This window comes from Paraburkholderia sp. A3BS-1L (assembly GCF_051125215.1).
Taxonomy (GTDB): Bacteria; Pseudomonadota; Gammaproteobacteria; order Burkholderiales; family Burkholderiaceae; genus Paraburkholderia.
This window is the reverse complement of record NZ_CP120442.1, coordinates 2,800,552-2,857,260: the sequence shown is the minus strand read 5'-3', so window position 1 is coordinate 2,857,260 and position 56,709 is coordinate 2,800,552. Positions and strand designations below refer to the sequence as shown.

Below are 56,709 nucleotides of genomic sequence, written 5' to 3'. Positions count from 1 at the left end.
GCGGCAAGTAGTGCAGGCATTCTCAGCCGGTAGCACAATGACGAGGTTTTTGGCGCGAGGTGTTCAACCGGGCGCCAACCGGGTCGCGAGCGTGCCGGAGCCGCATCGATGTGAAGGACGAGTCATGATCAAAGTGGGTGATACGCTGCCCGACGCAACGCTCTTCGAATTCATCGAAGACGAGCGTTCGGGCTGCACGCTAGGGCCGAACAGCATCGGCGTGCGCGAGCAGACGGCGGGCAAGCGCGTGGTGATCTTCGGATTGCCGGGTGCCTTTACGCCGACTTGTTCGGCAAAGCATGTGCCAGGTTATGTCGAGCAGTACGACGCGCTTCGCGCGGCGGGCGTCGACGAAATCTGGTGCGTGTCCGTCAACGACGCGTTCGTGATGGGCGCGTGGGGGCGCGATCAGCGGACCTCGGGCAAGGTACGCATGATGGCGGACGGCAGCGCGGCGTTCACCCGGGCGCTCGGTCTGGAGCAGGATTTGTCGGCGCGTGGCATGGGGGTCCGTTCCCAGCGCTACGCCATGGTGGTCGACGGCGGCGTAGTCAAGACGCTGAATGTCGAGGCACCCGGCAAGTTCGAAGTCAGCGATGCCGCGAGCATATTGGCCGCATTGAGCCTAACGTGAGCGCATTTGCCGCGTCTTCGTTGCCTTGGTGCAACGGGCCGGCGGCGCAAATGTGACGGGCAATTACCGCAAGCCGTGCGGGCCGCTGGCCGGGAACGCCTCCGTTCCGGTCATCGGCCCGTCTTGCAATCCGTGAGCGTAACAACGGGAAACAGATTGTCACGCCTGGGGTAACGACGGATTCCACAGACTTGGAGTATAATTCGTGCTATGAATTAAAAAGTCCCGATTGGGATTTTCAATGAGCAGAAAATTATGTTGAAGCAGCGAACCATCAAATCGATCGTGAAGACGGTCGGCATCGGCCTGCACTCGGGCCGCAAGGTCGATCTGACGCTACGTCCGGCGGCGCCGGATACGGGCATCGTGTTTTCGCGCGTGGATTTGCCGACACCGGTGGATATTCCCGCATCGGCGATGTCGATCGGCGACACGCGCCTCGCTTCCGTGCTGCAGAAAGACGGCGCACGCGTTTCGACCGTTGAGCACCTGATGTCCGCGTGTGCGGGCCTTGGTATCGACAACCTCTATATCGACGTCACGGCGGAAGAAATTCCGATCATGGACGGCAGCGCATCGTCGTTTGTGTTCCTGATCCAGTCGGCTGGCATCGAAGAACAGAACGCGCCCAAGAAGTTCATCAAGGTGAAGAAGCCCGTGGAAGTGCGCGACGGCGACAAGTTTGCCCGCCTGGACCCGTATTTCGGCTTCAAGCTGAAGTTCACCATCGACTTCCGCCATCCGGCCGTCGACAAGACGGGCCAGGCGCTCGAAGTCGATTTCGCGAATACCTCGTACGTGCGCGAGATCGCGCGTGCGCGTACCTTCGGCTTCGCGCATGAGGTCGAGACGATGCGCGAGCTGGGCCTTGCGCGCGGCGGCAGCATGGACAACGCGATCGTGCTGGACGAATACCGCATCCTCAACAACGACGGCCTGCGCTACGACGACGAGTTCGTGAAGCACAAGATGCTCGACGCCATCGGCGACCTGTATGTGGTAGGTCATCCGCTGCTGGCTTCGTACGATGCGTACAAGTCGGGCCATGGCCTGAACAACCTGTTGCTGCGCGAGCTGCTCGCGCATGAGGACGCTTACGAGATCGTTACGTTCGGCGACGCGCAGAAAGCGCCGCGCGGCTTTGGTTACGAGGCGCAAACGGCGTTTGCCTGATGTTTTTGTAACGTTTGCCCGATTCGCGCGGGGGTGTTGGCACCGGCCGCGCAAAAAAAGGTGGCTTGATGCCACCTTTTTTGTTTTCTCTTCGGCTTGCTCAACGTCGTTTCAAATGACGTGCGGCCATCTTCGCGAGCGCTTCTTGCAGCGGGGACGGCGGCAGGTTCTCACTGAGCGCGGCGAGCGCGGCTGCGCCCGCCGGCGTCATGCGCGCCTGCTTCGGCAAAGGCGCGTCTTTTACCGCCTGCGGGCGCACGCGGATGCGCACGCCGTCCAACGCCCAGCCGCGCGTCTGCAAATCGGCCACGAGGCGCGGCTCGAGGTGCCGCAGTCGGGCAGCCAGCGCGTTGTGCGCCGCGAACAGGGCGAGCTTGCCGTCCTTGATGAAACCGGGTTCCACGCTCGCGGCCAGATAGTCGGGCAGCAGCGCGTCGAGATCGCGCTGGATGGCCGCGATCTGCTCGACGCCGGCGCGCAGCGGGGCGAATGCATCGGTGCGGCTCAGAACTTCGGCGAGCGGCTGCGGCGTGCGTGGCGAGGCAAATTTGCGCGACTTACCCGGCCTGGCAGCAGGGCCTGACGCAGCCGTAGTACCTGAAGTACGCACAGGAGCGGCGGCTGCGGCATCCGGCCTTGAAAACGGCGAGAAACGGCTCATGTGAGGAGAAGATAGGGCGCGCGGGCTGCGCGGTGTGATTGCCATTGTAGCCTGCGCACTTTGCCCTAACGCGCCTTGCCGCCATTTGGCCAGGTCCCGCCTGGCCACAAGCTGACGAGCCATGCGGGACGAATGCGCCTGCCGGCTGCGCCGGGGGCTCGCGGGGCGCGCCAGCGCGGGCGTTGCGCGCGGCATCCTTCAAGCGGCCGACACCGGCGGTGACCAGGGTGCGTGCTAAAATGCCCGATTCGAATCCACCAATTTGGGCTTAAGCCGCCGAGGTCCTTCCGATCCGGGTGCGTGGCGCGAGAATCGTTTGCAAACCCGGCGTATTCCGGGGGCTGAACCAGCCGCAAGCGCCGCAAGCGAACTGCGCAGGAATCCCGACCGAAGCCGCGACGCAGACACCGATCCGATGACCACCGGTTTCTTACAGAAAATCTTTGGCAGCCGCAATCAGCGCCTGATCAAGCAATACCAGAAGAAGGTCGCGGCGATCAACGCGCTCGAACCGACGATCGAGCAATACACCGACGAGCAACTGCGCGCAAAAACGGCCGAGTTCCGCGAGCGTGTGGCCAATGGCACGTCGCTCGACGAGCTGCTGCCCGAAGCGTTCGCGGTTTGCCGCGAGGCCAGCAAGCGCGTGCTGAAAATGCGCCACTTCGACGTGCAGCTGATCGGCGGCATGGTGCTGCATTACGGCAAGATCGCTGAAATGCGCACCGGCGAAGGCAAGACGCTCGTCGCCACGCTGCCCGTGTATCTGAATGCGTTGTCAGGGCGCGGCGTGCACGTGGTCACGGTGAACGACTACCTCGCCCAGCGCGACGCCGAGTGGATGGCGCGTCTGTACAACTTCCTCGGGCTGTCCGTCGGCATCAATCTGTCGCAGATGGACCACGCCATGAAGCAGGAGGCGTACGCTTCAGACATCACCTACGGCACGAACAACGAGTTCGGCTTCGACTATCTGCGCGACAACATGGTCTACGAGACCGAGGCGCGCGTGCAGCGCGCGCTGAACTTCGCCGTAGTCGACGAAGTGGACTCGATCCTGATCGACGAAGCGCGCACGCCGCTCATCATCTCGGGCCAGGCCGAAGATCACACCGAGCTCTACGTGCGCATGAACGCGCTGCCGCCGCTGCTCGAGCGCCAGATCGGCGAAGAGAAGGCCGACGGCACGGGCGTCGAAAAGCCGGGCGACTACACGCTCGACGAAAAGGCGCGCCAGGTGTTCCTCACGGAATCGGGCCACGAGAAGGCCGAGCGCCTGCTCGCCGAATGGGGGCTGATCGGCCAGGGCGAGAGCCTCTATGCCGCGCAGAACATCACGCTGATGCACCACGTGTACGCCGCGCTGCGCGCGCACACGCTGTTCTTCAAGGATCAGCACTACGTGGTGCAGAACGGCGAAGTGGTCATCGTCGACGAATTCACGGGTCGCCTGATGTCGGGCCGCCGCTGGTCGGACGGTCTGCACCAGGCCGTGGAAGCGAAGGAGCACGTGAAGATCCAGAGCGAGAACCAGACGCTCGCCTCAATCACGTTCCAGAACTACTTCCGCATGTACGCGAAGCTTTCGGGCATGACCGGCACGGCCGACACCGAGGCGTACGAATTCAACGAGATCTACGGGCTCGAAACGGTCGTGATCCCGACCAATCGCCCGCCCAAGCGGATCGACAAGCAGGACCAGATCTACAAGACCGCGAAGGAGCGCTATGACGCGGTGATCCGCGACATTCGCGAATGCCACGAGCGCGGTCAGCCGGTGCTGGTCGGCACGACCTCGATCGAGAACTCCGAGTTGCTCGCCGACTTGCTCGTGAAGGCCGGTCTGCCGCACGAGGTGCTCAACGCGAAGCAGCACGCACGCGAAGCAGCCATCGTGGCCGAAGCGGGGCGCCCGAAACGCATCACGATCGCCACCAACATGGCGGGCCGCGGCACCGACATCGTGCTGGGCGGCAACGCGGAAAAGCAGGCCGCGTTCATCGAAGCCGACGAAACCATTCCCGCCGACGAAAAAGCGCGCCGCATCCAGCAGCTCCACGACGAGTGGCAGGCGCTGCACGATCAGGTGAAGGCCGCAGGCGGCCTGCACATCATCGGCACCGAGCGCCACGAGTCGCGCCGTATCGACAACCAGTTGCGCGGCCGCGCGGGCCGCCAGGGTGACCCGGGTTCGTCGCGCTTCTATCTGTCGCTCGAAGACCCGCTGCTGCGCATTTTCGCCGGCGACCGCGTGCGCGCGATCATGGACCGTCTCAAGATGCCCGAAGGCGAGGCGATCGAGGCGGGCATCGTGACGCGCTCGATCGAGTCGGCACAGCGCAAGGTCGAAGCGCGCAACTTCGATATCCGCAAGCAGCTGCTCGAATACGACGACGTGTCGAACGACCAGCGCAAGGTGATCTACCAGCAGCGCAACGAGTTGCTCGAAGCGAACGACATCACCGAAACCATCGGCGCGATGCGTCATGGCGTGATCACCGACATCGTGCGCCAGTTCGTGCCGCAGGGCAGCATCGAAGAGCAGTGGGACGTGCCCGAGCTCGAAGAAGTGCTGCGCAACGAGTGGCAGCTCGACCTCGCGATTCAGGAGATGATCAACGAGTCGTCGTCGATCGACGCCGATGAGATTCTCGAAGCCGTGCTCGCCGCCGCCGACGAAGCCTACGAGCAGAAGGTCGCGCTCGTGGGCCGCGAATCGTTCAGCGCGTTCGAGCGCTCGGTCATGCTGCAGACGCTCGACCGCAGCTGGCGCGAGCACCTCGCGGCGCTCGACCACCTGCGCCAGGGCATTCATCTGCGCGGCTATGCGCAGAAGAACCCGAAGCAGGAGTACAAGCGCGAGGCGTTCGAGCTGTTCGCCGCGATGCTCGACGCCGTGAAGACGGAAGTCACGCGCATCGTCATGAACGTGCAGATCCAGTCGCCGCAGCAACTCGAAGAAGCTGCCGAGCAAATCGAAGAGCGTGCCGGTCATCTGGAGAACGTCGAATTCCGCCATGCCGAATTCGCCGAAGCCGACGCGGCGCCCGCGGTCGCCGGGCCCGTGGCGGCGGACGCCGCAGCGGCCATGGTCGGCGCGGCCATGACTCATGCGCACGCCGCCATGCCGGACGGCCAGGACGTGCCGAAGGTCGGCCGCAACGATCCGTGCCCGTGCGGCAGCGGCAAGAAGTACAAGCAGTGCCACGGCAAGATCTCGTGATGGGCGCGGCGGCGCGTGTGCATTTTTTGCACGGCGTGCGCCGCTCGCCGCATGACGCGGTTTGACCGTTGACTCCGGTGGCCCGCGCTTTTTGGCGGGCCTTGTGTTTTGAATCCCGAATGCCGGCCCGGCTGACAGACGCCATGGCCGGCATTGCCATTTCGACAGGTCGCCACCATGGCTGTCAATTTCCCCTCGATCGATCCCGCACAACTTCATCCGGTCGCCGGCGTGACGCTCGGCTGGGCGGAAGCCAATATCCGCAAGCCCAACCGCAAGGACGTATTGGTGATTTCCGTCGATGAAGGCGCGAGCGTCGCGGGCGTGTTCACGCTCAACCGCTTCTGCGCCGCGCCGGTGACGGTCTGCCGCGAACATCTCGCGAAGGTGCGCGCGGGTGACAAGGGGATCAGGGCGCTGGTCATCAACACCGGCAACGCGAACGCCGGCACCGGCGAGCCGGGCCTCGTGAACGCGCGCGAAACTTGCGACGAGCTCGCGCGCCTCGCGGGTATCGAGCCTTCCCAGGTGCTGCCGTTCTCGACCGGCGTGATTCTGGAGCCGCTGCCGATCGAGCGCCTGAAGGCCGGCTTGCCCGCCGCGCTCGCGAACCGCAAGGCCGCGAACTGGTACGACGCCGCTCAGGCAATCATGACGACCGACACGCTGCCGAAGGCCGCGTCGCGCCAGGTCACGATCGACGGCCATACGGTCACGCTCACCGGCATCAGCAAGGGCGCGGGCATGATCAAGCCCAATATGGCGACCATGCTCGGCTTCCTCGCGTTCGACGCGAACGTCGCGCAGCCCGTGCTCGACGAACTCGTGAAGTACGTGGCCGATCGCTCGTTCAACTGCATCACGATCGACGGCGATACATCGACCAACGACTCGTTCATCCTGATCGCCTCGGGCAAGTCGAGCCTGCCCGCGATCACCTCGACGGACTCGCCCGCCTACGGCGCGCTGCGCGAGGCCGTGACCGAAACCGCGCAGACGCTTTCGCAGCTGATCGTGCGCGATGGCGAAGGCGCGACCAAGTTCATGACCGTGCAGGTGGAAGGCGGCAAGGACGTGGCCGAATGCCGCCAGATCGCCTATGCGATCGGCCACTCGCCGCTCGTGAAGACCGCGTTCTACGCATCGGATCCCAATCTGGGCCGCATTCTGGCCGCGATCGGCTATGCGGGGGTGACGGATCTGGATGTCGAAAAGATCGACCTCTACCTCGATGATGTGCTCGTCGCCAGGGCCGGCGGGCGCAACCCCGACTACCGCGAGGAAGATGGCCAGCGCGTGATGAAGAAGAGCGAAATTCTGATTCGCGTGCTGCTTGGCCGGGGCGATGCGCAGGCCACCGTGTGGACCTGTGATCTGTCGCACGACTATGTGAGCATCAACGCCGACTATCGTTCCTGATTCGATTTCCATGGACAAGCTCGAACAGTTTCTGACCCGTGCCGAAGCGCTGCTCGGCCGCCTCGAAGCCGTGCTGCCGCCGACTGCACCCGAAGTCGACTGGAACGCGGCAGTCGCATTTCGCTGGCGCAAGCGCCAGGGGCGTGGATACTTGCAGCCGGTGCCGGCCATCTCGACGATCTCGCTCGACGATCTGCAGAACATTGATCGGCAGAAGGGTCTCATCGACCGCAACACGCGCCAGTTCGTGCAGAAGAAGCCCGCGAACAACGTGCTGCTGACGGGCGCGCGCGGCACCGGCAAGTCGTCCCTCATCAAGGCTTGCCTGAACGCATATGCGCAAGACGGCCTGCGCCTGATCGAAGTCGACAAGGATGATCTGCACGATCTCGGCGATATCGTCGATTTGATCTCGATGCGCCCCGAGCGCTTCATCGTGTTCTGCGACGACCTCTCGTTCGAAGAGGGCGAGTCGGGCTACAAGGCGCTGAAGGTGGCGCTGGATGGCTCCGTGGCCGCCCAGGGCGACAACGTGCTGATCTACGCGACCTCGAACCGCCGCCACTTGCTGCCCGAGTACATGAGCGACAACGAGTCGTACAAGCACATGCCCGACGGCGAGATTCATCCGGGCGAAGTGGTGGAAGAGAAGATCTCGCTTTCCGAGCGCTTCGGCCTGTGGGTGAGCTTCTATCCGTTCAAGCAGGACGACTACCTGACGATCGTTGGCCACTGGCTGCGCCACTTCGGTTGCGGCGACGCCGAAGTCGAATCGGCGCGCGGCGATGCGCTCGTCTGGGCGCTGGAGCGCGGTTCGCGCTCGGGCCGCGTGGCGTGGCAGTTCGCGCGCGACTGGTCGGGCAAGAAGGCGCAAGAGGCATGAGCGATCAGACGAAGGATCCGGCGCGCCCGGTAACGGAGGTTGCCGTGGGCGTGCTGGTGCAACCCGACGGCCGTTATCTGCTGGCCCAGCGTCCCGAAGGAAAGCCTTACGCGGGCTATTGGGAGTTCCCGGGCGGCAAGCTCGAAAAGGGCGAATCCGTCGAGGCCGCGCTTGCGCGCGAACTGCACGAGGAACTGGGTATCGACGTGAAAGCGTGCCATTTGTGGCACACGCTCGAGCACGACTACCCGCACGCTTACGTGCGGCTCTACTTCTGCAAGGTAACGGAGTGGAGCGGCGAGCCGCATGGCCGCGAGGGCCAGGCGTTCGTCTGGCAATCGCTGCCCGCGAGCGTCGAGCCACTCTTGCCGGCGACTATTCCTGTGCTGGAATGGCTGGCGGCCGAGTAAGCCCGCTTCTCCAGTCGACGGCCAGAACGACAAAAGCCGCTGCGCAAACAACGTGCAGCGGCTTTTTTTGCGCCCTGCGCGGGCGCGGCGCTTTCATGAACCTGGCGACGGGGCCCGCCCGGGCTTACTGGCGCGTGTCCGTGGGCGGGGCTTCGTCGTCCGGCGGCGTATCGTCCTCGTTGCCGCCGATCCGGTACTTTTCGGCAGCCCACGCGCCAAGATCGATCTGTTTGCAGCGTTCGGAACAGAACGGGCGGAAGCGGTTTTCCGGCACCCAGCGGACATCTTTGCCGCAGGTCGGGCATTTGACGACAGTGATCATTCGTTAGATGGGCAAGAACAGCAAAAACAGCGCGCTTCACCAAGCGCGCAATTCATTCACAGGCTGCACAGCGTGAGCTGAAACGGCACATCCTGATCAACGGCGCGCGGACGCAAATTGCCGTCCTGCACGGTAAAGCGCACCCAGAGCATGTACTTGTTGGCGCTCGCTTCGGGAATGAAGTGCAATTCCGGTGCCACGCGAACCTGCATCAATTGATACGTGCGGCCGGACAGCATTTGCTGATAGCTGCCTTGCATCGCCATGACCTTCGATGCCTGGCCGGACTCGCGCGCAAGGCGCAGCACGATGCTCGCGGCGTCGCGCAGCGGCAAAAGGGGCGTGACCCACTTGGCGATGTCCTGGCGGCGCTGGTCGGCATGCAATTGCTGCCAGGCGTAATACGAAGGCAGGTCGAACTTGCAGGTGCCGCCCGGAATGATCGCGCGGCTGCGGATGCTGGTGAGCCATTCGTTGTCCGCGAGATGCTGGCCGGTTTTGCCCTGCATCTGTGTGAGGCCCGCGAGTGTTTGCTCGATTTCGCCAAGGACGGCTTCGAGCGCGTTCTGTTCGATGCCGGGATTGCCGCGGAACGGTGCGAGCGTCTGACGTTGCCTTTCGAGTTCCTTCATGAGGTCCGACTTGAGGTCGGCGCGGCCCGCGACTTCCGCGATTTCGAAGAGCGTCGTGAGCGCAACGTGATGTTCCCTCGGATCCTCCTGGGTCAGGAAAAACGTGAAACGCTCGAAGAGATCTTCGAGGCGCAGCAGCGTCCGGATTCGCTCGTTGAAGGGATACTCGTAAAGAATCAAGCGGGCTCGCCTCGGACGTGGTCGGTGAAGGATTGCAGCACATTCTAATGCCGGGAGTCTGTGGTCGCAATCGCGCGCCGTCCGTGCAAGCGCCCGATCCAGCGCATTTTTCCGACGAATGGGCATGGCTTGAGCCGCGAAACGCCGAGCCCCGCTGCATTGCGCGACGCGTGCGCTTTGGCGAGTGCTTTTACCCTTCTTTACCCTTCGTTACGCACGCGAAAGTACGAGGTAGCGCTGATGCAGTATTTCGACGTCCTGCGCGAGCGTTTCCAGCGTGGCGCCGTCGTTGACGATTACGTCGTCGGCGGCCGCGAGGCGCGCTTCGCGCGTGGCCTGGCGTGCGATGATCGCGAGCACTTGTTCGCGCGTGAAGCCGTTGCGGTTCATCACGCGCGCGATTTGCGTTTCCACGCTGCAATCCACGGCCAGAACGCGATCGACACGCGTTTTCCAGCTGCCGGACTCGACGAGCAGCGGCACCACCACGATTACATAAGGCCCTTTGGCCTCGCGCGTCTCGCGTTCAGTTTCCGCGCGGATCAGCGGATGCGTAATCGCCTCGAGCCGCTTGCGCGCCGATTCATCGCCGAACACGAGCGCGCGCATGCGTGCTCGGTCCATGGAGCCGTCTGCTGCGACGAATTCGGGGCCGAATTGCGAGGCGATCGAGGGCATCGCGATGCCGTGCGGCGCGGTGATGCGGTGCGCGATTACGTCCGTATCGACCAGCGGCACGCCGCGCGCAGCGAACAGGTCAGCGACGGTGGATTTGCCGCTGCCGATGCCTCCAGTCAAGCCAACCGCAATCATCGATTCATTCCTCTACACAAATACAGCATAAAGCGGCGTGCCCGCAAACAACGTGACGAGTGCGCCGGCGGCGAGATACGGCCCGAAGGGCAGCGGCTCCTCGAAGCGCATGCGTCCGCTCAAGGTGGCGGCGAGGCCCACCACGGCGCCGGTCACCGCGGCGATCACGACGATCTGAGGCAACGCGGCCCAGCCAAGCCAGGCGCCGAGTGCGGCGAGCAGCTTGAAGTCGCCGTGGCCCATGCCGTCGATGCCGCGCAGCAGGCGGAACAGCCAATAGACGCACCAGAGCGCGAGGTAGCCCGCTATCGCGCCAATCACGGCGGCGTGCAGATCGGAGAAGGTCCCGGCAAGATTCACGAGCAGCCCGGCCCAGATGAGCGGCAGGGTGATCGCGTCGGGCAGCAGATGATGTTCGAGGTCGATGGCGCTCGTCGCAACGAGCGACGCGCACAACGCGAATGCAGCAAGTGCCTTGCCCGTGGGGCCAAACGCAAGCAACGCAGAGGCGGCACACGCCGCGCCGGCGAGTTCGATCAGCGGGTAGCGCAGGCTCACGCGTGTGCCGCACTGCGAACAGCGGCCGCGCAGCGCGAGCCAGCTCAGGACGGGGATGTTCTCCCACGCGCGCAACACGTGACCGCAATGCGGGCAAGCGCTGCGTGGCAGCCACAGGTTGTAGCGCGCAGGCAGTCCGTCGTTTGGGTTGCAGTCCATGCAGGGCTCGTCGCTCGCGGATGCCTGGCCGAATGCTTCGGCGGCGTCCGCGCGCCACGCGCGCTCGAGCATGATCGGCAGTCGATGCACGACCACATTCAGGAAGCTGCCGACAACAAGGCCGATCACGATCGCGAAGCCCATCAGTACGCCCGGCGGCAGTGTGCCAAGCGTTGCAGCGAAGGATGCGGTTGAATCGACGGACGCGATCGATGCAAACGGCGCGACAGGCACAGTCGAATCCATCATGGAAGATGAAGGCGCGGCGACGACGGCAGACGAAAGGAGGGCTGGCATGGGCGGAGGACCGTAATCTGGCAGCGATGCTACACCACGTTGCCGAGTTGGATGATGGGAAGATACATCGCGACGACGAGGCCCCCGACCAGCGCGCCAAGCACCACGATCACGAGCGGCTCGCACAGGCTCGCGACGAGCGCGATCTTTTCGTCCACCTGACGGTCTGCGAGCGCGGCCACGTCGAGCAGCATGGCGTCGAGCGCACCCGATTCCTCTGCGACGGCAACGGGCTGGATCACGTCGGCCGGAAAGCAGCCTGCTGAACGCATGGCCGAGGCGAGGCGCTCGCCATGCCGCAGCCGCGCGCTGATACCCCCGCTTGCGTGGTCGAAGAAGGCGTTGCCGCTTGCATGCGCGAGCGAGTCGAAGGCATCGGCTAGCGGCGTGCCTGCGGCAAGCAGCGTGCCAAGCGCACGGCTCCAGGGTGCGGCGCACAGCGTGGTGAGCAGCGCGCCCACGAGCGGCAGGGCGAGCACGATGCGCCCGAACGTGAGGCGCGACGCTTCGGAGCGCCGCAACAGCGCGTGCAGCGCGAAGATGGCGCTGGCGGCACCGATGGCGGCGGGCCCGCTCCCGCGCGCGGCGGCGGCCGAGAGCATCAGCACGAATTGCGTTGGGGCGGGCAGCGCCGCGCCGAAACCGTCGAAGATCTGCTTGAAGGTAGGGACGACCCAGACCAGCAGCGCCGTCGTAATGGCAAGCGCGAGCAGCAGCACCGCGACCGGGTAGGTAAGCGCCGCGCGCACCTTGGCGCGCTGCGTTGCAGCGCGCTCGCGATCGTCGGCAATGCGGGCGAGCACCGCAGCGAGTGCGCCGGAAGCCTCGCCGACGGCAACGAGCTGGCAGTAGAGCGCACCGAACCGGGAAGGGTGTTGCGCGAGCGAGTCGGAAAAGCGCATGCCTGCAGTGATCTCGCGCGCGAGCGCGGCGGCGATGCGGGGCAGGCCGCGCGGCCCCGGCGCCTGGGCGAGCAGTTCGAGTGCGTTTGCGAGCGGCAAGCCGGCGCGCAGCAGGCTGGCGAGCTGACGCGTGAAGCGCGTGATGTCCGCCCGGCTCGCGCGCGGCTGCGGGGCTGGGCCGCGCCGCTCGAGCGCGGTCGCGGTGATGCGCTCGCGCCGGAGCGCGCCGCGTGCCGCCGCCGCGTCGAAAGCGATCAACGTGCCGCTTCGCACCGTGCCTGCGGCGTCGAGGCCGCGCCATGCGAAGCGCCAGTCGGACGGCGGCGGTGTGGGCTTCATGATGGAGTGTCCGTTGCGCAGAGCGCTTCGGCGAGGCTTGTCGTGCCGTCGCGCACACGTGCGAGCGCCGCGTCGCGCAGCGTAGCGACGCCTTCCGCGCGAGCCTGGCGCGCGATCTCGTGCGCACTGCGTTGCGCGACGATCAATTCGCGCATGGCAGTGCTGACCGGCATCACCTCATGAATGCCAATGCGTCCCCGGTAGCCGATGCCATGACACGCCTCGCAGCCGCGCGCGACAAAGGGTTGGGCTTCGTTCTGCGTGTCGTCGCCCTGGCTGCAAGCGAGGCCGGCTGCATCAAGCGCCGCCGCCGATTCATCGGCTCTCGCGCGGCATTGCGGACACAGGCGCCGCACGAGCCGCTGTGCCGTGACGAGCCGCAACGCAGCGGCGAGGTTATATGGCTCCACGCCGATGTCGATGAGCCGCGCTACCGCAGCGGGCGCATCGTTGGTATGGAGGGTCGAGAGCACGAGATGCCCGGTCTGTGCTGCCTTGACAGCGACGCTGGCGGTTTCTTCATCGCGAATCTCGCCGATCATGATGACGTCCGGATCCTGGCGCAGCAGCGCGCGCAGCGCCAGTGCGAAGGTGAGCCCGGCCTTCTCGCGCACATTGACCTGATTGATGCCCGCGAGCTGAATTTCCGCAGGATCCTCGACGGAGCAAAGATTGCGCGAGGCATTGTTGAGCATCTGGAGAAAGCAATAGAGCGATAGCGTCTTGCCGCTGCCGGTCGGACCTGTGACCAGCACGAGGCCGTGCGGCGCACTGATTGCCGCATCGAGCGTTTGCTGCTGCGTTTTGTCGAGGCCGAGCGCTGCGAGCGAGAGATCGACAGGCAAGGCTTCGAGCCGGCGCAGCACGAGCTTTTCCCCATGCAGCGTAGGCAATGAGTTCACCCGGTAGTCTTCGTGCGCCTGTGTTGCGCCGCGCGGCGCGAGCCGCAGGCGCCCGTCCTGGGGAATGCGGCGCTCGGCGATGTCCATGCGCGCGAGCACCTTGATGCGCGTGACGAACGCGTCACGCAGGTGCGCAGGAGGTCGCGCGGTTTCGTGCAATACGCCATCGATGCGCAGGCGGATGCGCCAGCCGTGTTCTAGCGGCTCCACATGCAGATCGGAGGCGTTGCGCCGTGCGGCTTCGCGCAGCGTTTCGGAGAGCAGGCGCACGGCCGGCGCGTCGTCGGGTGCCGCGGAGGTTTGCATGGTGAAGCCGGCTCGTGCGGTGCCGACAGAGGCCGCGCCATCGGAGGCGAGCGCTGAGCAGACCCGCGCAGTGCCTTGTGCGATGAAACGATCAGGAATGGAAAACATCGGTTGCCGGCCAGAAGCCGCCGTGAGCGAGAGACGGCTTCATCATCGGCTGGCGCAGGAGTGCGCGCCATTCAGCCGAACGGCTAGCGTCCCGGCAGCAGCTTCCTGGCTTTTTTCAGCGCGCCCGCGCCTTTATTCGGCTTCGTGCCCGGTTTGAAGAGCTTGACCGTGCGCACTGCCTGATCGTCGCTGCGCAGCACTTCGAGCTTCACGTCACCGATCTGCACGCACACGTCGCCCTCGGGAATCTCTTCGAGTACTTCGAGGATGAGGCCGTTGAGCGTTTTGGGTCCATCCGTCGGCAGCTTGATATGCAGCCAGCGATTGAGTTCGCGCAGGGGCATGCTGCCCGGCACGATGCACTCGCCCTGATCGTTCCAGCCGCCGCGCCCCGTGCCGCTGCGCGGCATGGTGGTCGTGAACTCGCCGATCAGCTCTTCGATGATGTCCTCGGGCGTGACGAGCCCTTCCATCTCGCCATATTCGTTCACAACGAGCGCGATGCGATGACGGCTTTCCTGGAAGTACTGAAGTTGCTGGAACACGGGCGTGCCGGTCGGCACGAAGTACGGCTCGGCGAGCAGCTCGCGCAGGGTCTCCCGCTCGAAGTCCTGGTTGTGCAGCGCGGCCAGCGTCTTGCGCACGTGCAGCACGCCGAGCACGCGGTCGATGTCGCCTTGATAGACGACGAGCTTGTTGTGATAGCAGGTTTCGAGTTGATGCAGGATGTCTTCGAGCGGCGCGTCGTAGTCGAGTGCCTCGATGCGCCGGCGCGGGATCATCACGTCGTTGACGGTGATGTTCTCCAGATCGAACAGGTTCAGGAGGATGCTGCGGTGCTTGGTGGGCATGAAGCTGCCCGACTCCAGCACGATGGTGCGCAACTCTTCGGTCGACAGCCGCTGCTCGTGCGCTTTGCTCGTGTTGATGTGCAGCACGCGCAGGATGGCGTTCGCGAACATGTTCACGAACCAGATGACCGGCTTGGTCACGCGCATGAGCGGCGCGATCAGCAGGCTCGCCGGCAGCGCGATTTTCTCTGGGAAGGTGGCGCCGACGATCTTCGGCGTGATCTCCGCGAAGACGATGATGAGGAACGCCACGATGCCGGTGGCGACCGAGAGCACGAGATTGTCGTGGCCGAACGTGTGCAGGGCGATCGAGGTGGTCAGGACCGGGATGATGGTGTTAAAGAGGTTATTGCCGATCAGGATGACCGAGAGCAGCAGGTCCGTGCGTGCGAGCAGGTTTTGCGTGGTCTTGGCGCCTAGCGCGCCGTGGTTCGCCAGATATTTCAGCCGATGGCGGTTGAGTGCCATCATCGCCGTTTCGGAGATGGAGAAGAAGCTGGAGCAGATGAGCAGGACGAAAATGGCGCAAATCTGCGCCCATAAAGGGAGGTGGTCCACGCTTCGAGACTGTGAGGGGAGAGGATGGGGAAACTATAGCAGAGGGGTGCCGCTGCACTGGCGCGCCGGGCCCCGCGTTGGCCGTGGGGATAAGGCTTCCGAACGCGGGCCCGAAGTGTGCCTGATCGCGAGCAGGCGTCTTTGTGGCAGACGAAAAAAAAGACCGTGCAACAAGTGCACGGTCTTTTTCTGAAAACTGGTCGGGGTGAGAGGATTCGAACCTCCGGCCTCTACGTCCCGAACGTAGCGCTCTACCAGGCTAAGCTACACCCCGTTTCAATCACCCTTCAAACTTGCTTCGTCTTAGTCTTATTAAGACTGGCGCGTCGTCGAGTAAGAACATAATTCTAGCAGGCTATCTTTGTAAATGGAAGGGGGGAATGACGAAATTGCTGCTGCGGCAGCCTGGGCTTCGGCCTTCGCGCATTGCAGCGTATGGTCGAGCGCGCCCGAACGCGTGATGGCCGCGAAAATTTCGTCGAAGCGCGTCGTGCCGCCTTGCTCGATTGCCTCGCGCGCGAGCGCCGCTTCAGCGGCCGTGCCGTGCTCGATCAACCAGATGAGCGGCAGCGTGGGCTTGCCTTCGCGCAGGTCGTCGCCAGCGTTCTTGCCCATCGATTCCGGAGTGCCGGTGTAGTCGAGCCAGTCGTCCATGATCTGGAACGCCGTGCCGATGCGCCGGCCATATTCGGCAGCGGCTTCTTCCGTGCGCGCATCCGTCCCCGAAAGCACCGCGCCCAGTTGCGCCGCGGCTTCGAAGAGCTTGGCGGTCTTGTAGCGGATCACTTGCATGTAGCGGCCGGTGTCGACGTCGGCGTCATGCATGTTCAGGAGCTGCAGCACCTCGCCTTCGGAGATAATCGTCGTGGCCGCCGAGAGGATCTCCATCACGCGCATTTTGCCCACGCCCACCATCATCTCGAACGAGCGCGAATACAGGTAGTCGCCCACCAGCACGCTGGCGGCGTTGCCGAACAGGGCGTTGGCCGTCTGGCGGCCGCGCCGCAGGTCGGATTCGTCGACGACGTCGTCGTGCAGCAACGTGGCCGTGTGGATGAACTCGACGACAGCCGCGAGCGTATGGCGATGGGCACCACGGTCACCGAGCGCGCCGGCCACGAGCAGCAGCAGGGCCGGACGCAGCCGCTTGCCTCCGGCACCGATGATGTACTCGGAGATCTGGTTGATCAGCATCACCTCGGACGCCAGACTCTGCCGGATGACACGGTTGACCTGCTCCATGTCACTGGCAACGGGCGCGAGCAGGGTGGCTGCGCTGGGGGAATGGGTGGCGGTGGACGACATGATGGCAAATAGAGGTAGTGCCGCGGATTATAAGGCGAATCGGCGCTGCGCCGGACGCTGCCCTGGCGTTTGGCCAGGGTTTCCTCGATGCTTCCCTCTATTCGATCCAGGTTCGGCCGCAGAGACGAGGTGTCAATACCTTTTGACCGTGCGGCTAACTCTATGTATAATCGAGAGTTTCTGGGCGCGCAGTGCGTCCGGGATTATTGAAGAGTGAGGTTCTCAATGTACGCGGTCATAAAAACCGGCGGCAAGCAGTACAAGGTTGCCGTTGGCGAAAAACTCAAAGTAGAACAGATACCGGCTGACATTGACGCAGAAATCACGCTCGACCAGGTTCTCGCAGTGGGCGAAGGCGAATCGATTCAGTTCGGTACGCCGCTGGTCAGTGGGGCTTCCGTCAAGGCCACCGTTGTGTCGCACGGTCGTCACGCCAAAGTGACCATCTTCAAGATGCGTCGCCGGAAGCACTACCAGAAGCATGGCGGCCACCGCCAGAACTACACCGAACTGCGCATCGACGCGATCAACGCGTAAGCGCACGCAGGTAAAGGAGCAAACAAATGGCACACAAAAAGGCAGGCGGGTCGTCACGTAACGGCCGCGACTCAGAGTCGAAACGACTTGGCGTCAAGGTGTACGGCGGCCAGGCAATCCTCGCCGGCGGCATCATCGTTCGCCAGCGCGGCACGCGCATGCACCCGGGCCTGAACGTCGGCATCGGCAAGGATCACACGCTCTTCGCGTTGGTCGACGGCCACGTCTCGTTCACGACCAAGGGCGCAATGAACAAGCACACGGTCAACGTCGTCCCGGCAGCGGCCTAAGTACTAGCCGCTCGCAATCGACGCAAGGAAGGCCCCGCGAAGTTTGCGGGGCTTTTTGTTTATGTGCTTGCCCGGGGGCGCGCTCGACCCGGTTCGGCCGGGTTGACCGGTCGCGCTGGCCGTTCGGCCAGGTTGGCCGGTGAGGCCGCCGCGGGCAAAATAACGACATTCACGGGACGGAGTAACTCATGAAGTTCATTGACGAAGCGAAGATCGAAGTCATCGCCGGCGATGGGGGCGATGGCAGCGCGTCGATGCGGCGCGAGAAGTTCGTCCCGTTTGGCGGGCCGGACGGCGGTGACGGCGGGCGAGGCGGCAGCGTCTATGCAATCGCTGACCGCAACATCAATACGCTGATCGACTACCGCTATACGAAAAAGCATCTGGCACGCAACGGCGAAAACGGCCGCGGCTCGGACTGTTATGGCAAGGGCGGCGACGACATCACGCTGCGCATGCCCATCGGCACGACTATCACCGACCTCGACACAGGCGAGCTGATCGCCGACTTGACCGAGCACGACCAGCGCGTGATCGTCGCAAAGGGCGGCGCGGGCGGCCTCGGCAACCTGCATTTCAAGTCGTCCACGAATCGCGCGCCGCGCCAGAAGACCGACGGCAAGCCCGGCGAGCGCCGCATGCTCAAGCTCGAGCTCAAAGTGCTGGCCGACGTAGGCCTGCTCGGCATGCCGAATGCGGGCAAGTCCACGTTCATTTCCTCGGTGTCCAACGCGAAGCCGAAGATCGCCGACTACCCGTTCACCACGCTCGCGCCGAATCTGGGTGTAGTGCGCGTGGGCCCAAGCAAGAGCTTCGTGATCGCCGACATTCCGGGCCTGATCGAAGGCGCCGCCGAGGGCGCGGGCCTTGGCCATCAGTTCCTGCGCCATCTGCAGCGCACCAATCTGCTGCTGCATCTTGTCGATCTCGCACCGTTCGACGAAACCGTCGACCCGGTTGCCGAGGCAAAGGCGATCGTCGAAGAGTTGCGCAAGTACGACGAACTGCTCTATGAGAAGCCGCGCTGGCTCGTGCTGAACAAGCTCGACATGGTGCCCGAGGAAGAGCGCGCGGCGCGCATCGCCGACTTCGTGAAGCGTTTCGAATGGGACGGCCCGGTTTTCGAAATTTCGGCGCTGACTGGGCAGGGTTGTGAGAATCTTTGCTATGCGGTGTATGACTACACCGCAGCGCATTCGGACGCGCGCCGCGCTGCCGAGGCCGAAGACCTCGCTTCCGACGTGCGCTTTCGCGAGGGTCGCCAGGGCGATCAGGGCGCAGCGCAGCCGCAGGAATAAACCGCCGTACCCGCCGGCGCGCAGGCCGCGCCGGCGGCTTCAAGATAACTTCGCGCATCATCAGTCATTTGGGGAGACAGCGCAGCATGCGTTCCGTCATCGCCGATTCCCGGCGTCTGGTAGTGAAAGTCGGTTCGAGCCTGGTCACGAACGATGGTCGTGGGCTCGATCACGCGGCCATCGGCCGCTGGGCCGAGCAAATCGCGGCGTTGCGCGAACAAGGCAAGGAAGTCGTGCTCGTGAGTTCCGGCTCGATCGCCGAAGGCATGCAGCGTCTTGGCTGGACGAAGCGTCCACGCGAAATTGACGAGTTGCAGGCCGCTGCCGCGGTCGGCCAAATGGGGCTCGTGCAAGTCTATGAGAGCCGTTTTGCCGAGCATGGTATCCGCACGGCGCAGATTCTGCTCACGCATGCCGACCTCGCGGACCGCGAACGCTATCTGAACGCGCGTTCCACACTGCTCACGTTGCTGCGCCTCGGCGTGGTGCCGATCATCAATGAGAACGACACCGTGGTCACCGACGAAATCAAGTTCGGCGACAACGACACGCTCGGCGCGCTGGTGGCGAACCTGATCGAAGGCGACGCGCTCATCATTCTCACCGACCAGAGCGGCCTCTATACCGCCGATCCGCGCAAGGATCCGTCCGCCACACTCGTGCAGGAAGCCGATGCGGGCAAGCCGGAGCTCGAGGCGATGGCTGGCGGCGCGGGTTCGAGCATCGGCCGCGGCGGCATGCTCACGAAGATTCTCGCGGCCAAGCGCGCGGCGAACAGCGGGGCGAACACCGTGATCGCGAGCGGGCGCGAGGCCGAAGTGCTGGTGCGGCTGGCCTCGGGCGAGGCGATCGGCACGCAACTCATCGCGCGCACCGCGCGCATGGCCGCGCGCAAGCAATGGATGGCCGATCATCTGCAGGTTCGCGGCCACGTGGTGATCGACGACGGCGCCGTGCAGAAGCTCAAGGCGGACGGCAAGAGTCTTTTGCCCATCGGCGTGGTTGGTGTGCAGGGCGCTTTCGCGCGCGGCGAAGTGATTGCCTGTCTGAATGGCGAGGGCCGGGAAGTCGCGCGCGGCCTCACCAATTACAGCAGCGCCGAAACAAAGCTCATCCAGCGGCATCCGAGCGGCGAGATCGAGAGCGTTCTCGGCTACATGCTCGAGCCGGAGCTCATTCATCGAGACAATCTCGTACTGATCTGAAGGCGCTTGCTCCAGTCCGATGGCTGGGGCGTGCTCGAGATGACAAAAAGCCGCAGCGGTCGTCAACCGTTGCGGCTTTTTTCATGTTCATGGCGAACGGAGGCCTGAGCGGCCCCGGTGTCAGCGCACGAGCGTCGACTGGGTGCGTCCGTAGCGAATGTTCTCGACGATCGTCGACGCCTTCCCGACCGGCATCTTGTTCGCGCAGAAGTAGTCCTGATAAAGCGCCGAGTGATAGGCGTTGAGCGTGCCATTCTCGATGCGCGACCAGTCGTTCGCCACGGTCTGGTCCCAGCCGTTGTGATCGGCGTCCAGGCTCGCGTAGAGGCGCCACTCGTAGGTATCGCAGCGGATCCCTTCGTAGTTGACGTTGCGTGCGCCAGTCGGGCTCGTGATGACGATGGTGTAGCGCACGACGCCGTCGGTGCCCACGGTGAGCGATGCCGGATCGATCGAGAACTTGAGCGGCGTATTGTTCGAGACGACGAAGCCGAGAAGCGGCGTGTTGGCCTGCGGCAGCGCCGGCAGTCCTTCGAGCTTGTTTTCCTGCCAATTGCCTTTGCGATCGAGCAGGTAGACGAAAGCGCTGTCGTCCTTGTTGGAGGGGGTAGAGCTGCCGCAGCCGGCCAGCAGGACGCTGCTTGCGGCCGCGGCGCACACCGCGGCAAGAGCCAATCGTTTCAAATTGATTTCCTTCGATGCACCGGCGCCGCGCGCAGGAATGCGCGGTGCCGGTGTTGCCAGTTCGGGCGTTGAGTACGACGTTGCGAGCGGGTCGTTTTACCTTTGCTCGCCCGGCGCAGGCTCGATCATACTCTCCGCCGTGCCGCAATCGCCTTCGAGCGCCGTGTGGCTGGCGGCGTCGGCCAGCGACGGCTCGAGTTGCACCGCTTCGGCGTGCGCGGACGTGACGATGCGCGGGTAGCGCACCTCGTGGCCGTGCACACCGCCGCCCCGCGCGGGGCGCGGCATGACCGGGCGCCGCAGGAAGCGCGATAGCTCGGTCAGGGCGAGCTGATAGACATCGCGCTTGAACTCGATGACCGCTTCGAGCGGCACCCAGTATTCGTTCCAGCGCCATGCGTCGAACTCGGGATGCTCCGTCGCCCGCAGGCAGATATCGCAATCGCGCCCGACCATGCGAAGCAAAAACCAGATCTGCTTTTGCCCTCGATAATGGCCGCGCACCTCGCGCTTGATGAACTTGTCCGGCACCTCATAACGCAGCCAGTCGCGTGTGCGACCGATAATTTTGACGTGCTCCGGATGCAGCCCGGTTTCTTCGTGCAACTCCCGATACATCGCCTGCATGGGGGTTTCACCATACTTGATGCCCCCTTGCGGAAACTGCCAGGAATGTTCGCGTAACCGTTTGCCCCAAAACACTTCGTTTCGTGCGTTCAAGAGGATGATGCCGACGTTCGGGCGAAACCCCTCACGATCCAGCATACAACCACCTTCGAATCCTTTAAAATTGCTTTGATTATAAACAGATAACGGCCCTTCCGCACCCGATGGCCATTCGCGCCCCAGAACATTGGATCGTTTCGCGAGGCGCGCGCAAACCGTGTTGGCCGCGAGCGCGTCCGGTGTCATCCGCGCGGCGCCCGCGGCCTTGTCATAATGTCGGGTCTGTGAACTCCACCGTTGGACTCTTTCGGGCGGCCTATCGTCGGGCCGCCGCCTTTGGAAAACTCTGAATGAAAGCCTCCCGTTTCTTTATCGGCACCCTGAAGGAAGCGCCGGCTGACGCCGAAGTTGTCAGCCACAAGTTGATGGTCCGCGCGGGCATGATTCGCCGCGTTGCGGGCGGCATCTACAACTACCTGCCGATCGGCCTGCGCTCGATTCGCAAGGTCGAGCAGATCGTGCGCGAGGAAATGAACCGCGCCGGCGCAATCGAGCTGCTCATGCCGGCCGTGCAGCCGGCCGAGCTCTGGCAGGAGTCGGGGCGCTGGGAGCAATACGGGCCGGAACTGCTGCGCTTCAAGGACCGCAAGCAAAGCGATTTCGTCATGGGGCCGACGCACGAGGAGGTCGTCACCGACATCGCGCGTGGCCAGATCAAGAGCTATCGCCAGTTGCCGGTGAACTTCTACCAGGTCCAGACCAAGTTCCGCGACGAAATCCGTCCCCGTTTCGGCGTGATGCGCGGCCGCGAGTTCATCATGAAGGACGCGTATTCGTTCGATAAGGACGTCGACGGCCTGAAGCTTTCGTATCAGAAGATGTATGACGCTTACGTGCGCATCTTCACGCGCCTGGGCCTGCATTTCCGCGCGGTCGCGGCCGACAACGGCTCGATCGGCGGCAGCGGCTCGCACGAATTCCACGTGATCGCGGAAACCGGCGAAGACGACATCGCATACTGCCCGACCTCCGAGTTCGCGGCCAACGTGGAAGCGGCAGAAGCGCTGCCGCTCGTCGCCACGCGCGGCGCGGCTACCGAGCCGCTCACGAAGACCCCGACGCCGGGCGCGGCGAAATGCGAGGCGGTTGCCGAGATGCTCGACATTCCGCTCGAACGCACCATCAAGTCGATCGTGCTCGCGACGGACAACGAAGGCGCCGAACCCACGATCTGGCTGCTGATGCTGCGCGGCGACCACTCGCTCAACGAGATCAAGGCGGGCAAGCTCGAAGGCCTCGCGGGCTTCCGCTTTGCGACCGAAGCCGAGATCGTCGAGTGGTTCGGCACGCCGCCGGGCTACCTCGGGCCGCTCAACACGAAGAAGCCCGTGAAGGTGGTCGCCGACCGGACGGTCGCGAACATGAGCGACTTCGTGGTGGGCACGAACGAAGTCGACTTCCACACCACGGGCGTGAACTGGGGCCGCGATTTGCCGGAGCCGGTCGTCGCCGATATCCGCAACGTGCAGAAGGGCGATCCCTCGCCGGACGGCAAGGGCGTGCTCGACATCTGCCGCGGCATCGAAGTGGGACACGTGTTCCAGCTCGGCACCAAGTACTCCGACGCAATGGGTGCGACCTGCCTCGCCGAAAACGGCAAGCCCGCACCGATGCAGATGGGCTGCTACGGCATCGGCATCACGCGTATTCTGGGCGCGGCGATCGAGCAGAACTTCGACGAGAAGGGCATCATCTGGCCGGAATCGATCGCGCCGTTCCAGGTCGTCGTATGCCCGATGGGCATGGACCGCAGCGAGCTCGTGCGCGAGCACGCCGAGCGCGTCTACGACGAACTGCTCAAGGCCGGCGTGGACGTGATCCTCGACGACCGTGGCGAGCGTCCGGGCGTGATGTTCGCCGACTGGGAGCTGATCGGCGTGCCGCATCGTCTCGTGATCGGCGAGCGTGGCCTGAAGGAAGGCAAGATCGAGTACCAGGGCCGCCGCGACACCGAAGCCACGTTGCTGCCGGCCGAAGAGGCCGCGCAGTCAGTGGTGCAGAAGATCCAGGCCGCACTCGCGGTTTGATGCGCCCCGGTCTGGCGCGACCCGATGTCGATGTCTATTGCTAACTGAGCCAAAGGAGCGTCGCGAGCGTGGAATACAGCTTCATGTCCGCGACGGTCCTGCTGCTGCTCATTACCGATCCGCTCGGCAACATCCCGCTTTTCATCGGGTGCCTGCATCACGTGGCGCGGGAGCGCCGGGCGATCGTGATCCTGCGCGAGGTGGCGATCGCGTTCGTAATCCTGCTCGTCTTCATGGTGGCCGGCAATGCCTTCCTGAGGATGATGGGGCTCACGGACACGTCGCTGCGCATCGGCGGCGGCATCGTCCTGTTTCTGATCGCGCTGCGCATGATTTTCCCGCATCCGGGCGGCCCGTTCGGCGGCAGCGACAAGGGCGGCGAGCCGCTCATCGTGCCGCTTGCGATTCCCGCGCTTGCGGGGCCTTCGGCGCTCGCCACGGTCATGCTGCTCACGTCGCAGGCGCCGGGCAAGCTGTTCGAGTGGATCGGCGCGCTGGTCGTGACGATGGCGATCTGCGCGATCGTGCTGCTGCTCGCGGAGCGTATTCAGCAATGGCTCGGCGAACGCGTGGTGACGGCTTTCGAGCGGCTGATGGGCCTCGTGCTCGTGGCGATTTCGGTGGAGATGATTCTCGCGGGGATCAGCACGTTCGTGCATCACCTTTGACGCGGTTACCTGGTCGTTGATCGCGCCGAAGAGCAAAAAAGCAGCCCGTGGGCTGCTTTTTTCATGGTGCTGGCCTCATGCGCACCAGCAAGCCGATGTCGCGTTTCAAGCGCCTTCGGTCAGCGCGCGGATGGTCGGCAGATTGCGCCAGTAGCCCTTCGCGTCCATGCCGCAGCCGAACACATAGCGGTCCGGCACCGAAAAGCCGCAGTAATCCGGATGCAGCGGCTTGGCCTTCGAGAGAATTTTTTCGCACAGCACAGCCGAGAGAAAACGCTTCGCGCCCATGTCCATGATGCGGTCGCGGATCGCGGCCATCGTCTCGCCTTCGTCGAGGATGTCGTCCAGCACGAGCACGACGCGGTCCTTCACCGACTCGCGCGGCGCCACGCGCCACTGCATTTCCGCGCTGCCCTTGATGGCGTTGCGGTAGCGCGTGAGGTGGATGTAGTCGAATTCGAGCGGGAAGTCGAGGCGCGGCAACAGCATGCCGGTGAACACGGCAGCGCCGCCCATCACCGACAGCACGAGCGGAAAGTCCTCGCTGACCTCGGCGCGGATGGCGTCGGCCATCCGGCCGATCGACGCATTGACTTCGCCTTCCGTAACGATTTCTTCGGAGTGGCGGAAAATGTGGAGGGCTTCTTCGCGATTCATGACTGTGGTGAGGCTCTAGTTGTAGCTATTGTCCATCAACGCATGCCGGGCATCATGCCCTTCATGCCGCGCATCATTTTCTGCAGATTGCCGCCCTTGAGCTTCTTCATCATGGTGCGCATCTGGTCGTATTGGTTCAGCAGGCGGTTGACCTCCTGGACCTGCACGCCCGCGCCGGCCGCGATGCGGCGCTTGCGCGTGGCCTTGATGAGTTCGGGCTTGGCGCGCTCGGCGGCGGTCATCGAGTTGATGATGCCTTCCATGCGGCGCATCTGCTTCTCGGCCTGGCCCATGTCGGCGCCCGAGGCGGCCTGCTGGAACTGCGCGGGCAGCTTGTCCATGAGCGACGAGAGGCCGCCCATCTTCTTCATCTGCGAGAGCTGCGCGCGGAAGTCGTTGAGGTCGAAGTCGCCGCCTTTCTTGACCTTGTCGGCGAGCTTCTGTGCGGCTTGAACATCGACGCCGCGCTGCGCTTCCTCGACGAGCGCGAGAATGTCGCCCATGCCGAGGATCCGGTTCGCCATGCGCTCCGGGTAGAACACTTCGAGGCCGTCGAGCTTTTCCGCGACGCCGACGAACTTGATCGGCTTGCCCGTGATGTGGCGCACGGAAAGCGCCGCGCCGCCGCGCGAGTCGCCGTCGAGCTTGGTGAGCACGACGCCGGTGAGCGGCAGGGCGTCGTTGAACGCCTTCGCGGTGTTGACCGCATCCTGGCCGAGCATCGCGTCGACCACGAAGAGCGTTTCAGCCGGCTTGAGCGAGGCGTGCAGCGCGGCGATCTCGTTCATCATCGCCTCGTCGATGCCGAGGCGGCCGGCCGTGTCGACGAGCAGCACGTCGTGATAGTGGCGCTTGGCCCAGTCGACGGCCGCATTGGCGATGTCGACCGGCTTTTGATCGGGCTGCGAAGGGAAGAAGTCGGCGCCGACCTGTTCCGTCACCGTCTTCAACTGCGCGATGGCGGCAGGACGGTAGACGTCGCAAGAAACGGTGAGGACCTTCTTCTTGTACTTCTCGCGCAGGAGCTTGGCAAGCTTGCCGACCGTGGTGGTCTTGCCGGCGCCTTGCAGACCCGCCATCAGGATGACCGCGGGCGGCGTGACGGCGAGATCGAGCTCGGCGGCCTTGCCTTCGTAATCGCCGCCGATCACGGCGGTCAGCTCGCGCTGCACCACGCCGACGAGCGCCTGGCCCGGCGAGAGGCTGGCGAGCACTTCCTCGCCGAGCGCCTTCTCCTTCACCTTGGCGATGAATGCGCGCACGACGGGCAGCGCCACGTCCGCTTCCAGCAGCGCGAGGCGTACTTCGCGCAGCATTTCCTGCGTGTTGGCCTCGGTCAGCCGGGCCTCGCCGCGCAGCGTCTTGACGACGTGCGCCATCCGTTGAGTGAGATTGTCGAGCATGGGGAGCGGTGAGCAGTGCGGCCCGGCGCACGCGCGCGAAAGCGGGAATCGATGGCGATTCGTCGCGATCCGTCGCGGAGAGGGGGCCTATAGTAAACTTCGAACATGGATATTGTACTGTATGCCCTCACCGTGCTCCTGTACGGCGGTTTGTGTGCCGCCGACTGGCGGGCATTGCGCCGCGCGAGCACCGCGCCGCTCTTCGGCAGCGTGCCGCCGGTGGCGGTTGCCGCCGGCGCGCCGGGTGTTGCCGGTGCTTCGAGCGTCTCCTCGGGGAGTTCGGGCGCTTCGCACGATGGTGCGCCGCGCGCGCGCAGTTTCGGCCCGCTTTCTCGCGCGCTGCTTTTCGTGGCGCTCGCGGCACATGGCGTACTGCTGCACATGACGATCTTCCCTGCCCATGAAATGGTGTTCGGCTTCGCGTTCGCGTTGTCGGCCATGTTCTGGCTCGGCGCGGGGATCTACTGGATCGAGAGCTTTTTCTTCGCACTCGACGGGCTGCGCTTGCTGCTGCTGCCGCTGGCCGCCGTGGCGGCGATTCTGCCGCTCGTGTTCGGCGGCGTGCGCGTGCTGCCTTACGCGGCTGCGCCCATGTTCAAGCTGCACTTCGTCATCGCCAATGTCGCCTACGGACTCTTCGCGATTGCCGCGCTGCACGCAGTGCTGATGCTCGCGGTCGAGCGCCGTCTGCACGCGCTCAAGGGTGCGGGTTTCCAGCGCAACGGCGGCAATCGCGCTGGTCATCGCGCAGGTAACCGCAGCGCCGGATGGCTCTCGAACTGGATCGAGACGCTGCCGCCGCTCCTCACGATGGAGAAACTGCTGTTCCGTCTGATCGGCGCGGGTTTCGTGCTGCTCACGGCCACGCTGGTCTCGGGCATCGTGTTCAGCGAGCAACTGTTCGATCGTCCGCTTTCACTCGACCATAAGACGGTGTTCGCGATTCTCTCGTGGCTGATGTTCGGCTCGCTGCTCACCGCGCGCAAGATTTCCGGCTGGCGCGGCCGCGCCGCGCTGCGCTGGGTGATCGCGTCGTTCGTCGCGCTCCTGCTCGCCTATGTGGGTAGCCGCTTCGTGTTCGAGGTGCTGCTGCATCGTCCCATCGTCTGACGCGAGGCTCAGTGCTTCGCTACTGGCGTACATCACACGCTGATTCCATGAGACAGATTCTTCTTCTTATCCTGCTGTTCATCGTTGGGCAGTGGTTCTTCAAGTCGCTGCGCAATTCGCAGCATTCGCGTCCAGGCGCCGATCCGCGACAGGGCGGGGCAGGCGGTGCTTGGCGCGCGGGCAATGGCAACGGCGCTGCTGGCGGTCCTTTCGGTGCGAATGGCGCGGGCGCTGGCAACGCGTCCGGCAATCGCACTGGCAACGGCGCGTTGCCCGAGCCGATGGTCCGCTGCGCGGAGTGCGGCGTTCATGCGCCGCGCAGCGAGTCGGTGAGCGTGGGCGCGCAAACCTTCTGCTGCGCCGAGCATGCGCGTGCGTACGACGCGCGCAAGACCCGTCAGAATCGTCCCGCGCGATGAGCGCGACCCCGTCGTCCGCGGAGCCCGGGTTCGCCGTCGATGCGCAGGGCTGGGTTGCCGGCGCGCGCCGTCTGCCGACGTTCAACTTCGAGGCGCGTCCTGCGGGTGCGGTCCCCACGTTGATCGTGGTGCACAACATCAGCTTGCCGCCCGACACCTTTGGCGGCCCGGAGATCGCGGACCTGTTCCTCAATCGTCTCGATTGCGATGCGCATCCGTATTTCGATGCACATCTGCGCGGCGTGCGTGTTTCCGCGCACTTCGTGATTCATCGCGACGGCATGCTCGAGCAATTCGTCTCGTGCGCCGAACGCGCATGGCACGCGGGGCTGTCCAGCTTCCTCGGACGCGAGCGTTGCAATGACTTCTCGATCGGCATCGAACTCGAGGGCAGCGATACGCGTGCGTTCGAGCCCGCGCAATATGCGACGCTCGCGCCGCTCGTCAGGGCACTGGCGGCTCACTATCCAATCGATGCGCTAGCGGGACATTCTGATATTGCGCCGGGCCGGAAAACGGATCCCGGCCCGCATTTCGACTGGGCGCGCTTGCAGCGCGAGACGCAACTCGACGACACCTTCTTCCCCTATATCCACCCGCGCGCAGAGAGCGACCAACACGACGCGTCGTCGTGACCCACCCGGGGCACAACGTTAGACCCGCGACCTGCACACAAAACAGGCATTCGGCAGGCGCGCAGCGAGGGTGTACGCGCGCTGCTCGAAGACCACTTGCCGGTGCGCCCGGCGGTAACGCCCGCGCTGTCTGGGCTGGCGTCTTGTCAAGATGGGACCATTAAAAAAAGGCGTTTGACCCGTCTGGAACTTCTACTATACTTCGTACCCGAAGCACGGCTTTACACCATATGTTGTGTTTTTCTGCGGCGCCCCGCTCTGACGAGCATGGCGCCGCACGCATTAGCGGCGTACGAAAAATTGTGCGGTGCAACTGGTGCAAGAAGCCGGCAGCACCGCCTGCAATCGAGAGTAAAGGTACAGCCAATGATCGCGACATACACGATGAAGACCGAAGCAATCCGTGACTCATCTGCCTTGCCGCATCCGGCAGCCTCGCCAGGCTGGCTTTTCTTCTCCGCCCAATCGACTGCGCACACGGGGGCGCGGCGTCCGATTTAACTCGCGAAAACCCTTCGCTCAATTCCAGGACCAGGAGCTTTGCACATGCAAACGACCGATAACGTCTCGACCCAGTACGAAGGCGCGCCTGCTGCGCGCACGCTGGGTGGCCAGCCGCAGGACGGCCAGGCCGGCGCGACGCAGTTCGCCGACCATAAGGTGATCCGCCGTAACGGCAGCGTGGTGGGCTTCGAGCCGTCGAAGATCGCCCTCGCGATGACCAAGGCATTCCTGGCCGTCAATGGCGGGCAGGGCGCTGCTTCGGCGCGCGTTCGCGAACTCGTCGAGCAGCTCACGCAGAACGTCGTGCGCGCACTTGTGCGCAGCCGTCCGAATGGCGGCACGTTCCACATCGAAGACATCCAGGACCAGGTCGAGCTCGCGCTCATGCGCGGCGGCGAGCACAACGTCGCGCGCGCCTACGTGCTGTATCGCGAGAAGCGCAACCAGGAGCGCGCGCATGCGCCGGAAGCGGCAGCCGCAGCGCCTGGCATCAACGTCACCGACAACGGCGTGACGCGTCCGCTTGACATGCACGCGCTGCGCGCGCTGATCGTCTCGGCTTGCGACGGTCTCGGTGATGCAGTGAACGCCGACCCGATCGTCGCGGAAACGGTGAAGAACCTGTACGACGGGGTGCCGATGTCGCAGGTCTACGACTCGGCGATTCTCGCTGCGCGCACGATGATCGAAAAGGATCCGGCGTATAGCCAGGTCACCTCGCGCATTCTGCTGCACACGATCCGTCGCGAAATTCTCGAAGAGGAAGTCACGCAAGCCGACATGGGCTGGCGTTACGCGGAGTATTTCCCGCAGTTCATCAAGCGCGGCGTCGAAGCTGGCCTGCTCGACGACAAGCTCCAGCAGTTCGACCTGAAGCGTCTGGGCAATGCGCTCGACGCGAGCCGCGACCTGCAGTTCGGCTACCTCGGCCTGCAGACGCTGTACGACCGCTACTTCCTGCACGTGCACGGCACGCGCATCGAAATGCCGCAGGCATTCTTCATGCGTGTCGCGATGGGCCTCTCGCTCAACGAGATCGACCGCGAAGCGCGCGCGATCGAGTTCTACAACGTGCTCTCGTCGTTCGACTTCATGTCGTCCACGCCCACGCTGTTCAACTCGGGCACGCACCGCTCGCAACTCTCGTCGTGCTACCTCACGACGGTCGCCGACGACCTCGACGGCATCTATGAAGCGCTCAAGGACAACGCGCTGCTCTCGAAGTTTGCCGGCGGCCTCGGCAACGACTGGACGCGCGTGCGCGCGCTCGGCTCGCACATCAAGGGCACCAACGGCAAGTCGCAAGGCGTCGTGCCGTTCCTGAAGGTCGTGAACGACACCGCCGTGGCCGTGAACCAGGGCGGCAAGCGCAAGGGCGCGGTGTGCGCGTACCTGGAATCGTGGCACCTCGACATCGAAGAGTTCCTCGAGCTGCGCAAGAACACCGGCGACGACCGCCGCCGCACCCACGACATGAACACGGCGAACTGGATTCCCGACCTGTTCATGAAGCGCGTGATGGAAGGCGGCGAGTGGACGCTGTTCTCGCCCTCGACCTGCCCGGACCTGCACGACAAGTTCGGCATCGAGTTCGAGCAGGCTTACACGGCTTACGAAGAGAAGGTCGCGCGCGGCGAGATCAAGCTGTTCAAGAAGATCCCGGCAGCGCAAATGTGGCGCAAGATGCTCGGCATGCTGTTCGAAACGGGCCATCCGTGGATCACGTTCAAGGATCCGTGCAACATCCGTTCGCCGCAGCAGCACGTGGGCGTCGTCCACTCGTCGAACCTGTGCACGGAAATCACGCTGAACACCAGCGACAGCGAAATCGCCGTGTGCAACCTGGGCTCGGTGAACCTCGTCGCGCACATGGTCGAACAGGCCGACGGCACGTTCGCGCTCGACCACGACAAGCTCAAGCGCACCATCAGCGTGGCGATGCGCATGCTCGACAACGTCATCGACATCAACTACTACGCGGTGTCGAAGGCGCGTAACTCGAACCTGAAGCACCGTCCGGTGGGTATGGGCATCATGGGCTTCCAGGACTGCCTGCACGTGCTGCGCACGCCGTTTGCTTCGCAAGAGGCCGTGGAGTTCGCCGACCGCTCGATGGAAGCCGTCTGCTACTACGCGTACTGGGCGTCGACGGAGCTGGCAGCCGAGCGCGGCCGCTACTCGACGTATCGCGGCTCGCTGTGGGATCGTGGCATCCTCCCGCAGGACACGCTCAAGCTGCTCGCCGAGCAGCGCGGCGGCTACGTCGAAGTCGACTCGAGCGAGTCGATGGACTGGGCCTCGCTGCGCGAGCGCATCGCGACGCACGGCATGCGCAACTCGAACTGCATCGCGATCGCACCTACGGCCACCATCTCGAACATCATCGGCGTGTCGCCGTGCATCGAGCCGACGTTCCAGAACCTCTACGTGAAGTCGAACCTCTCGGGCGAATTCACCGTGGTGAACGACTACCTCGTGCGCGACCTGAAGGCACGCGGCCTGTGGGACGAAGTCATGGTCGCCGACCTGAAGTACTTCGACGGCATGCTCTCGCGCATCGACCGCATCCCGGCCGACCTGCGCGCGGTGTACGCGACGGCGTTCGAAGTCGACCCGACGTGGCTCGTCGAAGCGGCTTCGCGTCGCCAGAAGTGGATTGACCAGGCGCAGTCGCTGAACATCTTCATGGCGGGTGCATCGGGCAAGAAGCTCGACGAGATCTACAAGCTCGCCTGGATCCGCGGCCTGAAGACCACGTACTACCTGCGCACGATGGCGGCCACGCACGTCGAGAAGTCGACGGTCGCGCACGGCGCGCTCAACGCAGTGCCGACCGGCGGCAACGGCGGCGGTGCGGGTAGCTCAGGCGGCGCTGGCTTCGGCGCGGCAGGCGGTGCTGGCAACGGCACGGGCTCGAGCGTGATGCAGGCGGCTGCGGCAGCAGAGGCGGCACCCGAAGCGGAAGGTCCGGTGTGCATGATGCGCCCGGGCGATCCCGGCTTTGAAGAGTGCGAGGCTTGCCAATAAAGCGGCAGCGCGCGATGCAACGTCGCGCACATGCAGCAGGGCCGCAAGCACGGCAGCATCAGTAGTCGGTAGTAAACAGTAGGTAGTCGATGTAACGGTCAGCGCGCGCAATGTGCGCTGACCGACTCTCCTGGCGACGCGCGGCACGCGCGTTGCGAAGCGCGAAGCTGACGCAAACGCGGGATGCAACGAGATGCACATGCGAGAAGCAAGAAGCGCTAACAGGAAGGAATCCCTGGAGTTTCGCGCGCGAGCGAACGGCGCGCTGCGAACCGACTTTCACACACGCTCGCGATGTCGCGAAGACCCACGATCAGCCTCGCATGGACATGATCGTCGCGACGAACACGCGATGCTTGAGCGCCGTTCATGCGATGCGAACGACACGATGCAATAACAAAGTGTTGTATCGAGGTCGCAACGCGAATCGAAAACAGGATTTTTCGTGTGCGAACCCTTTTATCGCGCATGAAAAGATGGTACAAACCGATCTAAATTGATGGTGACATTTATGCTCAACTGGGATGACGAGATCACGGCCGTAACTCCGTCGAGCGGTGCGCAGCAAAACGCAATGCGCAACCTCGCGGGAGTGGCTGTCTCTGTTCCGGATGCACAGATTGCGCAGCTCAATCTGCATTCCACTCCTCAGTCCTCTTCGGCGCACAACATCTTCGCCGCCGACTTCGCAGTCGCACCGCCGCCGCAAGCACCGGTCTCGGCAGAAGCCCGCGTGAATGTCGCCGACAAGCGCATCATCAACGGCCAGACCGACGTGAACCAGTTGGTCCCGTTCAAGTACAAGTGGGCCTGGGAGAAGTACCTGTCCGGCTGCGCGAACCACTGGATGCCGCAGGAAATCAACATGTCGCGCGACATCGCCCTGTGGAAAGACCCGAATGGTCTGACCGAGGACGAGCGCCGCATCGTCAAGCGTAACCTCGGCTTCTTTGTGACCGCCGACTCCCTCGCCGCCAATAACATCGTGCTCGGCACCTACCGGCACATCACGGCGCCCGAATGCCGCCAGTTCCTGCTGCGGCAGGCGTTCGAAGAGGCGATCCATACGCACGCGTACCAGTACATCGTCGAGTCGCTGGGCCTGGACGAAGGCGAGATCTTCAACGCGTACCACGAGGTCAAGTCGATCCGCGACAAGGACGAGTTCCTGATCCCGTTCATTCATACGCTCACGGATCCGTCGTTCAAGACCGGCACGCTCGAAGCGGACCAGAAGCTGCTCAAGTCGCTGATTGTGTTCGCCTGCATCATGGAAGGCCTGTTTTTCTATGTAGGCTTCACGCAGATTCTCGCGCTCGGTCGCCAGAACAAGATGACCGGTGCTGCAGAGCAGTATCAGTACATCCTGCGCGACGAGTCGATGCACTGCAACTTCGGTATCGATCTGATCAACCAGATCAAGCTCGAGAATCCGCAGCTGTGGACTCCGGCGTTCCGCGCGGAGATTACCGAGTTGTTCAAGCATGCGGTCGACCTCGAGTACCGTTACGCGGAAGACACCATGCCGCGCGGCGTGCTGGGCCTGAACGCATCGATGTTCAAGAGCTATCTGCGCTTCATCTGCAATCGCCGTTGCCAGCAGATCGGTCTCGATACGCTGTTCCCGAACGAAGAGAACCCGTTCCCGTGGATGAGCGAGATGATCGACTTGAAGAAGGAACGCAACTTCTTCGAGACGCGTGTGATCGAATATCAGACCGGCGGTGCGCTGTCCTGGGAATAACCCGGGCGCACCCGGAGCCAAGTCTTTTGGGGTTGCCGCCAGGCGCCATATGAGCGCCTCGGCCGGCGGATGATTAGGAGCAGGAACGCCTGATGCAAAGCGTGCCCGGAGCCTTGGCGGCTCACCGATATGACCGGCACTTTGCGAACCCTTCAGTGGGATGGGCAAACTTCCCCCCGGAAAAGGGCGTGGGTCGTATGACCTGCGCTTTCAACGAACGTTGGCCGGCGTCGGTATCCGACGCCGGATCGATCTGGCGCGCGGTGCCTCATGGCACGGTGCGCCTTACCGCATTCATTAGCGTAAGCGCGCGGGATCAGCGTACGCCGATGAATAGCCCGCTTCGTAGTGTGCGCCGTGAGAAGCGTTCGCGGGAAGCGGGTTTTGACGAAGGGTGTAGTTTGAACTGACTCTCATCTGAACCTGAAGGAGAAAAAAATGGCAACTGCCAAGAAAAAGCCGGCGGCCAAGAAAGCCGCAGTGAAGAAGGTTGCAGCGAAGAAGGCAGCGCCGGCCAAGAAGGCCGCAGCGAAGAAAGTCGCGGTGAAGAAGGTTGCAGCTAAGAAAGTCGCAGTGAAGAAGGTCGCAGCGAAGAAGGCCGCACCGGCGAAGAAGGCTGCAGCGAAGAAAGTCGCGGTGAAGAAGGTTGCGGCGAAGAAGGCAGCACCGGCGAAAAAGGCCGCTGCAAAGAAGGTTGCAGCGAAGAAAGTCGCCGTGAAGAAGGTTGCAGCGAAGAAGGCAGCACCCGCGAAGAAGGCCGCAGCGAAGAAAGTCGCGGTGAAGAAGGTTGCTGCCAAGAAGGCGCCTGCGAAGAAGGCTGCTGCCAAGAAGGCCGCGCCTGCGAAGAAGGCTGCTGCCAAGAAGGCTGCGCCTGCGAAGAAGGCCGCTGCCAAGAAGGCTGCACCTGCGAAGAAGGCCGCCGCGAAGAAGGCAGCCAAGAAGGCACCTGCGAAGGCGGCCGCTGCTGCACCTGCTGCCCCTGCTGCGCAACCGGCTGCGCCCGCAGCAACGGTCAAGACTGCCCTGAACCCGGCCGCAGCATGGCCGTTCCCGACCGGCAGCCGTCCGTAAGTAGTACGAGCCGAAGCGCACGAGAGTCAGTCAATACGCGCGCTTCGGTGGCAGGGCCGGGCGCTGTGTCTGCGGATGCATCTGCGCAGGCGCAAATGCCGGGCCCGCTCCCAGTCCCGTCGTCGGTTTGTCCGCGACGGGATTTTTTTCGTCCATGGCTTTTGTTCACTCGCCGCGTCAAGGCGCGCTGAGTGCCGGCAACGCCGTTTGGCGCGGGCATGAAAAAAGGCGCATGCACAGGGGAGCACATGCGCCTGAGGTTCCGCAGGAAGGCGCAAGACGCCGCTGCGGTACAGGGGAAACCGGTTAATCAGTGCGTCACGCGCGTGACGCCTCCGCTCGAGACCAGGCGCACCCGCTCGCCAGCTTGAAAGACCTCGCCGGTGGCGGCCTGGGTGATGGCGCGATAGTCGCCGTTATCGAGGCGCACCGTGATCTCGAGGCCGTTGTGCATCGCAACGCCGTTCTCGACGGCGTTGCCGGCCACTGCACCCGCGATGCCTCCGATGATGCCCGTGATGATCGAGCCTGTGCCACCGCCAATCTGGCTGCCCGCCACGGCGCCAAGCGCGCCGCCGCCCACTGCGCCGATTCCGCTCGGCTGGCCGTTGTTGGAACTGATCTTCACCGCGCGCACGCTTTCGACCGTGGCCATGCGCACCGTGGCTTCGCGTTGCGCCTGGGAGGCGGTGTAGACATCAGCGGAACTGCTGTTATAAGCACAGCCCGACAGGGCGAGCGAGCCCGCAATCATGACGGCGACGATCACACGACTTGTTGTTTTCATTTCCCGTAACTCCAAAGAGCGCCGCCGGTGACGAAGGAGGCGGCGCCCGGATTCAGAGCGGCAGTTCGTAGTCGAACGCCGCCTTGAACCGTTCCTTGATTTGCGCCCGCGAGGGCGCGTAGTTCTGCGGTCCGAGATGCTCGATTTTCAGCGCGCCCATGAGGCTGGCAAGACGTCCCGTGGTGGCCCAGCCGAGGTTGTTCTGGATGCCGTAGAGCAGACCGCCGCGGAAGGCGTCGCCGCAACCCGTGGGGTCGAGCACTCGTTCGGCACGCACCGATGGAATTTCTTCGATGCCGCCGCCGTGGTAGATCTGCGAACCGTGCTCGCCGCGCGTGACGATGAGTGCATCGACATGGCTCGCGATCTCTTCGAGCGACCAGCCAGTGCGATGACTGACCAAATTCGCTTCGTAGTCGTTGACCGTCACATAGGTCGCAAGTTCAATAGCGCGTCGAAGCGACGCACCGTCGAAGAGCGGTAGTCCTTGACCCGGATCGAAGACAAATGGAATGCCCGCATGCGCGAACTGCTCCACGTGCTGGACCATGCCGTCGAAGCCGTCCGGCGCGACGATGCCGAGCTTGATCCCAGGCGCTTCGTCGGCGCGGTTCAGGTGCGATTGCATCATCGCGCCCGGGTGGAAGGCCGTGATCTGGTTGTTCTCGAGATCGGTCGTGATCATCGCCTGTGCCGACCACGTGTCGGGCAGCACGCGCACGTGCGCTTTCGAGAGGCCGAGCGTGTCGAGGCGTTCGAGATAAGGTTGCGCATCGGCGCCACCGAGCGTCGCCATGATGCGCGCGTCGCCGCCAAGCAGATGCAGCGAGTAAGCGATATTGCCCGCGCAGCCGCCGAATTCGCGGCGCATCGTCGGCACGAGAAAGCTCACGTTCAGAATGTGCACCTGCTCAGGCAGGATGTGTTCCCGAAAGCGGCCTTCGAAAGTCATGATGTTGTCGTAGGCGAGCGAGCCGCAGATCAGCGTAGCCAAGGCAGGGATTCCTGTAATGCGTTGGGTGGAGACGGCGGCGCGCCGTGAGCGGTATTGAGCCGGCATGGTGCCGGGGCGGTGTCCAGCTCGCGCGCGCCGCGAGGGGTATTACTTCAGTGCAGCAAGTGCGGCGTCGTAGTTCGGCTCGTTCTTGATTTCGCTGACGCGCTCTGCGTAGACGACGTTGTCGTTCGCGTCGATGACCACCACGGCGCGCGCCGTGAGGCCCGTCAGCGGGCCGCTCGTGACGTCCACGCCGTAGGCTTGCGCGAACTCGTGGCCGCGGAAGGTCGATGCCGTGACGACATTTTCGATGCCTTCGGTCGTGCAAAAGCGCGCAGCGGCGAACGGCAGATCCGCCGAGATCACGACGACGGCCGTGTTGTCGAGCTTGGCTGCGGCTTCGTTGAACTTGCGCGTGGAGGTGGCGCAAACCGGCGTGTCGAGGCTCGGCACGATGTTCAGCACCTTGCGCTTGCCGGCGAAATCAGCGAGCGAGACGGCATTGAGGTCGCGGCCGACGAGCGAGAATGCAGGGGCCTTCTGGCCGGCCGTCGGGAATGTGCCGGCGACGTCGATCGGGTTACCGCCTAGCGTGACTTGACTCATGATGTGTTCTCCGAATGTAGTGCTGTAGTGGTGAAGAGCGCGCCCGGCGTGGCCGGGCGCAGGAAACGCGCGCCGGCGCGAAAGTGAGCGCCGGCGCGGAATTCAGGGGTAGAAGATTTCGATGCGGAAGTTCGACGCCACGACGTTGCCGGTGTCGAGCCGCACGATCATCGTCTGCGTGCTGTGCGGGGCCATGCCGGCCTCGATGCGCGTGCCGGGCGGCGCGTAGTCCTGCGGCCACAGCACGCGGCGCAGAACGATGTTGTTCTGGCGGTCGAGCAACGTGAGCTCCATGGCCGGCCAGGCGAGCGCCACGTCGAAGCGGTTGTGCAGCGGAACCTTCAGCTCCAGGTGATGCGGATCGTCTACCTGGCGCAGATCGGATGGCCGGACCTGCAGGCCGTCGATGTCGCGCGGTGGCCGCAGCTTGCATCCGAGCTCTGCGCAGGCCTGTTGATAGTACGGCTGCGACGCGGGCCAGTAGACCATGACGGTTTCGCGCATCCACCACGCGAGCTGCGCGGCGAGCGTCGCGAGCAGCGCGAGGGCGATCAATACGCCCACGATGCGCCAGCCCGTATGGCGTTTCACACGAACGGGCGCTTCCCGCGTGACCGCGAAGGGTTCGCCGCTGGGGTTGGGTTCGAGCGCAGTGAACGCGGGGGTAGCCGACGAACCAGCCGGCGCGCGCCGCAGCACGGGCTCGGGGTCGGCATGGCGGCTGTGAATGGCGTCATTCGCCGAAAGGGTCGGCTCGACGGGACCGGATGCAGCGGGTTGTCGGCCATGCGTTGCGCCATGCCCGGCGCCAGGCGAAAGCGTGGGCTCGGCGTCGCGGGCGATGCGCATTTCGACATCGCGTGCCGGGGCCAGGCCTGCACGCGGCAGGTGGCTGCCGTTGTATTGCAGGCTAGGGTCGAGATTGCTGTCCGCGCGCGGCGCCCATGGATCCCAGCCACGGCCCGAGAAGTTTGGCGCTCGAGGCGAGGTGGATTCCCCGGACGGGGCCGCTGGCTCGCCTTGCGGCGGCCGATCGGGAGTTTGCGCGACTTGAGCAGCCGCGGCCTGCTGGGCGGATGGTGCGGCGAGGCTAGCGGCGATATCGGCCGCGACAGGCGTGGCCTGGGCGAAATCGCCGCTTTCGGGCAGCTCGTACAGGCTACCCGACGCATCGAACGCTTCCTGACAATGCCCGCAGCGCACGAGACCGCGACGCGCGGCGAGGTGTGCGGGCTGGATACGGAAGACGGTTTCGCAGAAGGGACAGCGCGTTGCCAGAAGCATGTGTGCCGTGGAACCGGAGGGTTGGCGATACTCGCATTCTACTGGCAATCCACGGCGGCCTACGACTTCGCGCCTTGCTCGTGGGGCGCGAACAGGTTTTACGCGCGTCGCGTGCCGGCGAGGCAGACCCAGCCTTCGTGCTCGCGCCAGACCGAGATGTCGATCCAGCGTGCGTAGACTTGCGCCACTTCGTCGGCCTGACGCGCGAGGATGCCGGAGAGCGCAAGCCGTCCGCCCGGCTTCACGCGCGACGACAGCATCGACGCCATCAGCTTGAGCGGATTCGAAAGAATGTTGGCGACCACGATGTCGAACTCGCCCGCCGGGCAGTCGTCGGGCAGGCCGTAGGTGACGTCGGCGCGATTGCGCTCGCTGTTCTGGCGTGCCGATTCGACCGCCTGCGGGTCGATGTCGATGCCGATCACGGGGTTCGCGCCGCACTTCTTCGCGAGGATCGCGAGGATGCCCGAGCCGCAGCCGTAGTCGAGCAGCGAATTGCCGGGCTGCACGTGCTGCTCGAGCCACTCCATGCACAGCCGCGTGGTGGGATGGCTGCCGGTGCCGAACGCGAGGCCCGGATCGAGCTCGAGCACGAGCGCGTCAGGGTCGGGGGCGTCGTGCCACGAGGGCACGACCCAGATGCGCTGGCCGATCTGGATCGGATCGAACTGCGATTGGGTGAGCCGCACCCAGTCCTGCTCCTCGACTTCGCGCAGCGAGAACCTCGGCGTTTCAGCGAGACCGACCTCGTTCGCGGCAGCCACGAGCAGCACGGCGGGATCCTGATCGTTGCCGATCAGCGCGATAACGCGCGAATGCTGCCAAGCGGTGCGCTCGGGCGTGAGGCCCGGCTCGCCGAAGAGCGGCTGCTCGTCGGGCGTGTCGGCGTCGGCGTCTTCCACCGACACCGAGAGGGCGCCAAGCTCGATCAGCGCGTCGGAGAGTTCTTCCGCGCGATTGCGATCCAGCTCGACGATCAGTTCCCGGTAGCTCATGAATTACGCTTCGTCCTTCTTCACAGCCTGACGTTCGGCCAGACGGCTTTCGAGGTAGTGAATGCTCGTGCCGCCTTCGACGAACTTCGCGTCGAGCATGAGCTCGCGGTGCAGCGGAATGTTGGTCAGGATGCCTTCGACCACCATTTCCGAGAGCGCGATGCGCATGCGCTGAATGGCTTGCTCGCGCGTGGTGCCGTAGGTGATCAGCTTGCCGATCATCGAATCATAGTTCGGCGGCACGAAATAACCATTGTAGGCGTGGGAATCCACGCGCACGCCCGGACCACCCGGCATGTGCCACGACGTGAGGCGTCCCGGCGAAGGCGTGAACTTGAACGGATCCTCCGCGTTGATACGGCACTCGATCGCGTGGCCCTTCAACTGGATGTCACGCTGGCGGAACGAGAGCTTTTCGCCCGCGGCGATGCGGATCTGCTCCTGCACGATGTCGATGCCGGTGATCAGCTCCGTGACCGGGTGCTCGACCTGCACGCGCGTGTTCATCTCGATGAAGTAGAACTCGCCGTTTTCGTAGAGGAATTCGAACGTGCCCGCGCCGAGGTAGCCCATCTTCTTGCAGGCGTCGGCGCAACGGTCGCCGATGCGATCGAGCAGGCGGCGCGCGATGCCCGGCGCCGGCGCTTCCTCGATCACCTTCTGGTGGCGGCGCTGCATCGAGCAGTCGCGCTCGCCGAGCCACACGGCGTTCTTGAACGAATCGGCAAGCACCTGAATCTCGATGTGACGCGGATTCTCGAGGTACTTCTCCATGTAGACCTGCGGGTTGCCGAACGCACGGCCCGCTTCCTCGCGGGTCATGTTGACCGCGTTCACGAGCGCCGCTTCGGTGTGCACCACGCGCATGCCGCGCCCGCCGCCGCCGCCCGCCGCCTTGATGATGACGGGGTAGCCGATCGCGCGCGCGATCTTCACGATTTCCTTCGGATCTTCGGGCAGCGCGCCTTCCGAGCCCGGCACGCACGGCACGCCGGTCTTGATCATGGTCTGCTTGGCCGTGACCTTGTCGCCCATCATGCGGATCGTTTCCGGGCGCGGGCCGATGAACGTGAAGCCAGATTGCTCGACACGCTCGGCGAAGTCCGCGTTCTCGGAGAGGAAGCCGTAGCCGGGGTGGATTGCTTCGGCGTCGGTGACTTCGGCCGCGCTGATGAGCGCCGGCATGTTCAGATAGCTCAGGTTCGAAGGCGCCGGGCCGATGCAGACCGCCTCGTCGGCGAGCTTCACGTACTTGGCTTCCTTGTCGGCTTCCGAATAGACAACGACCGTCTTGACGCCGAGCTCGCGGCACGCGCGCTGGATGCGCAGCGCGATTTCGCCACGGTTGGCAATGAGGATTTTTTCAAACATGGTGGGTATTCGCCCTCGCGCCTTAGGCGATCACGAAGAGCGGCTGGCCGTATTCGACCGCCTGGCCGTTTTCGACGAGGATTTCCTTGACGACGCCGGCTGCGTCCGATTCGATCTCGTTGAGCAGCTTCATCGCTTCGATGATGCACAGCGTCTGGCCTTCCTTGACCGTGTCGCCCACTTGCACGAACGGATCGGCGCCCGGCGACGGTGCGCGGTAGAACGTGCCGACCATCGGCGAGGTCACGACGTGGCCCTGCGGCAAGGCCGGTGCGGCCGCGGCGGGCGCGCCGGCTTCGGGTGCGGGGGCCGGAGCGGCAGCGAACGGGGCTCCGGCGAGGGGGGGGGCATATTGCGCCGCGCTCGGCTGCACGTAAACCGGCGGCGCATTCTTGACGATGCGCACCTTGCCTTCGCCCTCGGTGACTTCGAGCTCCGAGATGCCCGATTCGGAGACGAGGTCGATCAGAGTCTTCAGCTTACGTAGATCCATGGTGCAGCCCCCTTGCTATGCATGCGTGAGGTGCCGGCGCGCGCGCGGCACGGGATTGGTGTTGTCTTGCAGAATGCGTTGGTTTCTCGCCGCCGGTGTCACGCGGCCGAGCCGGCGGCGAGCCGGTCGAGCGCGTATTCGAGCGCGTAGAGATAACCCTTCCAGCCGAGGCCGCAGATGACGCCCTCGGCCTGGTCGGAAAAATACGAGTGGTGCCGGAAGGCTTCGCGGCGGTGCACGTTCGAGAGATGAACCTCGACGAACGGAATGCCGACGCCTGCCAGCGCGTCCCGGATCGCCACGCTCGTGTGCGTGTACGCCGCCGGGTTGATCAGGATGAAATCCGTGTGCTCGCTGCGGGCCGCCTGAATGCGGTCCACCAGTGCGCCTTCGTGGTTGCTCTGAAAAGTTGCCAGCTCCACACCCGCATCGGCGGCACGGTCGGCAAGCGCCTGATCGATCTGTGGCAGCGTCACGCGCCCATAGACCTCGGGTTCCCGTGTGCCGAGAAGATTGAGGTTGGGGCCGTGCAGAACCAGCAGTCGCGTCATGGTGGCTTCTTTTTCCGTGGAATTGCGCGAACTTTAGCGCTGATTAGAGAAATTTGTCTAGTTTTCCATACGATCGATATGGCCCCGAGCGCGGTTTGCAAGACGCGCAACGGCCGATCTCCCGCTAATTTCCCTGAATTCCGCAGCAAAAAGTGCTGTACGCCCGTTAAGCCCCGGTCAATTATTCCGCGGCAATTGCAGCGCGTCAGAGTGTATCAAGCGTGTGACGCAGCTCGTCCATCCTGATTTGGCCTAATTTTGTTGCACGTACCGTGCCGTTCGCGTCGATTACGACCGTGTAAGGCAAGCCGCCTGCTGCATTGCCGAACGCACGCGCCACATCGGCGCCGCCGAATCCGGCGATGTAGATCGGGTAATCGACTGGCACTTTCTTGAGGAAATTCTGGATGTTCGCGGCGGAGTCGACGCCGAGGCCGACGAACTGGATGCCTTTCCTGGCGTACTCGCGCTGCAGCGCGGAGAGCTCGGGCATCTCTTCGACACAAGGCCCGCACCACGACGCCCAGAAGTTGATCACGATCGTGCGGCCCTTATACATGGAGAGCGATTGGGGTTTGCCGTCGGGCGTGGTCACGGCAGCGGTCCACAACTGGCCGACCGCATTGGGCTTGCCGGCGACCGATGCCGCATCGGCTAAGCCGGTGTTGCCGCTGTTTGCATAATGTCCCGCCAGGATGCCGCCGCCGGCTGCCACCGCCGCCACTGCGACGCCGGCCAGAATCCGCTTCATGTTCATTGCTGCGTTTAAGCTCTATATGAGTCAGGTGGTGGAAGAGGTGGCACCGCTTTCGTTAATCAGCGCCTGGAGCGCCTGCGCATTCGCGCGCGGCAGACGCCCGCGGGCGTCGGCGCGCACCGCGCCGCGCAGGTCGTCGGTATTGTAGAGCGCAATATGGATGCCCACCGGCTCCTCGTTTCGCGACGGCTGCCACATGAAACTGAACGTTTCCACGTAGCCGCGCGCGGCGAAATGGCGCGTTTCCGAGACGTCATACTGCACATTCGCATTCAGAAGCCAGATTGCGACATCCTTCGCGTTGTCGCAGAAAATCTGCAGATGGATATCCGAGTGCTCGCCGGCCGTGCCGTTGAGCACCGCGCCGGTGAGGAACGGATTGAACGATTCAAGCCGCCGCATCCACTCGAGCGCGATTTCGCGCAGGCGCCGCAGTATCGCCGGCTGGTGATCGCCCTGAAAGAGGGCCTGATATTCGCGGATCTCGTCTTCGATCTGGTCGTTGTCGGGTAGCCAGGCGCCTTCGATGCGCGCGTCCCCCGCAACCTGCCGCGCGGCTTTGCGTTTGGCGGTGGCGTAGTCGAGCCCGTCCTCGGCAATCATCCTTGCTGCCGCGATGGCGATTTCCTCGCGCACGCGCTGGGGATCGAAATGTGATCTGCGAACCATGCGCTCATCATACTAGAGATCGTATGGCCTCCTGTTCGGCTTCCGGCGCCGGGTGCGCCGGCGGCAGCGGCGAAAAAGCCGCAAGGCGTCGGGTACAATAGCGATCTTTGCTCCGGCGGCCTTGCGCCGCCGTTCTGCCTTGCCCACGCCGGCAAACCGCCTGGCTCCGCTTTAACCCACTAACCGTTCACGACGCCCGCGTGGCGCGACAGGCTTATGCACATCCATATCCTCGGCATCTGCGGCACGTTCATGGGCGGTCTTGCCGTGCTCGCGCGCAGTGCGGGCCATACGGTGACTGGCTGCGACGCAGGCGTGTACCCGCCGATGAGCACCCAGCTCGAAGCGCAGGGTATTCGCCTGATCGAGGGTTACGACGCAAGCCAGACAGAACTCAATCCCGATCTTTATGTGATCGGCAACGTGGTTTCGCGCGGCAACCCGCTGATGGAGGAGATCCTCAATCGCGGCCTGCCGTACACCTCGGGGCCGCAGTGGCTCGGCGAGCACGTGCTGCGCGACAGGTGGGTGCTCGCCGTGGCGGGCACGCACGGCAAGACAACCACGAGCTCGATGCTCGCGTGGCTGCTCGAAGACGCCGGCTTGAACCCCGGCTTTCTGATCGGCGGCGTGCCGCTGAACTTCGGCATCTCGGCGCGCCTCACCGATTCGAGCTTCTTCGTGATCGAAGCCGACGAGTACGACACGGCGTTCTTCGACAAGCGTTCGAAGTTCGTCCATTACCGTCCGCGCACAGCAGTGCTGAACAATCTCGAATTCGATCACGCAGACATCTTCCCCGATCTGGCCGCCATCGAGACACAGTTCCACCATCTCGTGCGCACCATTCCGGGTGTGGGCCGCGTCGTCTCGAACGGGCGCGAAGACGCGCTCGAACGCGTGCTTTCGCGCGGCGTGTGGAGCGACGTAGAGCGCTTCGGCGTGCAGGGCGGTTGGCAGGCGCTGCCCGCTGAGGACGGGACGCCGCTCGATGAACGCTTCGCGGTCTATCACAACAGCGAGCGCGCGGGCGTGGTCGACTGGCAGATCCAGGGCGAGCACAACCGCATGAACGCGCTCGCGGCCATCGCCGCCGCGCGCAGCGTGGGCGTGCCGCCCGCGCAGGCTGCGGCCTCGCTGTCGACCTTCCGCAACGTCAAGCGCCGCATGGAAGTGCGCGGCAGCGTCGACGGCGTGACGGTTTATGACGACTTCGCGCACCATCCCACGGCGATCGAAACGACGATCGCCGGGTTGCGCACGCGCATCGGCAATGGGGAAGACGGCAAGCGCACGCGCATTCTTGCCGTGCTCGAGCCGCGCTCGAACACAATGAAGCTCGGCGTGATGAAGGCGCAACTGCCTGGCAGTCTCGCCGACGCCGACCTCGTGTTCGGCTACGGCGCGCCGAGCGGCAAGGACGCGCTCGGCTGGGATCTTGCGGGGGCGCTCGCGCCGCTGGGCGAGAAGGCACAGGCGTACCACGATCTCGACGTGCTCGTGAAGGCCGTGGTGTCGGCCGCCCGCCCTGGCGACCAGCTGCTCGTGATGAGCAACGGCGGGTTTGGCGGCGTGCATCAGAAGCTGCTCGATGCGCTCTCGGCGCGGGGCGCGGCGTGATTGTCTATCTGCACGGGTTTCGCTCGTCGCCGCAATCGTTCAAGGCGCGCTTGCTGGACGCGCGCCTTGAAGCGCTTGGGCGTGGTCGCGAATGGCTGTGCCCGACGCTGCCGGTGTCGCCGGTCGAGACCGTGGCGCTCGTCGAGCGCGAGATCGCGGCGCGTGCGCAAGCCGGCGAGCGCATTACGCTGATCGGCAGTTCGCTTGGCGGTTTCTTCGCCACGCATCTGGCCGAAAAGCATGGCTGGCGCGCTGTGCTGCTCAATCCGGCCGTGGTGCCGGACCGCGACCTGTCGAAGTATCTCGGCGAGCAGCCGCTCTGGCACGGCGGCGGCAGCATCGTCGTGGAGCCGCGCCATCTGGAAGAACTGCGCGCGCTGGCCGTTGCCGCGGTGACCGAGCCCCAGCGCTACTATCTGGTCGCCGCAACCGGCGACGAAGTGCTCGATTACCGCGAGATGCTCGCTCATTATCCGGGCGCCAAAACGCGCTTGATCGAAGGCAGCGACCACGGCATCAGCGAATTCGCCGATTACGTCGACGACGTGATCCAGTTCTGCGACGCACCTTGATGCGTCGCTTACGTTCGCGCCGCGCGCGAACGCCTATATGTATACAGCGGCACCGCCAGGGCGCGCCGCGCCCGCGGTCCGGCAAGTTTGAACGAGAGTGTTGAGTGAACGTTTTCTTTGAGGAATCGGGCAGTTTCAAGGCGGGCAGCGTGCTGTCGCGCCAGGGCGATGCGTTTCAGGTCGAGTTGCCAGGTGGGCGGCGCGCCAAGGTGCGCGCGAAAGACGTGCTGATCGAATTCGAGAAGCCCGCCGCCGGCGACCTGTTGGAGCAGGCGGACGCCGCTGCACAGGACATCGACCTCGATTTCCTGTGGGAATGCGCGCCCGCCGAGGAGTTCGCCTATACGACGCTCGCCGCCGAGTACTTCGGCGAGACCTACGGCCCGGTCGAGCGTGCCGCGCTCGTGCTGCGCCTGCACGGCTCGCCCGTGTACTTCCGCCGCAAGGGCCGCGGCCAGTATCAGCGCGCGCCCGAAGAGCAACTGAAGATGGCGCTCGCGTCGCTCGAGCGCAAGCGTCAGCAGGCGCTCGTGCAGGCCGGCTACGAAGAGGACCTCAAGGCGGGCAAGCTGCCCGAGGCGCTCAAGGACAAGGCGCTGGGTCTGCTCACGAAACCCGACAAGAACTCGATCGAATACAAGGCGCTCGAAGCGGCCGCCGCTGCGCGCGGCATTTCGATGCCGCGCCTGATGCTCGAATGCGGCGGCATTGCCTCGCCGCGCGCGCTGCATGAGGCGCGCTTTCTGGCCGAATTCTTCCCGCACGGCACCGGCTTCCCGGGCGTGGCGGTGGGTGCGCTGCCCGACGACCTGCCCGATGCGGCCGAGCACGTGCAGGCGTTCTCGATCGACGATGTCACCACGACCGAAATCGACGACGCCTTCTCGATCGAGCATCTCGCCGATGGCCGCGTGCGCATCGGCATCCACATCGCGGCGCCTGCACTGGGCATCAAGCGCGGCGATACCGCCGATATGGTTGCGCGCACGCGCCTGTCGACGGTGTACATGCCCGGCGACAAGATCACCATGCTGCCCGACGATTTCGTCGACGCCTTCACGCTGAAGGAGGGCGGCATGCGCCCGGCGCTCTCGCTCTACTGCATCGTGAACCGCGAGACGCAGGAGATCGTCGCCACGGAAACGCGCGCCGAGCGCGTGTTCGTGAAGAGCAACCTGCGCCACAACACGCTCGACGAGGTCGTGACCGAAGAGACGCTGGCCGCGGGCACGGGCGACTATCCGCATAAAGACGACATTGCCGTGCTGTGGCCGTTCGCGCAGGCGCTGTTCGAGAAGCGTCAGCAGGCGCGCGCGGGCTACGGCCTGCGCCGCGAAGTCCAGCGCAACACCGACTTCAACTTCTACGTGGATGGCGAGCACGTCACCATCTCTCCGCGCCGCCGTGGCTCGCCGCTCGATTTGATCGTCGCGGAACTGGCGATTCTCGCCAATTCCACGTGGGGCGCGTTCCTGCACGATCATGGCGTGCCGGGCATCTATCGTTCGCAGCGCGCATTCGGCGCGCCCATGGGCCCCAAGCGCACGCGCATGCAGACCAACGCCGCGCCGCACGAAGGCCTGGGCGTCGCGCAATACGCGTGGAGCACCTCGCCGCTGCGGCGCTATGTCGACTTGGTGAACCAGTGGCAGCTGCTCGCGTGCGTCGAGCACGGCGTGGCCGCCAAGCTGGTCGCGCCGTTCAAGCCCAAGGACGCCGATTTGTTCGCCGTCGTGCAGGGCTTCGACGAAACCTACACCGCCTACGCCGATCACCAGCGCCGCATGGAGTACTTCTGGTGCCTGCGCTGGCTCCAGCAGGAGATGCGCGGCGAGGACGGCCGCGAAGCGCGCCGCGAATTCCCGGCCACCGTTGTGAAGGACGATCTCGTGCGCTTCGAGGAAGTGCCGCTGCTCATGCACGTGCCCGCGCTCGGCGTGCACGCGCGTGGCACGCGCCTGATGATGGAAGTGCTGTCGATCGACGAGCTGACGATCGAGGCGTCGGTGCGCATGCTGCGCGTGCTCGACGCGCCGGTCGTGACGAGCGGCGAGCAAGCCGAAGACGACACGGGTGAGGACGAAGAACTCATCGAATCCGCCGACGCTTCCGCCGAGAGCGAAGCAGAGGCGCTGGCCGAAGCGCCGGCTGATTCGGCTGGTGCGGACAATGCCGCCGAAGGCGAGGACGCGCAGTCGCCAGAGCAGCATGCTACGGAGCCGCGCTCATGAGCGCCCGGCAAGTCCGCGACCGCTATGCCGTGGTCGGTAACCCGGTCGCGCATAGCAAGTCGCCATACATTCACGCGCAGTTCGCCGTCGCAACCGGCGAGCCTGTCGAATATGACCGGCTGCTCGCGCCGCTCGACGGCTTCGTCGAACACGTGCAGGCGTTTCGGGCCGCGGGTGGCCGTGGCCTGAACGTGACCGTGCCGTTCAAGCTGGAGGCGCACGCGCTGGCGGACCGGCTGTCGCCGCGCGCGGCGGCGGCGGGCGCCGTCAACACGCTGCGCTTCGACGAAGACGGCATTTTCGGCGACAACACTGACGGTTTCGGCCTCGTTCGCGACATCGAGGTGAATCTGGGCGTCCCGCTCGAGGGCGCACGCGTGCTGCTGCTGGGCGCGGGCGGGGCGGCGCGCGGCGTCGTGCTGCCGATGCTCGAGCGTCGGCCGCGCGAGATCACCATCGTGAACCGCACCGCGAAAAAAGCGCACGCGCTAGTAGAGCAGTTCGAAGACGCGGCGCGCGAGGCTGGCTGCCTCATCAACGGCGGTGGCCCGGACGCCATCTATCGCGACGCGATCGATCCAAAGCCCTACGATGTGATCGTCAACGCAACGGCCGGCAGTCTCGACGCCGCGCTGCCCGAGTGCGACGCTCGCGCGTTCGGCCCGGGAACGCTGGCCTACGACATGATGTACGGCGCCGAACCGACCGTGTTCATGCGCCATGCCGAATCGCTGGGCGCGCGCGCATCGGATGGGCTCGGGATGCTGGTCGAGCAGGCCGCCGAGTCGTTCTTCGTGTGGCGCGGCGTGCGCCCCGAAGGCGCGCCCGTGCTGGCCGCGCTGCGCAGGCAACTGGCAGCGCAGGCCTGACGCGCGCGCCGCCATGCGTAGAGAAGCCTCGGGGGCGCGCGCAGCAGGGCTCGGCAATGGGCAACGCAGTGGACAACCCGGCGAGCCGTTCGTGCACAGCGTTGCCGCGCTGAACGCGACGCGCCCCGGCTTGCTGCGCTGGCTCGTCTACGTGGCGCTGGTGTTCGGCGTCGCCTGGGCCGGGATGCAGCTTTTCTACTTCGCGCAGATTGCCGTCTGGAATTTCGCCGATCCGCAATCGACGGCCTTCATGCGCACCGACGAGGCGCGCCTTTCCGCCGACCGTCCCGATCTCGACATTCAGCACCAGTGGGTGCCCTACGACCAGATCTCGCGCAACCTCAAGCGCGCGATCATTGCGTCCGAGGATGCCAATTTTGCCAGCAACAACGGTTACGAAACCGACGCCATCCTGCAGGCGTGGGAGCGCAACAAGAAGCGCGGCCACATCGTGCGCGGCGGATCGACGATCACGCAGCAACTCGCGCGTAATCTGTTTCTATCGCGCGAGAAGAGCTATATCCGCAAGGGCCAGGAACTCATCATCACGTGGATGCTGGAGACGCTGCTCGATAAGGAGCGCATCTTCGAGATCTATCTGAATTCGGTGGAGTGGGGCAATGGCGTCTACGGCGCGCAGGCCGCCGCGCGCTACTACTACCGAACGACAGCCGCAAAGCTCACGCCGTGGCAGGCGGCGCGATTGGCGGTCATGCTGCCGCAGCCGAAGTATTTTGACGAGCACCGCAACTCTCCGTATCTCGCCCAGCGCGCGAGGGTGATCGCGCGCCGCATGGGAGCCGCCGAACTCCCGCCTTCGTCACAATAGCCTATAGCCCATCGGCTCAGACGACACACAAGCAAAAAGCGCCGAACGAACCGGCGCTTTTTTATTAACTTCCCACTATTGCGGCTTACTGGCGCGCAAGTCTCGCGTTGTCCGGCATCGGCATATTGAAGTTGGTGCGAAACGGATTGATGTCGAGGCCGCCACGCCGCGTGTAGCGCGCGTACACCGCGAGCCGGTCCGGTTTGCACTCGCGCAGGATGTCCATGAAGATGCGCTCGACGCATTGCTCATGAAAGCCCGTGTGGTTGCGGTACGAAATGATGTAGCGCAGAAGGCCCGCCTGGTCGATCTGCGGCCCCACGTAATGAATCTGCACGCTGCCCCAGTCGGGCTGGCCCGTCACGGGGCAGTTCGACTTCAGCAGATTGGAGATCAGCGTTTCCTCCACGGGCGACTCTTGCTGGGCGGCCTTGAGCAGCGTCGGGTCGGGGTGATAGATCTCGGTGTCCAGATCGAGCCGGTCGAGCGAGAGGCCGTCGAATTCCTCGAACGGGATTTTGCCGAATCCGCCCGGCTGATCGAGCCGCACGGAAACCGAAGCGCCGCACGCCGCCGACACATCGCGCTTGATGGTGTCGCGCACCACGTCGGCGGATTCGAACGGCGTTTGCGCGAACGAGCCCAGATAGAGCTTGAACGACTTCGATTCGATGATGTTGGGCGAATCGGCGGGAATGAAGAACGTGGCGATGGCAATCTGCGGCTTGCCGCGCGCATTGAGCCACGAAAGCTCGTAGGCGTTCCAGATATCGGTGCCGAAGAAGGGCAGTTGAGCGCCGATGCCGATTGCTTCGCGCGCGCCCGCGCGCGGAATCGGAAACAGCAGTGAGGCGTCGTACTGCTCGGTGTAGGTCGCGGCCTTGCCGAGCGGGGATTGTTCGGGAGTCATGATGCGCTGGTTTCAGTGGGGGCGTCGTTCGACGCGTTGCTCGTCGCGCTCGTTGCGCGCGCCGCGCGGTTTGCCGGATTCGCGGGGTTGGCCACGCCGCTCGCCACGTGGCCGGTTGCCGTGACCGAGCGGGCCGATTCGCAATGGCGGATCTGGTCGTCGAAGAAAAAGTCGGGCTCGAACTCGCCCAGGAACGGGCCTTTGTCGAGTCCGCCGAGGAACATCGCTTCGTCGATTTCGATGTTCCAGGCCATCAGCGTGCGGATCGCGCGCTCATGCGCGGGCGCCGAGCGCGCCGTCACGAGCGCGGTGCGGATGCGCATCGTCGCGTTGGCGTCGGCGAGCTTTTGCAGCCGGTTGAGCGCTTCGAGCAGCGGTTTGAGCGGCCCTTGCGCGAGCGGCAGCTCGCGATTGTCGCGCTCGTGGCTCACGAACGCACTCAAACCCTCGCGCTGAAAGATCTGCTCGGCTTCGTCGGAAAACAGCACCGCATCGCCGTCGAACGCGATGCGAATCTCGTGTGCATTGCGTTCCGATATTGTCGCCGAATTTGCTTCGATGCGTGGAAAGACCCGCGCGGCCGGAAACCCGGCGTCGAGCGCCCCGCGCACGTCCTCGGGGTTCGCCGAGAGAAACAGCGATGCGTTGAGCGGCTTGAGATAGCGCCACGGCTCGCGCCCGCGCGTGAACACGCCGCGCTGCACGTCGAGCTGATGCTCGCGGCACGAGTTGAAGGTGCGCAGCCCGCTGATGGGATCGCTGCGCGAGAGGATCACCACTTCCACGTGGTGTGCGCCGTTATTGAGCGCAAGCAGCTTCTCGATCAGCGCGAACGCGACACCGGGCTGCGCCGGCACGTTCAGGCGTTCGCGCTGCAGCGCCTCGTAGTCGCGCAGCTCACCGGTCTCGTAAACGCGGTTCTCTTCTTCGAAGTCGAAGAGCGCGCGCGACGAGATGGCGACGACGAGCTTGTCGGAGAGCGAAACGGCCATGATCGTCGGGCTTTATGCGAGAAACAACCGGTAAGCCGGATTCTGCGTCTCCTCCCAATGCGGATAGCCGAGCGTGGCGAGAAAGCGGCGGAACTCCGCGTCCTCGGCCGCCGGCACCTGGATGCCCACCAGAATCGAACTGTAATCCGCGCCCTGGTTGCGGTAGTGGAACAGACTGATGTTCCAGTTCGGCGCCATCGATGAGAGAAAGCGCATCAGCGCGCCCGGACGCTCCGGAAACTCGAAGCGGAACAGCCGCTCGTCGTGCGCGAGCGGCGAGCGCCCGCCCACCATGTAGCGGATGTGCTGCTTGGAGAGCTCGTCGCCGGTAAGGTCGACGCACGGGAAACCGTGATCGACGAAGGCCTGCGCGATCTGCTGCGACTCGCCCCGGTTGCGGATCTGCACGCCCACGAAAATGTGCGCGCGCTCGGCGTCGTCGATGCGGTAGTTGAACTCGGTCACGCTGCGCGTGCCCACGAGTTCGCAGAAGCGTTTGAAGCTGCCGCGTTCCTCGGGGATCGTCACCGCGAACACCGCCTCGCGCGCCTCGCCCACCTCCGCGCGCTCGGCCACGAAGCGCATGCGGTCGAAGTTCATGTTCGCGCCCGAGGTCACCGCCACCAGCGTCTGGCCCGTGATGCCCTCGCGCTCCGCGTACTGCTTGGCGCCCGCCACGGCCAGCGCGCCCGCCGGCTCCAGCACGCTGCGCGTGTCCTGGAAGACGTCCTTGATGGCCGCGCACAGCGCGTCGGTGTCCACCGTGAGCACCTCGTCCAGATACTGCCGGCACAGCCGGAAGGTTTCCTCGCCCACGAGCTTGACCGCCGTGCCGTCCGAGAACAGGCCCACTTCGCTCAACTCCACGCGCTTGCCGGCCTTCATCGATTGCGCCATCGCGCACGAATCGTCCGTCTGCACGCCGATCACGCGGATCTCGGGGCGCACCGCCTTCACGTAGGCCGCCATGCCCGCCGCAAGCCCGCCGCCGCCGATCGGCACAAAGATCGCGTGAATCGGGGCCTGATGCTTGCTGAGCACTTCCATCGCCACGGTGCCCTGGCCTGCGATCACGTGCGGATCGTCGAACGGATGCACGAAAGTCAGTCCGCGCTGCTCCTGCAGGCGCACGGCGTGCGCGTAGGCGTCGCTATAGGATTCGCCGGCCTGCACGACCTCGACGGTGGGGCCGCCGTGGGCGCGCACCGCGTCGACCTTGACCTGGGGCGTGGTGACCGGCACGCAGATCACGGCCTTCACGCCGAGCCGGGCAGCTGAAAGCGCCACGCCCTGGGCGTGATTGCCGGCCGAGGCGGTGATCACGCCGCGCTCGAGCTGCGCGGGCGTGAGGTGCGCCATCTTGTTGTAGGCGCCGCGCAGCTTGAAGGAGAACACGGGCTGGTTGTCCTCGCGCTTGAGCAGGACGGTGTTGCGCAGGCGCGCCGAGAGGTTCGGCGCCCGCTCCAGTTCGGTCTCGCGGGCCACGTCGTAGACGCGGGCGGTGAGGACTTTTTTCAGATAATCGTCGTGGGAGGCCATGCGAAGGATGCGTCGGGCGCGGGATTTGACGGGAAAACGTAAATGATAGCGCCAATGATCATGCCAGCAGCGGGCCAATTCCCGACTGCCCGGACGGCGAATCCATTGCGGCATGGCGCTTCGTGGAGATGTCAGGCCCGATTCATCTGCCTGTATCACGTGCTTGTCGCGTGAATGACAGAGACTGGCGTTTGCAAGATGGCAAAGTTCCCGGCACCGTCAGCGCAGGCGCGGATCATGCGTTAAAATCGCTTTTTGAAACAAGGATCGGAAGATGCACAGGCAGACTCGGATAGCCCATTTGATGCCCGCGCGGCGCGAGACCCGCCCCGCGGCGCAGCGGCAAGTCCGGCACGCACGATCGTGCCGCTAAGTCCGAGCGCCGGGGAACCATCGGCGTGAGTGCAGCCGCCATGCTTGCCCACCCCTAAAGTCCGCTATCAGCCCACCGCGAGCCAACAGCGCGCCACTACGCGCCGGCCGCGAGCCACCGGCGGACACGATTTCAGAATAGCGCCCCACGCGCCCCGTCAGCGTCCGCCATGCCCGCAGCGAGCGATATCAGCGAGCCACATGAGCGGGCCTGTCACCAAGAGTCGTCCAACCATGAACGCACCTCAAGTTTTCGATCCTCACGGCGCCGCCGCTACCGTGGCCGCCGATGTCGAACCGCGCCTGCGCGAGATTCCGTACAACTACACGTCCTTTTCGGATCGCGAAATTGTCATCCGCCTGCTGGGCGAGGATGCATGGAACGCGCTCGCCGAACTGCGCGCCGAACGCCGCACCGGCCGCTCGGCGCGCATGCTCTATGAGGTGCTCGGCGACATCTGGGTCGTGCGCCGCAATCCGTATCTGCAGGATGACCTGCTCGACAATCCGAAGCGCCGCGCGCTCCTGATCGAGGCGCTGAACCACCGCCTCGCCGAAATCGAGAAGCGCCGCCGCGCCGACCTCCAGGAGCATGCCGACAAGGAGGGCATGGACCGCGCCGCGCGCGTGGAAACGCTGGTCGGCGCCACCCGCCGCGCCATCGACGACTTCGCCGCCGAATTCGATAAGATGGCCGACCTGCGCCGCCGCGCGACCAAGGTGCTCGGCCGCTGCACGCAGAAGGACAACATCCGCTTCGACGGCATGGCACGCGTCGCGCACGTCACAGACGCAACCGACTGGCGCGTGGAATATCCGTTCGTGGTCCTCACGCCCGACACCGAGGCCGAGATCGCGAGCCTCATCAAGGCCTGCTTCGAACTGGGCCTCACCGTGATTCCGCGCGGCGGCGGTACGGGCTACACGGGCGGCGCGGTGCCGCTCACGCCGTTCTCGGCCGTCATCAACACGGAAAAGCTCGAGCAGCTCGGCCCGGTCGAAATGACCGACCTGCCAGGCGTCGACCGCAAGGTCGCGACGATCTTCTCGGGCGCGGGCGTCGTCACGCGCCGTGTGACCGAGGCGGCGGACGCCGCCGGCTTCGTGTTCGCGGTCGACCCGACTTCGCTCGACGCCTCGTGCATCGGCGGCAACGTCGCGATGAACGCGGGCGGCAAGAAGGCCGTGCTGTGGGGCACGGCGCTCGACAATCTCGCGTGGTGGCGCATGGTCGACCCTGAGGGCAACTGGCTCGAAGTCACGCGACTCGACCATAACCTCGGCAAGATCCACGACGTTCCCGTGGCGCGCTTCGAGCTCAAGTGGTTCGACGGCGAATTCGCGCCGGGCGAAAAGCTGCTGCGCACCGAATGGCTCGACATCGAAGGCAAGCGCTTTCGCAAGGAAGGCCTCGGCAAGGACGTCACCGATAAATTCCTCGCGGGCTTGCCCGGCGTGCAGAAGGAAGGCTGCGACGGGCTCATCACGTCCGCGCGCTGGGTGCTGCACAAGATGCCCGCGCACACGCGCACCGTTTGTCTGGAATTCTTCGGTCAGGCACGCGAGGCGATTCCGAGCATCGTCGAGATCAAGGACTACCTGTTCGAGACGTCGAAGCAGGGCGGCGCGATTCTCGCGGGGCTCGAGCATCTGGACGAGCGCTATCTGCGCGCCGTGGGCTACGCGACCAAGAGCAAGCGCAACGCGTTTCCGAAGATGGTGCTGATCGGCGACATCGTCGGCGACGACGCCGATGCCGTGGCCACCGCCACCTCGGAAGTCATCCGCATGGCCAACGGCAAGAGCGGCGAGGGCTTTGTTGCCGTGAGCGCCGAGGCGCGCAAGCGCTTCTGGCTCGACCGCAGCCGCACTGCCGCGATCGCCAAGCACACCAACGCGTTCAAGATCAACGAAGACGTCGTGATTCCGCTCGACCGCATGGGCGAGTACACGGACGGCATCGAGCGCATCAACATCGAGCTGTCGATCAAGAACAAGCTTCAACTCGTGGACGCGCTCGAAGCGTTTTTCAAGGAAGGGAAGCTTCCGCTCGGCAAGACCGACGATGCCAACGAGATTCCTTCGGCGGAACTGCTCGAAGACCGCGTGCAGCAGGCGCTCGACTTGCTCAAGCGCGTGCGCGAGCGCTGGACCTTCGTGGGCGAGAAGCTCGACATGCCGCTGCGCGAGGCGCAGCACTATCTCGTCCAGCTCGGCTACGAGGCGCTCGCGGAGAAGTTCGCCGATCGCACCGACATCCAGCCGGACGCCACCGTGTTCGACGTCACCCAGGACCGCACGGTGCGCATCTCGTGGAAGCAGGAGATCCGCGCGGAGCTGCGCCAGATCTTCAACGGCGGCGCGTTCAAGCCGATCCTCGACGAAGCCCAGGCGATCCACAAGAAGGTGCTGCGCGGCCGCGTGTTCGTGGCGCTGCACATGCACGCCGGCGACGGCAACGTGCACACCAACATTCCGGTCAACTCGGACAACTACGAGATGCTGCAGGACGCGCACCACTCGGTCGCGCGCATCATGAAGCTCGCGCGCTCGCTCGACGGCGTGATCTCGGGCGAGCACGGCATCGGCATCACCAAGCTCGAATTCCTCACCGACGAGGAGATCGCCGAATTCCGCGCCTACAAGCAGCGCGTCGACCCGCAAGGGCGCTTCAACAAGGGCAAGCTGCTCGACGGCGCCGACCTGCGCAACGCCTACACGCCGTCGTTCGGCCTGATGGGCTACGAGTCGCTGATCATGCAGCAGTCCGACATCGGCGCGATTGCCGAATCGGTGAAGGACTGCCTGCGCTGCGGCAAGTGCAAGCCCGTGTGCGCGACGCACGTGCCGCGCGCGAATCTGCTCTACAGCCCGCGCAACAAGATTCTCGCGACTTCGCTGCTGGTGGAGGCGTTCCTGTACGAAGAGCAGACGCGCCGCGGCGTGTCGATCAAGCACTGGGACGAGTTCAACGACGTGGCCGACCACTGCACGGTCTGCCACAAGTGCGTGACGCCGTGTCCGGTCAAGATCGACTTCGGCGACGTCACCATGAACATGCGCAATCTGCTGCGCAAGATGGGCAAGAAGAAGTTCAACGCGGGCAACGCGGCGGGCATGTTCTTCCTCAACGCGACCAACCCGCGAACCATCAACCTCGCGCGCGAAGCGATGATGGGCGTGGGCTACAAGGCGCAGCGCCTCGGCAACGACCTGCTCAAGAAGGTCGTGAAGAAGCAGACGGCGCATCCGCCCGCATCCACGGGCAAGCCGGCCGTGGTCGAGCAGGTGATCCACTTCGTCAACAAGAAGATGCCGGGCAATCTGCCGAAGAAGACGGCGCGTGCGCTGCTCGACATCGAAGACAACAAGATCGTGCCGATCATCCGCAACCCGAAGACCACGAACGTGGATTCGGAGGCGGTGTTCTACTTCCCGGGCTGCGGCTCGGAGCGGCTGTTCTCGCAAGTGGGTCTCGCGACCCAGGCGATGCTCTGGGAGGCGGGCGTGCAGACCGTGCTGCCGCCGGGATACCTCTGCTGCGGCTATCCGCAGCGCGGCTCGGGCCAGTACGACAAGGCCGAGAAGATCGTCACCGATAACCGCGTGCTGTTCCACCGCGTCG

General features: G+C 64.5%; 50 protein-coding genes, 1 tRNA gene and 1 pseudogene (1 of these 52 only partly in view). 25 read left to right on the top strand and 27 right to left on the bottom strand.

Features of this window, described 5'->3' with window-relative positions:
- The first annotated feature begins 124 nt into the window (after positions 1–124).
- Complete coding sequence (locus tag P5W99_RS13005) at positions 125–634, top strand: peroxiredoxin (RefSeq protein ID WP_434661065.1); 510 nt, start codon at positions 125–127, stop codon at positions 632–634.
- Between the two features lie 255 nt (positions 635–889).
- Positions 890–1,807, top strand: coding sequence for a UDP-3-O-acyl-N-acetylglucosamine deacetylase (lpxC, locus tag P5W99_RS13000; RefSeq protein ID WP_421024808.1), 918 nt, complete (start codon positions 890–892; stop codon positions 1,805–1,807).
- Positions 1,808–1,907: 100 nt separating this feature from the next.
- Here lpxC and P5W99_RS12995 read toward each other — a convergent pair whose 3' ends face one another.
- Positions 1,908–2,468, bottom strand: coding sequence for a DciA family protein (locus P5W99_RS12995; protein WP_434662597.1), 561 nt, complete (start codon positions 2,466–2,468; stop codon positions 1,908–1,910).
- 415 nt (positions 2,469–2,883) lie between these two features.
- Between P5W99_RS12995 and secA the strand changes: the two genes are divergently transcribed.
- The 4 genes from secA (at position 2,884) to mutT (ending at position 8,403) form a co-directional block, all read left to right on the top strand.
- A complete protein-coding gene (gene secA / locus P5W99_RS12990) occupies positions 2,884–5,691 on the top strand; it encodes a preprotein translocase subunit SecA (protein WP_421024807.1) in 2,808 nt (935 codons plus the stop codon).
- A gap of 177 nt (positions 5,692–5,868) precedes the next feature.
- A complete protein-coding gene (gene argJ, locus P5W99_RS12985) occupies positions 5,869–7,110 on the top strand; it encodes a bifunctional glutamate N-acetyltransferase/amino-acid acetyltransferase ArgJ (protein WP_421024806.1) in 1,242 nt (413 codons plus the stop codon).
- A gap of 10 nt (positions 7,111–7,120) precedes the next feature.
- Positions 7,121–7,993: an ATP-binding protein gene (locus P5W99_RS12980; protein ID WP_421024805.1), complete on the top strand. Its 873-nt coding sequence runs from the start codon at positions 7,121–7,123 to the stop codon at positions 7,991–7,993.
- Positions 7,990–8,403 (top strand): 8-oxo-dGTP diphosphatase MutT, encoded by a 414-nt coding sequence (gene mutT / locus P5W99_RS12975; protein WP_421024804.1) that lies wholly within the window; start codon positions 7,990–7,992, stop codon positions 8,401–8,403. The genes P5W99_RS12980 and mutT overlap by 4 nt, the downstream gene beginning before the upstream one ends.
- A gap of 124 nt (positions 8,404–8,527) precedes the next feature.
- Here mutT and yacG read toward each other — a convergent pair whose 3' ends face one another.
- The 9 genes from yacG to P5W99_RS12930 all read right to left on the bottom strand — a co-directional run bounded on the left by yacG (position 8,528) and on the right by P5W99_RS12930 (position 16,635).
- Positions 8,528–8,725, bottom strand: a complete 198-nt coding sequence (gene yacG / locus P5W99_RS12970; RefSeq protein ID WP_035532945.1) for a DNA gyrase inhibitor YacG — start codon at positions 8,723–8,725, stop codon at positions 8,528–8,530.
- A 56-nt stretch (positions 8,726–8,781) separates the two neighbouring features.
- A complete protein-coding gene (gene zapD / locus P5W99_RS12965) occupies positions 8,782–9,537 on the bottom strand; it encodes a cell division protein ZapD (protein WP_421024803.1) in 756 nt (251 codons plus the stop codon).
- Between the two features lie 210 nt (positions 9,538–9,747).
- A complete protein-coding gene (gene coaE / locus P5W99_RS12960; protein ID WP_434661062.1) occupies positions 9,748–10,350 on the bottom strand; it encodes a dephospho-CoA kinase in 603 nt (200 codons plus the stop codon).
- Positions 10,351–10,362: 12 nt separating this feature from the next.
- The gene (locus P5W99_RS12955; RefSeq protein WP_421025274.1) at positions 10,363–11,313 is read right to left on the bottom strand and encodes a prepilin peptidase; all 951 of its coding nucleotides are present in this window, start codon (positions 11,311–11,313) and stop codon (positions 10,363–10,365) included.
- 80 nt (positions 11,314–11,393) lie between these two features.
- Positions 11,394–12,605, bottom strand: coding sequence for a type II secretion system F family protein (locus P5W99_RS12950; RefSeq protein ID WP_434661060.1), 1,212 nt, complete (start codon positions 12,603–12,605; stop codon positions 11,394–11,396).
- Positions 12,602–13,813 carry a GspE/PulE family protein gene (locus tag P5W99_RS12945; RefSeq protein ID WP_421024800.1) on the bottom strand — a complete coding sequence of 404 codons (1,212 nt, stop codon included), beginning with the start codon at positions 13,811–13,813 and terminating at the stop codon, positions 12,602–12,604. The genes P5W99_RS12950 and P5W99_RS12945 overlap by 4 nt, the downstream gene beginning before the upstream one ends.
- Positions 13,814–14,004: 191 nt before the next feature.
- Positions 14,005–15,330, bottom strand: coding sequence for an HlyC/CorC family transporter (locus tag P5W99_RS12940; protein ID WP_421024799.1), 1,326 nt, complete (start codon positions 15,328–15,330; stop codon positions 14,005–14,007).
- A 197-nt stretch (positions 15,331–15,527) separates the two neighbouring features.
- Positions 15,528–15,604: transfer RNA gene (locus P5W99_RS12935), tRNA-Pro, on the bottom strand.
- 38 nt (positions 15,605–15,642) lie between these two features.
- Positions 15,643–16,635 (bottom strand): polyprenyl synthetase family protein, encoded by a 993-nt coding sequence (locus P5W99_RS12930; protein ID WP_421024798.1) that lies wholly within the window; start codon positions 16,633–16,635, stop codon positions 15,643–15,645.
- Positions 16,636–16,860: 225 nt separating this feature from the next.
- Here P5W99_RS12930 and rplU point away from each other — a divergent pair, with 225 nt between their 5' ends.
- From rplU to proB, 4 genes are all read left to right on the top strand, one after another.
- Positions 16,861–17,172 (top strand): 50S ribosomal protein L21, encoded by a 312-nt coding sequence (rplU, locus tag P5W99_RS12925; RefSeq protein WP_004194344.1) that lies wholly within the window; start codon positions 16,861–16,863, stop codon positions 17,170–17,172.
- Positions 17,173–17,198: 26 nt separating this feature from the next.
- Positions 17,199–17,462 (top strand): 50S ribosomal protein L27, encoded by a 264-nt coding sequence (gene rpmA, locus P5W99_RS12920; protein ID WP_035532959.1) that lies wholly within the window; start codon positions 17,199–17,201, stop codon positions 17,460–17,462.
- Positions 17,463–17,650: 188 nt separating this feature from the next.
- Positions 17,651–18,760, top strand: coding sequence for an Obg family GTPase CgtA (cgtA, locus tag P5W99_RS12915; protein WP_421024797.1), 1,110 nt, complete (start codon positions 17,651–17,653; stop codon positions 18,758–18,760).
- Positions 18,761–18,846: 86 nt separating this feature from the next.
- On the top strand, positions 18,847–19,965 hold the full coding sequence (proB, locus tag P5W99_RS12910; RefSeq protein ID WP_421024796.1) for a glutamate 5-kinase: 1,119 nt from the start codon (positions 18,847–18,849) through the stop codon (positions 19,963–19,965).
- Positions 19,966–20,085: 120 nt separating this feature from the next.
- On the opposite strand, the gene P5W99_RS12905 is transcribed toward proB, so the two are convergent.
- Positions 20,086–20,649, bottom strand: coding sequence for a CNP1-like family protein (locus P5W99_RS12905; protein WP_421024795.1), 564 nt, complete (start codon positions 20,647–20,649; stop codon positions 20,086–20,088).
- 96 nt (positions 20,650–20,745) lie between these two features.
- Complete coding sequence (locus P5W99_RS12900) at positions 20,746–21,414, bottom strand: RNA pyrophosphohydrolase (RefSeq protein ID WP_434662594.1); 669 nt, start codon at positions 21,412–21,414, stop codon at positions 20,746–20,748.
- Between the two features lie 251 nt (positions 21,415–21,665).
- On the opposite strand from P5W99_RS12900, the gene P5W99_RS12895 reads away from it, so the two are divergent.
- Both P5W99_RS12895 and P5W99_RS12890 read left to right on the top strand, forming a co-directional pair.
- The gene (locus P5W99_RS12895; protein ID WP_421024794.1) at positions 21,666–23,402 is read left to right on the top strand and encodes a proline--tRNA ligase; all 1,737 of its coding nucleotides are present in this window, start codon (positions 21,666–21,668) and stop codon (positions 23,400–23,402) included.
- Between the two features lie 68 nt (positions 23,403–23,470).
- A complete protein-coding gene (locus P5W99_RS12890) occupies positions 23,471–24,070 on the top strand; it encodes a MarC family protein (RefSeq protein ID WP_035532969.1) in 600 nt (199 codons plus the stop codon).
- Positions 24,071–24,175: 105 nt separating this feature from the next.
- On the opposite strand, the gene P5W99_RS12885 is transcribed toward P5W99_RS12890, so the two are convergent.
- Positions 24,176–24,727 (bottom strand): hypoxanthine-guanine phosphoribosyltransferase, encoded by a 552-nt coding sequence (locus tag P5W99_RS12885; protein WP_421024793.1) that lies wholly within the window; start codon positions 24,725–24,727, stop codon positions 24,176–24,178.
- Positions 24,728–24,762: 35 nt separating this feature from the next.
- Positions 24,763–26,130 (bottom strand): signal recognition particle protein, encoded by a 1,368-nt coding sequence (gene ffh / locus P5W99_RS12880; protein ID WP_434661017.1) that lies wholly within the window; start codon positions 26,128–26,130, stop codon positions 24,763–24,765.
- Positions 26,131–26,235: 105 nt separating this feature from the next.
- Here ffh and P5W99_RS12875 point away from each other — a divergent pair, with 105 nt between their 5' ends.
- The 7 genes from P5W99_RS12875 to P5W99_RS12845 all read left to right on the top strand — a co-directional run bounded on the left by P5W99_RS12875 (position 26,236) and on the right by P5W99_RS12845 (position 34,640).
- A complete protein-coding gene (locus tag P5W99_RS12875; protein WP_421024791.1) occupies positions 26,236–27,240 on the top strand; it encodes a cytochrome C assembly family protein in 1,005 nt (334 codons plus the stop codon).
- A gap of 47 nt (positions 27,241–27,287) precedes the next feature.
- Positions 27,288–27,659 (top strand): PP0621 family protein, encoded by a 372-nt coding sequence (locus P5W99_RS12870; RefSeq protein WP_421024790.1) that lies wholly within the window; start codon positions 27,288–27,290, stop codon positions 27,657–27,659.
- Positions 27,656–28,294: a 1,6-anhydro-N-acetylmuramyl-L-alanine amidase AmpD gene (gene ampD / locus P5W99_RS12865; RefSeq protein WP_421024789.1), complete on the top strand. Its 639-nt coding sequence runs from the start codon at positions 27,656–27,658 to the stop codon at positions 28,292–28,294. Before P5W99_RS12870 ends, ampD begins: the two co-directional genes overlap by 4 nt.
- A 546-nt stretch (positions 28,295–28,840) precedes the next feature.
- On the top strand, positions 28,841–31,825 hold the full coding sequence (locus tag P5W99_RS12860) for a ribonucleoside-diphosphate reductase subunit alpha (RefSeq protein ID WP_421024788.1): 2,985 nt from the start codon (positions 28,841–28,843) through the stop codon (positions 31,823–31,825).
- A 511-nt stretch (positions 31,826–32,336) separates the two neighbouring features.
- Positions 32,337–33,569, top strand: coding sequence for a ribonucleotide-diphosphate reductase subunit beta (locus P5W99_RS12855; RefSeq protein WP_421024787.1), 1,233 nt, complete (start codon positions 32,337–32,339; stop codon positions 33,567–33,569).
- A 92-nt stretch (positions 33,570–33,661) separates the two neighbouring features.
- Positions 33,662–33,979: a hypothetical protein gene (locus tag P5W99_RS12850; protein WP_421024786.1), complete on the top strand. Its 318-nt coding sequence runs from the start codon at positions 33,662–33,664 to the stop codon at positions 33,977–33,979.
- A 28-nt stretch (positions 33,980–34,007) separates the two neighbouring features.
- The gene (locus tag P5W99_RS12845) at positions 34,008–34,640 is read left to right on the top strand and encodes a histone H1-like DNA-binding protein (RefSeq protein WP_129562856.1); all 633 of its coding nucleotides are present in this window, start codon (positions 34,008–34,010) and stop codon (positions 34,638–34,640) included.
- A gap of 310 nt (positions 34,641–34,950) precedes the next feature.
- Here the strand turns inward: P5W99_RS12845 and P5W99_RS12840 are convergent, their stop codons facing one another.
- The 10 genes from P5W99_RS12840 to P5W99_RS12795 all read right to left on the bottom strand — a co-directional run bounded on the left by P5W99_RS12840 (position 34,951) and on the right by P5W99_RS12795 (position 43,150).
- Positions 34,951–35,427 (bottom strand): glycine zipper 2TM domain-containing protein, encoded by a 477-nt coding sequence (locus tag P5W99_RS12840; protein WP_421024785.1) that lies wholly within the window; start codon positions 35,425–35,427, stop codon positions 34,951–34,953.
- A gap of 52 nt (positions 35,428–35,479) precedes the next feature.
- Entirely contained in the window at positions 35,480–36,421 is a 942-nt protein-coding gene (locus tag P5W99_RS12835; RefSeq protein WP_421024784.1) for a carbohydrate kinase family protein, read from the bottom strand.
- Between the two features lie 108 nt (positions 36,422–36,529).
- Positions 36,530–37,030, bottom strand: coding sequence for a thiol peroxidase (gene tpx / locus P5W99_RS12830; RefSeq protein ID WP_129562853.1), 501 nt, complete (start codon positions 37,028–37,030; stop codon positions 36,530–36,532).
- A gap of 102 nt (positions 37,031–37,132) precedes the next feature.
- Positions 37,133–38,314, bottom strand: coding sequence for a zinc-ribbon and DUF3426 domain-containing protein (locus P5W99_RS12825; protein WP_421024783.1), 1,182 nt, complete (start codon positions 38,312–38,314; stop codon positions 37,133–37,135).
- A gap of 98 nt (positions 38,315–38,412) precedes the next feature.
- Complete coding sequence (gene prmA, locus P5W99_RS12820) at positions 38,413–39,309, bottom strand: 50S ribosomal protein L11 methyltransferase (protein ID WP_434661012.1); 897 nt, start codon at positions 39,307–39,309, stop codon at positions 38,413–38,415.
- Positions 39,310–39,312: 3 nt separating this feature from the next.
- Positions 39,313–40,680 (bottom strand): acetyl-CoA carboxylase biotin carboxylase subunit, encoded by a 1,368-nt coding sequence (gene accC / locus P5W99_RS12815; protein ID WP_421024781.1) that lies wholly within the window; start codon positions 40,678–40,680, stop codon positions 39,313–39,315.
- Between the two features lie 22 nt (positions 40,681–40,702).
- Entirely contained in the window at positions 40,703–41,173 is a 471-nt protein-coding gene (gene accB / locus P5W99_RS12810) for an acetyl-CoA carboxylase biotin carboxyl carrier protein (RefSeq protein ID WP_421024780.1), read from the bottom strand.
- A 98-nt stretch (positions 41,174–41,271) separates the two neighbouring features.
- The gene (aroQ, locus tag P5W99_RS12805) at positions 41,272–41,724 is read right to left on the bottom strand and encodes a type II 3-dehydroquinate dehydratase (protein WP_129562848.1); all 453 of its coding nucleotides are present in this window, start codon (positions 41,722–41,724) and stop codon (positions 41,272–41,274) included.
- 205 nt (positions 41,725–41,929) lie between these two features.
- Entirely contained in the window at positions 41,930–42,475 is a 546-nt protein-coding gene (locus P5W99_RS12800) for a TlpA family protein disulfide reductase (protein ID WP_421024779.1), read from the bottom strand.
- A 30-nt stretch (positions 42,476–42,505) separates the two neighbouring features.
- Positions 42,506–43,150 carry a UDP-N-acetylmuramate--alanine ligase gene (locus P5W99_RS12795; RefSeq protein WP_421024778.1) on the bottom strand — a complete coding sequence of 215 codons (645 nt, stop codon included), beginning with the start codon at positions 43,148–43,150 and terminating at the stop codon, positions 42,506–42,508.
- A 216-nt stretch (positions 43,151–43,366) separates the two neighbouring features.
- Between P5W99_RS12795 and mpl the strand changes: the two genes are divergently transcribed.
- The 5 genes from mpl to mtgA all read left to right on the top strand — a co-directional run bounded on the left by mpl (position 43,367) and on the right by mtgA (position 49,271).
- On the top strand, positions 43,367–44,770 hold the full coding sequence (gene mpl / locus P5W99_RS12790; protein ID WP_421024777.1) for a UDP-N-acetylmuramate:L-alanyl-gamma-D-glutamyl-meso-diaminopimelate ligase: 1,404 nt from the start codon (positions 43,367–43,369) through the stop codon (positions 44,768–44,770).
- Positions 44,767–45,342, top strand: a complete 576-nt coding sequence (locus P5W99_RS12785) for a YqiA/YcfP family alpha/beta fold hydrolase (RefSeq protein ID WP_421024776.1) — start codon at positions 44,767–44,769, stop codon at positions 45,340–45,342. The genes mpl and P5W99_RS12785 overlap by 4 nt, the downstream gene beginning before the upstream one ends.
- 104 nt (positions 45,343–45,446) lie before the next feature.
- Positions 45,447–47,573, top strand: coding sequence for a ribonuclease catalytic domain-containing protein (locus P5W99_RS12780; protein WP_434661007.1), 2,127 nt, complete (start codon positions 45,447–45,449; stop codon positions 47,571–47,573).
- Positions 47,570–48,442 (top strand): shikimate dehydrogenase, encoded by an 873-nt coding sequence (aroE, locus tag P5W99_RS12775; RefSeq protein ID WP_421024774.1) that lies wholly within the window; start codon positions 47,570–47,572, stop codon positions 48,440–48,442. Before P5W99_RS12780 ends, aroE begins: the two co-directional genes overlap by 4 nt.
- A gap of 13 nt (positions 48,443–48,455) precedes the next feature.
- Positions 48,456–49,271, top strand: coding sequence for a monofunctional biosynthetic peptidoglycan transglycosylase (mtgA, locus tag P5W99_RS12770; protein WP_421024773.1), 816 nt, complete (start codon positions 48,456–48,458; stop codon positions 49,269–49,271).
- Positions 49,272–49,356: 85 nt separating this feature from the next.
- Here the strand turns inward: mtgA and queF are convergent, their stop codons facing one another.
- From queF to ilvA, 3 genes and pseudogenes are all read right to left on the bottom strand, one after another.
- The gene (gene queF, locus P5W99_RS12765; protein ID WP_421024772.1) at positions 49,357–50,181 is read right to left on the bottom strand and encodes an NADPH-dependent 7-cyano-7-deazaguanine reductase QueF; all 825 of its coding nucleotides are present in this window, start codon (positions 50,179–50,181) and stop codon (positions 49,357–49,359) included.
- A gap of 86 nt (positions 50,182–50,267) precedes the next feature.
- Positions 50,268–51,173: pseudogene (locus tag P5W99_RS12760) on the bottom strand (5'-nucleotidase); the annotation flags it as partial.
- Positions 51,174–51,185: 12 nt separating this feature from the next.
- On the bottom strand, positions 51,186–52,712 hold the full coding sequence (gene ilvA, locus P5W99_RS12755) for a threonine ammonia-lyase, biosynthetic (protein WP_421024771.1): 1,527 nt from the start codon (positions 52,710–52,712) through the stop codon (positions 51,186–51,188).
- Positions 52,713–53,318: 606 nt separating this feature from the next.
- Here ilvA and P5W99_RS12750 point away from each other — a divergent pair.
- Positions 53,319–56,709, top strand: the 5' portion of a protein-coding gene (locus P5W99_RS12750; RefSeq protein WP_434661004.1) for a DUF3683 domain-containing protein. 656 nt of this gene lie beyond the right edge of the window; the window shows 3,391 of its 4,047 coding nt (coding positions 1–3,391); the start codon lies at positions 53,319–53,321; the stop codon falls past the right edge of the window.

Excerpts from the sequence above, each read along its gene's own strand:
- P5W99_RS13005 (WP_434661065.1), top strand. The coding sequence starts at position 125 with ATGATCAAAGTGGGTGATACGCTGCCCGACGCAACGCTCTTCGAATTC.
- lpxC (WP_421024808.1), top strand. The coding sequence starts at position 890 with ATGTTGAAGCAGCGAACCATCAAATCGATCGTGAAGACGGTCGGCATC.
- P5W99_RS12995 (WP_434662597.1), bottom strand. The coding sequence starts at position 2,468 with ATGAGCCGTTTCTCGCCGTTTTCAAGGCCGGATGCCGCAGCCGCCGCT.
- secA (WP_421024807.1), top strand. The coding sequence starts at position 2,884 with ATGACCACCGGTTTCTTACAGAAAATCTTTGGCAGCCGCAATCAGCGC.
- argJ (WP_421024806.1), top strand. The coding sequence starts at position 5,869 with ATGGCTGTCAATTTCCCCTCGATCGATCCCGCACAACTTCATCCGGTC.
- P5W99_RS12980 (WP_421024805.1), top strand. The coding sequence starts at position 7,121 with ATGGACAAGCTCGAACAGTTTCTGACCCGTGCCGAAGCGCTGCTCGGC.
- mutT (WP_421024804.1), top strand. The coding sequence starts at position 7,990 with ATGAGCGATCAGACGAAGGATCCGGCGCGCCCGGTAACGGAGGTTGCC.
- yacG (WP_035532945.1), bottom strand. The coding sequence starts at position 8,725 with ATGATCACTGTCGTCAAATGCCCGACCTGCGGCAAAGATGTCCGCTGG.
- coaE (WP_434661062.1), bottom strand. The coding sequence starts at position 10,350 with ATGATTGCGGTTGGCTTGACTGGAGGCATCGGCAGCGGCAAATCCACC.
- P5W99_RS12955 (WP_421025274.1), bottom strand. The coding sequence starts at position 11,313 with ATGGATTCGACTGTGCCTGTCGCGCCGTTTGCATCGATCGCGTCCGTC.
- P5W99_RS12950 (WP_434661060.1), bottom strand. The coding sequence starts at position 12,605 with ATGAAGCCCACACCGCCGCCGTCCGACTGGCGCTTCGCATGGCGCGGC.
- P5W99_RS12945 (WP_421024800.1), bottom strand. The coding sequence starts at position 13,813 with ATGCAAACCTCCGCGGCACCCGACGACGCGCCGGCCGTGCGCCTGCTC.
- P5W99_RS12930 (WP_421024798.1), bottom strand. The coding sequence starts at position 16,635 with ATGTCGTCCACCGCCACCCATTCCCCCAGCGCAGCCACCCTGCTCGCG.
- rplU (WP_004194344.1), top strand. The coding sequence starts at position 16,861 with ATGTACGCGGTCATAAAAACCGGCGGCAAGCAGTACAAGGTTGCCGTT.
- rpmA (WP_035532959.1), top strand. The coding sequence starts at position 17,199 with ATGGCACACAAAAAGGCAGGCGGGTCGTCACGTAACGGCCGCGACTCA.
- cgtA (WP_421024797.1), top strand. The coding sequence starts at position 17,651 with ATGAAGTTCATTGACGAAGCGAAGATCGAAGTCATCGCCGGCGATGGG.
- proB (WP_421024796.1), top strand. The coding sequence starts at position 18,847 with ATGCGTTCCGTCATCGCCGATTCCCGGCGTCTGGTAGTGAAAGTCGGT.
- P5W99_RS12900 (WP_434662594.1), bottom strand. The coding sequence starts at position 21,414 with ATGCTGGATCGTGAGGGGTTTCGCCCGAACGTCGGCATCATCCTCTTG.
- P5W99_RS12895 (WP_421024794.1), top strand. The coding sequence starts at position 21,666 with ATGAAAGCCTCCCGTTTCTTTATCGGCACCCTGAAGGAAGCGCCGGCT.
- P5W99_RS12885 (WP_421024793.1), bottom strand. The coding sequence starts at position 24,727 with ATGAATCGCGAAGAAGCCCTCCACATTTTCCGCCACTCCGAAGAAATC.
- ffh (WP_434661017.1), bottom strand. The coding sequence starts at position 26,130 with ATGCTCGACAATCTCACTCAACGGATGGCGCACGTCGTCAAGACGCTG.
- P5W99_RS12875 (WP_421024791.1), top strand. The coding sequence starts at position 26,236 with ATGGATATTGTACTGTATGCCCTCACCGTGCTCCTGTACGGCGGTTTG.
- P5W99_RS12870 (WP_421024790.1), top strand. The coding sequence starts at position 27,288 with ATGAGACAGATTCTTCTTCTTATCCTGCTGTTCATCGTTGGGCAGTGG.
- ampD (WP_421024789.1), top strand. The coding sequence starts at position 27,656 with ATGAGCGCGACCCCGTCGTCCGCGGAGCCCGGGTTCGCCGTCGATGCG.
- P5W99_RS12860 (WP_421024788.1), top strand. The coding sequence starts at position 28,841 with ATGCAAACGACCGATAACGTCTCGACCCAGTACGAAGGCGCGCCTGCT.
- P5W99_RS12855 (WP_421024787.1), top strand. The coding sequence starts at position 32,337 with ATGCTCAACTGGGATGACGAGATCACGGCCGTAACTCCGTCGAGCGGT.
- P5W99_RS12850 (WP_421024786.1), top strand. The coding sequence starts at position 33,662 with ATGCAAAGCGTGCCCGGAGCCTTGGCGGCTCACCGATATGACCGGCAC.
- P5W99_RS12845 (WP_129562856.1), top strand. The coding sequence starts at position 34,008 with ATGGCAACTGCCAAGAAAAAGCCGGCGGCCAAGAAAGCCGCAGTGAAG.
- P5W99_RS12840 (WP_421024785.1), bottom strand. The coding sequence starts at position 35,427 with ATGAAAACAACAAGTCGTGTGATCGTCGCCGTCATGATTGCGGGCTCG.
- tpx (WP_129562853.1), bottom strand. The coding sequence starts at position 37,030 with ATGAGTCAAGTCACGCTAGGCGGTAACCCGATCGACGTCGCCGGCACA.
- P5W99_RS12825 (WP_421024783.1), bottom strand. The coding sequence starts at position 38,314 with ATGCTTCTGGCAACGCGCTGTCCCTTCTGCGAAACCGTCTTCCGTATC.
- prmA (WP_434661012.1), bottom strand. The coding sequence starts at position 39,309 with ATGAGCTACCGGGAACTGATCGTCGAGCTGGATCGCAATCGCGCGGAA.
- accC (WP_421024781.1), bottom strand. The coding sequence starts at position 40,680 with ATGTTTGAAAAAATCCTCATTGCCAACCGTGGCGAAATCGCGCTGCGC.
- accB (WP_421024780.1), bottom strand. The coding sequence starts at position 41,173 with ATGGATCTACGTAAGCTGAAGACTCTGATCGACCTCGTCTCCGAATCG.
- aroQ (WP_129562848.1), bottom strand. The coding sequence starts at position 41,724 with ATGACGCGACTGCTGGTTCTGCACGGCCCCAACCTCAATCTTCTCGGC.
- P5W99_RS12800 (WP_421024779.1), bottom strand. The coding sequence starts at position 42,475 with ATGAAGCGGATTCTGGCCGGCGTCGCAGTGGCGGCGGTGGCAGCCGGC.
- P5W99_RS12795 (WP_421024778.1), bottom strand. The coding sequence starts at position 43,150 with ATGGTTCGCAGATCACATTTCGATCCCCAGCGCGTGCGCGAGGAAATC.
- mpl (WP_421024777.1), top strand. The coding sequence starts at position 43,367 with ATGCACATCCATATCCTCGGCATCTGCGGCACGTTCATGGGCGGTCTT.
- aroE (WP_421024774.1), top strand. The coding sequence starts at position 47,570 with ATGAGCGCCCGGCAAGTCCGCGACCGCTATGCCGTGGTCGGTAACCCG.
- mtgA (WP_421024773.1), top strand. The coding sequence starts at position 48,456 with ATGCGTAGAGAAGCCTCGGGGGCGCGCGCAGCAGGGCTCGGCAATGGG.
- queF (WP_421024772.1), bottom strand. The coding sequence starts at position 50,181 with ATGACTCCCGAACAATCCCCGCTCGGCAAGGCCGCGACCTACACCGAG.
- ilvA (WP_421024771.1), bottom strand. The coding sequence starts at position 52,712 with ATGGCCTCCCACGACGATTATCTGAAAAAAGTCCTCACCGCCCGCGTC.